The sequence below is a fragment of the Peribacillus simplex NBRC 15720 = DSM 1321 genome (assembly GCF_002243645.1).
Classification (GTDB): Bacteria; Bacillota; Bacilli; order Bacillales; family DSM-1321; genus Peribacillus; species Peribacillus simplex.
The window spans coordinates 2,498,053-2,555,723 of record NZ_CP017704.1 but is presented as its reverse complement, the minus strand read 5'-3'; the positions used below and the strand labels follow the sequence as shown (position 1 = coordinate 2,555,723).

Genomic DNA, 57,671 nt, shown 5'->3' with positions numbered 1-57,671 from the left:
GCGGTACGCGAGCTGGGTTCAGAACGTCGTGAGACAGTTCGGTCCCTATCCGTCGCGGGCGCAGGAAATTTGAGAGGAGCTGTCCTTAGTACGAGAGGACCGGGATGGACGCACCGCTGGTGTACCAGTTGTCTTGCCAAAGGCATAGCTGGGTAGCTACGTGCGGACGGGATAAGTGCTGAAAGCATCTAAGCATGAAGCCCCCCTCAAGATGAGATTTCCCATGGCGCAAGCTAGTAAGATCCCTGAAAGATGATCAGGTTGATAGGTCAGAGGTGGAAGCGTGGCGACATGTGGAGCTGACTGATACTAATAGATCGAGGACTTAACCAACGCTTTAAAAAAATGAAATACCTTCTTATTATCTAGTTTTGAAGGAACAACGTTCCTGATATGTTTGGTGGCGATAGCGAAGAGGTCACACCCGTTCCCATTCCGAACACGGCAGTTAAGCTCTTCAGCGCCGATGGTAGTTGGGGGTTTCCCCCTGTGAGAGTAGGACGCCGCCAAGCCATTTAAAAGATCAGCCATCCGGCTGGTCTTTTTTCGTCGTTTCGGAACAGATCAATTCACCAATTGGTTGTTGGAAGGATCAAAAGTGGAACCTCTCGGACTTAATCCATTCAAATATTAAGAATGGCACCTTAGCTTGGCTTATTTTAAGGAATTGTACAATGCAAGGGTAATCGTCATTAGGCATGGTTTTCAGCAGCTCTGCCCACCATTCTGTTTCATAACGAGCTATTATGCTAAGATTATAAGAAATCAAATAATGGATCAAAAGTTCAGGTAATGAAAAAGCTGACGAATCTTTATTTAGTGATAGCATGAACTGTCCTTCTTCCAAATTATACCGTATGGGGGAAGTGGCATTATGAATTGGAATGCCATCTGTTTTTAAATGCAGTGTCCCAGAAGCTTCTGAAATACTGTTAACTTGATTCGTTTTAGCTTTCAAAAACTCTTCCAATCGACTGCTGGACATTTGATAGCTATCCAATACGGCTGAGGGTAATTGAAAACCATTCGAAGAGGGTAACATGGCGACGAAATTTTTCTTGGAAATCGACAATGTAAAGTTTGTCATGTCTGGGATTTCCTTCAATAGTGTTCCCATGGAAAATTTTTCACCTTCCAGATGTTTGATATGAAATAACTTCTCGGCAATGCAGGTGAAAAGTCCATTCTTTTGCGTTTTCACTTCGTCCTTTAAAAATTCATATTGTTGTTTTTTCTTTTTTCTCGTAGTTACCCCATGGGCAAGCATTGAAGTTGATTCCGGATAGTTAGGATCAATCGTGAGCAGACAAGCCTTTAACAATTGGGCGAATCCATAAAATGTTAGGATTGGTTGTATGGAAAGTGGTGCAATGGCAGCCTGATTATAATAAGTTTTAGCGTGTTCAAGATGGTAAATAAATGGATAACAATTATCGTAACTTTTTATTTCCGCTTCTGCTATTTTTTCATGCGTGTAACATTTTTGTAAAAAAAGTTGTGAGGAAGATGCGGAAAAAAAAGGTGTATATTTATCGAAATTATCATTGTTTTCAGGCATTGCAGCTATCCTCCAAATTAATAGAATAATCAAACTTTTATTTCTCTTCTTGACAGTAGTATGTCCTATTGATAACCTACAAATAATATTTTTAAGCAGGAGGGGAAAATAATGTGGGAAAATAAATTTGCAAAAGAAGGTTTAACCTTTGATGATGTCCTATTAATTCCAGCGAAATCAGAGGTTTTACCGAAAGATGTTAACCTTCAAGTCAACTTAGCTGAAAACTTAAAGCTCAACCTTCCTATCATCAGCGCAGGAATGGATACCGTGACAGAAGCTGAGATGGCAATTGCCATGGCTCGTCAAGGCGGATTAGGTATCATTCATAAAAATATGTCTATTGAAGCACAAGCTGAACTGGTGGATAAAGTAAAACGTTCAGAAAGCGGTGTAATTACCGATCCATTTTTCTTAACGCCGGATCACCAGGTATTTGATGCAGAGCATTTAATGGGTAAATATCGCATTTCGGGTGTTCCTGTAGTCAACAATATAGAGGATCAAAAACTTGTGGGTATCATTACAAACCGTGATTTGCGATTTATTTCCGATTTTTCCTTGAAGATTTCCAGTGTCATGACTGTAGAGAATCTGGTCACAGCGCCAGTGGGAACTAACTTGGAACAAGCAGAGAAGATTCTTCAAAAATACAAAATTGAAAAGCTTCCCCTTGTAGACGATAATGGAGTTCTTAAAGGACTTATTACGATCAAGGATATCGAGAAAGTCATTGAGTTCCCGAATTCGGCGAAAGATAAGCAAGGAAGATTACTTGCAGGTGCTGCAGTCGGCGTGACTAAGGATACAATGAAGCGTGTAGAAATGCTAGTTAAGTCCCATGTCGATGCAATTGTACTTGATACTGCTCACGGTCATTCAGAAGGCGTCCTTGAAATGGTAAAGGAAATCCGCGGGACATATCCTGAATTGACAATCATTGCTGGTAATGTGGCAACAGCTGAAGGCACGAAAGCATTGATTGAAGCGGGGGCTGATGTAGTGAAAGTGGGAATCGGACCAGGGTCAATCTGTACAACAAGGGTTGTAGCTGGTGTAGGTGTTCCACAAATCACGGCAGTCTTCGATTGTGCGACAGAAGCAAGAAAACATGGTAAAACGATTATCGCTGATGGCGGAATTAAATACTCTGGTGATATCGTCAAAGCCCTAGCTGCAGGCGGACATGCAGTAATGCTTGGTAGTATGCTTGCAGGTGTAACTGAAAGCCCAGGCGAAACGGAAATTTTCCAAGGTCGCCGTTTTAAAGTATATCGGGGTATGGGTTCTGTTGCTGCAATGGAAAAGGGATCTAAAGATCGTTACTTCCAAGAAGATAACAAGAAATTCGTACCGGAAGGCATCGAAGGGCGCCTTCCATACAAAGGACCTCTTTCAGATACCATTTTCCAACTGATTGGCGGCATTCGTTCAGGTATGGGATATTGCGGTACAGCCACACTGGAAGAGTTGAGAGAAAACTCTCAATTTGTCAAAATGACCGGTGCCGGATTAAGGGAGAGCCATCCTCATGATGTCCAAATTACAAAAGAAGCACCGAACTACTCAATGTAATGAATTTAACATATAATCGTCATTAAAATTTATTGTTAAAATAGACAGAGTCTGCGATTACTCTGTCTATTTTTTTTATTTTTTCTGTGATAAACTAGACAAGGTGTCAAGGGAATTACATAAAGTTTCTTCTTTGTTATAGAGATTAGCTTAAAAGTTGGAGGTATTGGAAATTGAAAAAAATCAGCAAGATGACCCTCATTTTCACTTTTGTTTTAGTTCTTGTTATGTCGCAATTTGCCTATCAACCGGGGGAAGCTGTTGCTGAATCTGATAATTTAGGTTTAAAAGCAGAGGCAGCCATCATCATTGATGGTGAAACAGGACAAATCGTGTATGAAAAAAATGCCGATAAAGTATTAGGGATTGCATCCATGTCAAAAATGATGACCGAGTACATCATAATGGAGTCAATTGAAAATGGGAAAATCAGTTGGGATCAAAAAGTTAAAATAAATAAATACGTACATGACCTTTCAAAAGCACCTAATTTGTCGAATGTTGGGTTAACAGAAGGTGAAGATTATACAGTTAAGGAACTATATCAAGCTATGGCCGTCTATTCTGGAAATGCGGCAACAGTAGCTTTAGCACAGCTAGTTTCCGGAAGTGAAAAGAGTTTCGTTAAGTTAATGAACGAAAAAGCAAAGGAATTAGGCTTGAAACACCATAAATTCGTTAATGCCAGCGGTTTGAATAACTCCGATTTATTAGGGCAATATCCTTCCGGTAGTGCAGATGATGAAAATATCATGACAGCAAAAGATACTGCTCTTCTTGCTTATCGTTTAATAAACGATTATCCGGAAGTGTTAAAAATCGCCAGCATTCCTAAATTGAAGTTCCGTGATGGAAAAGAATATCCGAACTTCAACTGGATGCTGCCAGGTCTGATATTTGAATATAAAGGCGTAGATGGACTGAAAACGGGATCTACCGACTTTGCCGGTTATGGACATACAGGGACGGTTATCCAGGACGGTCAGCGCTATATTACGGTGGTTATGAAGTCCACTAATAAAAACGAACGTTTTGCAGATAGCACTAAGCTTATGAACTATGCTTATGCGACCTTTAAAAAGGAAAAAGCACTTCCAGCCAATTACCAGGTGAAAGGGAAAGAAACACTTTCAGTAGTAAAAGGCAAGGAAAAAAACGTTAAGATTCAATCTGAAAAGGCAATCGAGCTACTTGTTGAAAATGGTGAGAAAGATAACTATAAAACAGATTTAGTGATCGATAAAAATAAATTGAATGATGATGGTAAGATTACTGCACCAATCAAAAAAGGTGAGAAGCTAGGTTACATCACAGTCACTCCTAAAAAAGGAGAAGATTACGGGTACATTAACGGAGATCCAGTTAAGGTTAACGTCGTAGCTGCCGAATCTGTTGAAAAGGCAAACTGGTTCGTATTATCAATGCGAGCGGTTGGCGGATTCTTTGGTGACGTATGGAGCAGTGTAGCTTCTACTGTTAAAGGCTGGTTTTAAGTTTCGCGTATAAAACGGTTGCGAAATGTATAAAATTATAGTACATTATGGAAAACAATCTGATTATATAAGAAAGCAATGACAGGAAATAGTAACAAGTATTTCTTTCTATAGAGAGCCGATGGCTGGTGGAAATCGGTGTGAGAGTTTTGTGAATCCCTCCTGGAGCAGAGTATGGAAAGCCTTTTGGGTCAGTAAATACTTTCGGTTAAAAGCCGTTATCGTGATAAGTGGTAGGCGCTTTTTGTAGGCCTTCAACTAGGGTGGCAACGCGGGTTAACTCTCGTCCCTTCTTCAGGGGACGGGAGTTTTTTGCGTTCTTTGATAAATCATCAAAATATTAAGGAGGAACTGAAAATGTTGGATTTGAAATATGTAAGAAATAATTTTGAAGAAGTGAAGCGTGTATTGCAATTTAGAGGAGAAGATTTAACCGATTTAGGTAAATTCGAGGAACTGGATGTAAAGCGTCGGACTTTGATTGCTGATACGGAAAAGTTGAAAAGCCAAAGAAATGAAGTTTCACAGCAAGTGGCGGTATTGAAACGGGAGAAAAAAGATGCAGATCAGTTGATTGCTGAAATGCGTGAAGTTGGTGACCGTATCAAAGGATTCGATGATGAACTTCGTGAAGTGGAAGCCCAGTTAGAAACATTACTTCTTTCCATTCCGAATATTCCGCATGAAAGTGTGCCTGTTGGTGAGACGGAAGACGATAATGTCGAAATCCGTAAATGGGGAGAGTTACCGGAATTCAAGTTCGAACCGAAACCGCACTGGGATGTTGCTGGAGATCTAGGCATCCTGGATTTTGAACGGGCAGCAAAAGTGACCGGAAGCCGATTTGTATTTTATAGGGGTCTTGGTGCTCGATTAGAGCGTGCTTTAATTAGCTTTATGTTAGACCTTCATGTTGAGGAACACGGATATGAAGAAATGCTGCCACCATATATGGTGAACCGTGCAAGCATGACTGGCACAGGTCAATTGCCAAAATTCGAAGAGGATGCTTTCCGTATTGAAAGTGACGATTACTTCTTGATTCCTACAGCTGAAGTCCCGGTGACAAACTTCCATCGTGATGAAATCATGAGCACGGACGATCTACCGATAAGCTATGCGGCATACAGCGCTTCATTCCGTTCAGAGGCAGGATCTGCTGGTCGTGATACACGCGGGTTAATTCGTCAGCACCAGTTCAATAAAGTTGAATTAGTGAAGTTCGTGAAGCCGGAAGATTCTTATGCAGAATTGGAAAACCTTACAGGTCATGCGGAAAAGGTCCTTCAATTGCTAGGTCTTCCATACCGAGTGCTAAGCATGTGTACGGGAGATCTTGGTTTCACTGCTGCTAAAAAGTATGATATCGAGGTTTGGATCCCGAGTTATGGAACGTACCGCGAAATTTCTTCTTGCAGTAACTTTGAAGCATTCCAGGCTAGACGGGCCAATATCCGCTTCAGACGTGATGCAAAAGGTAAACCGGAACACGTCCATACTCTAAATGGATCAGGTTTGGCAATCGGACGTACAGTCGCAGCCCTTTTGGAAAATTATCAGCAGGAAGATGGCAGTGTTATCATTCCTGAAGTATTACGTCCATATATGCGCGGTGCGGAAGTCATTAAACCGTAAGTCAAAAGGAATCAGCTTCCGATTAAAGAGGCTGATTCTCCTTTTTATCTAAGTTTGAAAATTATTTTAAAAAACTTTATAGAGGGCTTGACTTTAATTTTAAATCCATGTAATATAATAAATGTTGATACGGAGGTATACCCAAGTTCGGCTGAAGGGATCGGTCTTGAAAACCGACAGGGGAGTCAAATCCCGCGGGGGTTCGAATCCCTCTACCTCCTCCATAACTTATTAATAACCACAGCGCATAAATTGGATATCGATGAATTCCGTTACAGATATGTAACGGAATTTTTGTTTTCTAATATATTAAAATACCACCGGATAACCGGTGGTTTTTCTGTTTTACACATTTCGTAACAACTTGGTTTGCTCCATATATTCGGCAATCCGTTTGATAAGCGGTTCGATGTTTGCTTCATCCTGCATAAGGTCATATTCATTTATATTTAATCGAAGGACAGGGCAGGCGTTGAATTGATCAATCCATTCTTCGTAACGGCCATGCATTTCCTGCCAATATTCTATTGGGGTATGCTGCTCCATTGGACGGCCACGCTCTTGGATCCGGTCGAGGATATCATCCAGCGAACCTTCGAGATAGATAAGTAAATCAGGGTGCGGGAAGTATGGCGTCATTACCATGGCGTTGAAAAGACTTGTATATGTTTCGTAGTCCACATCATTCATCGTGCCTTTTTCATAATGCATTTTTGCAAATATCCCTGTGTCTTCATAAATGGAACGGTCTTGGATAAAACCTCCTCCATATTCGAAGATTTTTTTTTGCTCTTTAAACCGTTCAGCGAGGAAATAGATTTGCAGGTGGAAACTCCAACGATTAAAATCATCGTAAAACTTATCCAGGTAGGGGTTCGTATCAACCTTTTCAAAGGATGTCCTAAATTGAAGGGCATCGGCTAACGCGTTGGTCATGGTCGATTTTCCTACGCCAACCGTCCCCGCTATCGTAATGACGGCGTTGTTTGGAATATTATATTTCTTTCGTAAGTTCATTTGACTTTACTCCTTTGTGCAGGGCATTCTCTATTTGGCTGATTATCGTTTTCAAATCATCCTTGTTCCCGACGAAATCCAGTTCATCTCCGTTGAATGTAAGAACGGGAATGTCAGGGTGCTGTTTCTCAAATGCTTCCATGAATGTTCGATAATCTGCGGATAACTGCTCTAAATAAATGGAAGATATATTTTTTTCGAATTCACGACCTCTTTTACCGATTCGGGAGAGAAGTGTATCTAAACTTGCGTTTAAATAAATCACCATATTAGGTTTAGGCATATCCCTTGTTAAAATATTGAATATTTCAAGGTATTTATTGTATTGTTCGTTCTTTAACGTTCGTTCAGCAAATATCAAGTTCTTGAATATATGGTAATCAGCCACCACGGCTTGGTCATTAGTAAGATATTTTTTTTCGATATCTTCCAATTGCTTATAACGGTTACACAGAAAAAACATTTCTGTTTGAAAGCTCCACTCATCAATATCTTTATAGAATTTCCCGAGAAATGGATTTTCATCGACAATTTCCTTCAATAATGAAATTTGAAAATGATCTGCGATAACTTTTGCAAGTGATGTTTTTCCCACGCCGATTGGACCTTCGACAGTGATAAATGGGGTGGATTTCATCCAATCTGTCCTCCTTCATGAGGTATCAAGCTGAAACTCCCGGTTTATTAGGTTTTTCGCCAAGAGATATTGTATCACAGACTTGGGACTTAAGTGACATTTTTGTCAGGTTGCTAAAGAAAGAGAATGAAAGAGTGTTGAATGGGGAGGGATGTAGGTTGTGCCTTGTTCAATTGAACGCTTAAGTGTCTTCACCTTTTTTAATGGATGCCTTGAGAACATGGTTCATCATCTTTAATGCATAATGATTATCTTCCTTGGATGCAGAAGCGATGCAATCCTTCGGTATCCATAATTTAAATTCCCGCATATAGGCATCATTGGCCGTGAATAGCACACAGATGTTTCCAGCTATGCCAGTAATGATTAGAGTTTCCACGTTTAATCGTTTAAGTAGCGTATTGAGTGCCGTCCCATAAAATGCAGAATGCTTCGGCTTGATGAGAAAGAAATCATCCTGTTGAGGTTTTATCCTTTCGATTAATGAGGCATTTCCTTCATTTTTACATCTATCAATAATTTTATCGAAGTCAGCCTGCCATAAATCATAATGATCATTGATATAAATGATTGGAAAACCTTTTTCTTTCATTTGCTTTTTTAATTTCAAAATCGGATCGACGATAAGCCTTGTATGTTCAAGGAGCATATTCCCGTGGTTGAAATCAAAATCATTGATCATATCAATGATAAGCAATGCAAAAGAGGTCGATTCAGGTCGATTCATGGTATAACCTCCTGTATTGTGAGAATTTACTTGCAGCACATATGCCGCATGCGTTACTATTCATTAGAATAAGTAGTATGACCTTTATTTTGTCTTATATTTGTCTGTTTACTCCTACTTAATATGAGGGGGTTTTTTTATGAAGGATGATGTTTATTACATGAATTTAGCCTTAAAGGAAGCAAAAAAGGCTCAGATGTTGAATGAAGTGCCGATTGGCGCTTTAATCGTAATAGATGATCAAGTTATTTCGACGGGGCATAACCTGAGGGAAACGGAACAGAATGCAACGGCACATGCGGAGCTGCTTGCAATCAATGAGGCTTGCAATGTTCTTGGCAGTTGGCGTCTTGAAAATGCGACATTATATGTAACGCTGGAACCCTGTCCTATGTGTGCCGGTGCCATTTTGCAATCAAGGGTGAGAAGGGTTGTTTTTGGAGCGCATGATCCAAAGGCTGGCTGTGCAGGGACATTCATGGATTTACTTCGAGATGAACGCTTCAACCATCAATGTGATGTAACAAGCGGTGTATTAGGGGAAGAGTGCGGCTGGATATTGACTTCTTTTTTTAAAGAGCTAAGGAATAGAAAGAAAACATTGAAAAGAGAGCAAGCTCTCAAGATTGCCGAAGAAAATAAATAGGTGAAAAACGAATGTTAAAGATGATGCTTTGCTTCATTTGATAAATATGGAATCAAACTGTCCACGAACAACACTTGCGTTTTTTTTGTTACCTTAGTATAATGAATTATGCGTCGTCATGACGCTGCGAAATTGGTATTACATTTGCCGTGCTAGACGGGGAGGTAGCGGTGCCCTGTACTCGCAATCCGCTCTAGCGAGGTTGAATCCCTTCTCGAGGTTAGCATTCTGTAGGGCCTGCCTTAAGTAAGTGGTGTTGACGCCCGGGTCCTGCGCAATGGGACTCCATGAACCATGTCAGGTCCGGAAGGAAGCAGCATTAAGTGGAAGTTCTCATGTGCCGCAGGGTTGCCTGGGCCGAGCTAACTGCTTAAGTAACGCTTATGGTTGCTAATCGACAGAAGGTGCACGGCAGTTATTTTACATAAACAAAAAACTCATTCGTATCGGGTGGGTTTTTTTTTATGCCAAGAAGGCAAAGTGCTGTAAAAAATGAGGCATTGATGAAATTTCTTTTTAGCTTTGATATTAAGGAAATCAGTAATGTATAATAAACAGGATGGAGAAAAAAAGGAGGGATTTCCGTGGGGTATCAAGCATTATACCGGGTATGGCGGCCACAACAATTCATTGATGTAGTCGGGCAGGAACATGTAACGAAAACGTTGCAGAATGCCTTGGTCGGGCAGAAGGTTTCGCATGCCTATTTATTTTCCGGTCCACGTGGAACAGGGAAAACAAGTGCTGCCAAAATTCTAGCAAAAGCAGTGAATTGTGAGCATGCCCCGACAAGTGAGCCCTGTAACGAATGTGCTACCTGCCGCGGAATCACCGATGGCTCCATATCAGATGTTATAGAAATTGATGCAGCATCCAATAATGGTGTCGAGGAAATCCGTGACATTCGTGATAAGGTCAAATATGCACCGAACGCGGTTACATATAAAGTTTATATCATTGATGAGGTACATATGCTTTCACAAGGGGCTTTTAATGCGCTTTTAAAGACATTGGAAGAACCTCCGAAGCACGTAATTTTCATATTGGCGACGACTGAACCTCATAAGATTCCACTAACGATCATCTCCCGTTGCCAAAGGTTTGATTTTAAAAGGATCCAGCCTCAAGATATAGTTGGCAGGATGTCACAGATCATTGCAGAAACAGGTGTTTCATGTGATGAACAAGCCCTGCATATCATTGCCAGGGCAGCTGAAGGCGGGATGCGAGATGCACTAAGCCTTCTTGATCAAGCGATCTCCTTCAGTTCGGAGACTGTTTCTGTGGAAGATGCATTGACTGTCACCGGTTCTGTTTCTCAGGCGTTTTTAAGCCGGCTGGCAAAAGCTATATATGATAAAGAAGTAGCGGTGGCACTTGAAGTCCTTGAAGAATTGCTGGCCATGGGAAAAGACCCGGCTAGGTTCATAGAAGACATGATTTATTATTTCCGTGACATGCTTTTGTATCAAACGGCACCGGCACTGGCAGAATCCTTCGAGCGTGTTTTGATAGATCCTCAATTTAAGGAATTGGCAGAAGTAATCTCTTCTGAATCGATTTACTCCATTATTGAAAGCTTCAATCAAACACAGCAGGATATGAAATGGACAAATCATCCTAGGATTTTCCTTGAAGTGGCACTTGTGAAGTTATGTAATGAGAAAAGGCCAAATCAAAGTGATAACGGGCAGCTTCAACAGCTGCAGCAGAAAATAGAAGATTTAGAGAACAAATTACTCGAAATGCAGAAAAACGGCATTCCGGCAGCCATGGCAGAAAAACCTGCAGAGCAGGCTAAGGTGCAAAGGGCTGTTAAAAAGGCGTATAAAGCACCTGCAGGAAAGATCAATCAAGTTTTGAAACAAGCTACAAAGCCAAATCTTAATGCTGTGAAAAGTAAGTGGGGGGAAGTGCTTGAACAGTTAGGTCAGCAAAACCAAAAGTCATTGGCAGCTTTATTAACGGAGGCAGAACCTGTTGCTGCGTCAAATGAAGCTTTTGTGGTAAAATTCAAATATGATATTCATTGTCAAATGGCAATGGAAAATAACCGTTTCGTGGAAGTGATAGCCTCGATCATGCAGCAATTGACCGGACACCGAATGGAGATAGCCGGTGTTCCGGAGAGCCAGTGGCAAGGGTTGCGGGAGGACTTCATCTCAACACAGCAGTTCGACGGTTCAGAAGAAACGGAATCAAAAGAAGAAGATCCCTTTATAGCAGAGGCTAGAAAATTAGTCGGCGATGATTTACTTGAAATTAAAGAATAATTGGAGGTATGGAAAATGGGTATGCGTGGCGGTAATATGCAAAACATGATGAAACAAATGCAAAAGATGCAAAAGAAGATGGCAGAGGCACAAGAAGAATTAGGTGAAAAAAAGATTGAAGGAACTGCTGGCGGCGGAATGGTAACGGTCATCGTGACTGGACATAAAGAAATAGTCGATGTAATCATCAAACCAGAAGTTGTCGATCCGGATGATATCGATATGCTTCAGGATTTAGTGCTGGCTGCGACTAACGATGCTTTGAAAAAGGCGGAAGAACTGACAAACCAAACGATGGGACAATTCACTAAGGGAATGAACCTTCCGGGTATGTTTTAAGCAAGTTCAAAAGAAACTTCCTTTCAGGGGGTTTCTTTTGAAATTTTTAGGAGGAATTCGATGCATTATCCAGAACCAATTTCCAAGCTCATTGACAGTTTTATGAAATTGCCGGGGATTGGTCCTAAAACGGCTGCTCGATTAGCCTTTCATGTACTAAGCATGAAGGAAGATACTGTTTTGGATTTTGCAAAAGCACTTGTTAATGCTAAGCGGAATCTTATGTATTGTTCAGTCTGTGGTCATATTACGGATCAAGATCCCTGTTATATCTGCGAAGATCAGAAGAGGGACAGAAGTTTGATTTGTGTGGTTCAGGACCCGAAAGATGTAATAGCTATGGAAAAGATGAGAGAGTTCAATGGTTTATACCATGTACTGCATGGCAGTATTTCCCCGATGGACGGAATCGGTCCGGAAGATATAAATATTCCTGATTTATTAAAGCGCCTGCAAGATGAAACAGTGCTGGAGGTCATTTTGGCCACTAATCCTAACATTGAAGGTGAAGCGACAGCCATGTATATTTCGCGGCTGCTTAGACCATCAGGAATCAAAGTGACCCGTATTGCCCACGGACTTCCTGTTGGCGGAGATTTGGAGTATGCGGATGAAGTGACGCTATCAAAAGCAATAGAGGGAAGAAGAGAAATATAAGATAGCTGGGAGGACTTCACTTGTTCTTTCGTAAAAAAAAGAAACTTCGGAATGAATTCAATGATTCATTAATCGAAGAGCTTGAACATTTGAAATGGAATTGGCATAATCAAAAATCATTACTTGAAAAAAGCGTTGATCCATCTGAGGAAGTAATCGCCCAAACGAGACTGGCGGAAGTGAAATATTTCTACTTATTCAGGGAAGTTAAAAGAAGGAATGTCCGCTTAAAAAGATGATAAGGAAATGGCCGTGAAGGATTGCAAGTTCCTCATGGCCATTTTTTTTCAGTTCTTAATCCATCGATCCCTTCATATAAGTTTAGTACAAGCTTGCGGGGAGGAATGAGTTTGGAACCAGTTGTCTTTGTTGCTGTAGTTGGCGGCCTGATTTTAATGCTCCTCATTATCGGGGCGCCATTAAGACCTGTCCGGTTCATAGGGCAGGGGATTATAAAGGTCATTATCGGTGCAGCATTTTTGTTCTTTTTGAATACACTTGGGAATCAAGCGGGCATTCATGTACCCATCAACCCTGTTACCTCGGCAGTCGCCGGCCTGCTTGGAATACCGGGAGTTGCCGCTTTGGCGGCCATTGGTTATTGGATCATTTAAAGGATATTACGTCGAAGTCATTTTTATGAAAACCTCATGGATATTTCCTTGGGGTTTTTATCATGTTATAGTTTTTTTAAAAAAACTAATTAAACCATTGACGATAGCTCGTCAACCTGATATTATATTAGGAGTCGCCAATGACGACATCATAAATTGCTCGATCGAAAAACAATATGAAATAATTGTTGACATTAGATTGAGTAAGTGATAAGATAATAAAGTCGCTTACGAAGTAACGACAATAAATCGCTCTTTGAAAACTGAACAAAACAAAGCGCCAACGTTAAATTTTAAGTGAGCACACACTATTAAAAAAGCAAAATGAGCAAGTCAAACATTTCTTCGGAGAGTTTGATCCTGGCTCAGGACGAACGCTGGCGGCGTGCCTAATACATGCAAGTCGAGCGAATCGATGGGAGCTTGCTCCCTGAGATTAGCGGCGGACGGGTGAGTAACACGTGGGCAACCTGCCTATAAGACTGGGATAACTTCGGGAAACCGGAGCTAATACCGGATACGTTCTTTTCTCGCATGAGAGAAGATGGAAAGACGGTTTACGCTGTCACTTATAGATGGGCCCGCGGCGCATTAGCTAGTTGGTGAGGTAATGGCTCACCAAGGCGACGATGCGTAGCCGACCTGAGAGGGTGATCGGCCACACTGGGACTGAGACACGGCCCAGACTCCTACGGGAGGCAGCAGTAGGGAATCTTCCGCAATGGACGAAAGTCTGACGGAGCAACGCCGCGTGAACGAAGAAGGCCTTCGGGTCGTAAAGTTCTGTTGTTAGGGAAGAACAAGTACCAGAGTAACTGCTGGTACCTTGACGGTACCTAACCAGAAAGCCACGGCTAACTACGTGCCAGCAGCCGCGGTAATACGTAGGTGGCAAGCGTTGTCCGGAATTATTGGGCGTAAAGCGCGCGCAGGTGGTTCCTTAAGTCTGATGTGAAAGCCCACGGCTCAACCGTGGAGGGTCATTGGAAACTGGGGAACTTGAGTGCAGAAGAGGAAAGTGGAATTCCAAGTGTAGCGGTGAAATGCGTAGAGATTTGGAGGAACACCAGTGGCGAAGGCGACTTTCTGGTCTGTAACTGACACTGAGGCGCGAAAGCGTGGGGAGCAAACAGGATTAGATACCCTGGTAGTCCACGCCGTAAACGATGAGTGCTAAGTGTTAGAGGGTTTCCGCCCTTTAGTGCTGCAGCTAACGCATTAAGCACTCCGCCTGGGGAGTACGGCCGCAAGGCTGAAACTCAAAGGAATTGACGGGGGCCCGCACAAGCGGTGGAGCATGTGGTTTAATTCGAAGCAACGCGAAGAACCTTACCAGGTCTTGACATCCTCTGACAACCCTAGAGATAGGGCTTTCCCCTTCGGGGGACAGAGTGACAGGTGGTGCATGGTTGTCGTCAGCTCGTGTCGTGAGATGTTGGGTTAAGTCCCGCAACGAGCGCAACCCTTGATCTTAGTTGCCAGCATTCAGTTGGGCACTCTAAGGTGACTGCCGGTGACAAACCGGAGGAAGGTGGGGATGACGTCAAATCATCATGCCCCTTATGACCTGGGCTACACACGTGCTACAATGGATGGTACAAAGGGCTGCAAACCTGCGAAGGTAAGCGAATCCCATAAAGCCATTCTCAGTTCGGATTGTAGGCTGCAACTCGCCTACATGAAGCCGGAATCGCTAGTAATCGCGGATCAGCATGCCGCGGTGAATACGTTCCCGGGCCTTGTACACACCGCCCGTCACACCACGAGAGTTTGTAACACCCGAAGTCGGTGAGGTAACCTTTATGGAGCCAGCCGCCTAAGGTGGGACAGATGATTGGGGTGAAGTCGTAACAAGGTAGCCGTATCGGAAGGTGCGGCTGGATCACCTCCTTTCTAAGGATAATTACGAGAGCGCTTTTGTTTTGTTCAGTTTTGAATGAGTGATTCATTCAATTAAATAGCAATCCCGCGATAAGCTTGGGAAGCAGAAGCTTATTATTTATGTGAATGGGCCTATAGCTCAGCTGGTTAGAGCGCACGCCTGATAAGCGTGAGGTCGATGGTTCGAGTCCATTTAGGCCCACCATTCCATTTCCCAAAACGGGGCCTTAGCTCAGCTGGGAGAGCGCCTGCCTTGCACGCAGGAGGTCAGCGGTTCGATCCCGCTAGGCTCCACCAATGAAACAATCACGTTGTGATTGGGACAGCTTGTTCCTTGAAAACTAGATAATAGATAGAAGGCAATTAATTTTTTTCAAAGCATCTGTAAGATCTTTTTTAACGGTTAAGTTAGAAAGGGCGCACGGTGGATGCCTTGGCACTAGGAGCCGATGAAGGACGGGACTAACACCGATATGCTTCGGGGAGCTGTAAGTAAGCTTTGATCCGGAGATTTCCGAATGGGGAAACCCACTGTTCGTAATGGAACAGTATCTTTACCTGAATACATAGGGTACTGAAGGCAGACCCGGGGAACTGAAACATCTAAGTACCCGGAGGAAGAGAAAGCAAATGCGATTTCCTGAGTAGCGGCGAGCGAAACGGAATTAGCCCAAACCAAGAGGCTTGCCTCTTGGGGTTGTAGGACACTCAACATGGAGTTACAAAGGAACGGGGTAAATGAAGTGATCTGGAAAGGTCCGTCAAAGAAGGTAAAAACCCTGTAGTTGAAACTTCGTTCCCTCCTGAGTGGATCCTGAGTACGGCGGGACACGAGAAATCCCGTCGGAAGCAGGGAGGACCATCTCCCAAGGCTAAATACTCCCTAGTGACCGATAGTGAACCAGTACCGTGAGGGAAAGGTGAAAAGCACCCCGGAAGGGGAGTGAAATAGATCCTGAAACCGTGTGCCTACAAGTAGTCAAAGCCCGTTAATGGGTAATGGCGTGCCTTTTGTAGAATGAACCGGCGAGTTACGATTTCATGCGAGGTTAAGTTGATAAGACGGAGCCGCAGCGAAAGCGAGTCTGAATAGGGCGAATGAGTATGAGGTCGTAGACCCGAAACCAGGTGATCTACCCATGTCCAGGGTGAAGTTCAGGTAACACTGAATGGAGGCCCGAACCCACGCACGTTGAAAAGTGCGGGGATGAGGTGTGGGTAGCGGAGAAATTCCAATCGAACCTGGAGATAGCTGGTTCTCTCCGAAATAGCTTTAGGGCTAGCCTCAAGATGAGAGTATTGGAGGTAGAGCACTGATTGGACTAGGGGCCCCCAACGGGTTACCGAATTCAGTCAAACTCCGAATGCCAAATACTTATTCTTGGGAGTCAGACTGCGAGTGATAAGATCCGTAGTCGAAAGGGAAACAGCCCAGACCACCAGCTAAGGTCCCAAAGTATACGTTAAGTGGAAAAGGATGTGGAGTTGCTTAGACAACCAGGATGTTGGCTCAGAAGCAGCCACCATTTAAAGAGTGCGTAATAGCTCACTGGTCGAGTGACTCCGCGCCGAAAATGTACCGGGGCTAAACGTATCACCGAAGCTGTGGATTGACACCGTATGGTGTCGATGGTAGGAGAGCGTTCTAAGGGCGTTGAAGTCAGACCGGAAGGACTGGTGGAGCGCTTAGAAGTGAGAATGCCGGTATGAGTAGCGAAAGAAGGGTGAGAATCCCTTCCACCGAATGCCTAAGGTTTCCTGAGGAAGGCTCGTCCGCTCAGGGTTAGTCGGGACCTAAGCCGAGGCCGAAAGGCGTAGGCGATGGACAACAGGTTGATATTCCTGTACCACCTATACATCGTTTGAACGATGGGGGGACGCAGAAGGATAGGGTAAGCGCGCTGTTGGATATGCGCGTCCAAGCAGTTAGGCCGGAAACGAGGCAAATCCCGTTTCCATTAAGGCGGAGCTGTGATGGCGAGGGAAATATAGTACCGAAGTTCCTGATTCCACGCTGCCAAGAAAAGCCTCTAGTGAGATGTAAGGTGCCCGTACCGCAAACCGACACAGGTAGGCGAGGAGAGAATCCTAAGGTGTGCGAGAGAACTCTCGTTAAGGAACTCGGCAAAATGACCCCGTAACTTCGGGAGAAGGGGTGCTTTTTAGGGTGAATAGCCCAGAAAAGCCGCAGTGAATAGGCCCAGGCGACTGTTTAGCAAAAACACAGGTCTCTGCGAAGCCGCAAGGCGAAGTATAGGGGCTGACACCTGCCCGGTGCTGGAAGGTTAAGGGGAGAGGTTAGCGCAAGCGAAGCTTTGAACCGAAGCCCCAGTAAACGGCGGCCGTAACTATAACGGTCCTAAGGTAGCGAAATTCCTTGTCGGGTAAGTTCCGACCCGCACGAAAGGTGTAACGATCTGGGCACTGTCTCAACGAGAGACTCGGTGAAATTATAGTACCTGTGAAGATGCAGGTTACCCGCGACAGGACGGAAAGACCCCGTGGAGCTTTACTGCAGCCTGATATTGAATTTTGGTACAGCTTGTACAGGATAGGTAGGAGCCTGAGAAGCCGGAGCGCTAGCTTCGGTGGAGGCGTTGGTGGGATACTACCCTGGCTGTATTGAAATTCTAACCCGCGCCCCTTATCGGGGTGGGAGACAGTGTCAGGTGGGCAGTTTGACTGGGGCGGTCGCCTCCTAAAGAGTAACGGAGGCGCCCAAAGGTTCCCTCAGAATGGTTGGAAATCATTCGTAGAGTGTAAAGGCACAAGGGAGCTTGACTGCGAGACCTACAAGTCGAGCAGGGACGAAAGTCGGGCTTAGTGATCCGGTGGTTCCGCATGGAAGGGCCATCGCTCAACGGATAAAAGCTACCCCGGGGATAACAGGCTTATCTCCCCCAAGAGTCCACATCGACGGGGAGGTTTGGCACCTCGATGTCGGCTCATCGCATCCTGGGGCTGTAGTCGGTCCCAAGGGTTGGGCTGTTCGCCCATTAAAGCGGTACGCGAGCTGGGTTCAGAACGTCGTGAGACAGTTCGGTCCCTATCCGTCGCGGGCGCAGGAAATTTGAGAGGAGCTGTCCTTAGTACGAGAGGACCGGGATGGACGCACCGCTGGTGTACCAGTTGTCTTGCCAAAGGCATAGCTGGGTAGCTACGTGCGGACGGGATAAGTGCTGAAAGCATCTAAGCATGAAGCCCCCCTCAAGATGAGATTTCCCATGGCGCAAGCTAGTAAGATCCCTGAAAGATGATCAGGTTGATAGGTCAGAGGTGGAAGCGTGGCGACATGTGGAGCTGACTGATACTAATAGATCGAGGACTTAACCAACGCTTTAAAAAATGAAATACCTTCTTATTATCTAGTTTTGAAGGAACAACGTTCCTGATATGTTTGGTGGCGATAGCGAAGAGGTCACACCCGTTCCCATTCCGAACACGGCAGTTAAGCTCTTCAGCGCCGATGGTAGTTGGGGGTTTCCCCCTGTGAGAGTAGGACGCCGCCAAGCCATTTAAAAGATCAGCCATCCGGTTGGTCTTTTTTTGCTTAATGCAAAGAAAAATCATTGGATATAAAGGGATTATCAATTATGGAAACTTTTATAAAGACATACACGTATTGAAATTCTTCATCATACATTGTTAAAAGCATCCCGGTTCTCTTAAACTATTTAAATTAATGTATGCGAACAATGGTTTTTGGGGAGAATGCAGGTATGGAGGTGGAGATGTTGGGGACAACAACAACCAAAACAACGGCAGGGGAAACGTGCGCGGTTTGTGAACAAATAAAAGGAATGGGTATACATCTTTATACGACTTTTATTTGTGAGGAATGCGAAAGGGATATGATCAGGACGGATACGAACGATCCCAAGTACCAATATTACTTAAAGCAATTAAGAAAAATCACTAATCCTGAAATATTTTCATGAAAAAATAGTTTGTGGAAAGTTAAAGAGTCAGAGAAAAAAGAAATGGTGTGTTTCTTTATTCTCTGACTCTTTTTTTGGTACTTTAGAAGAATGCTTGGCAGCATGCTTCCATGTTTCTGTATGTTACCTCAAACAGACTGTTCGGAGATACATAATTGCCTTTCTGTCGACGCAATATGAGATAAAATTGAACTTATTTGATAAAATGAAAAAATACTATGATATGAGGGAAGAGAAAAATGAATCAATCACAGACACCATTGTTCGATGCAATGAGTGCTTTTCATAAAAAATGCCCAATATCACTGCATGTCCCAGGACATAAAAATGGACAGGTGTTTAATAAAAAGGGCCAAGCCTTATACAACCCCCTGCTTGGTATTGATGCCACGGAGATAAGCGGTTTAGATGACCTCCATGCTCCAGAGGGTGCCATTTTAAAGTCCGAGCAACTACTCGCTGATCTATATGGGGTAAAGAGGAGTTATTTTCTGGTTAATGGGTCAACCGTAGGCAACATTGCCATGATTCTTGCTACCTGCCGGGAAGGTGATAAGGTCCTTGTTCAAAGAAACTGCCATAAATCAATTTTACATGGATTGATGTTAGCGAATGTACAACCGATTTTTTTACAACCAGCTTATTATGAGAAATGGGGCATTGCTGGCGGTGTAGGAACAAATTTAATTGAGGAAGCCTTGAGTGCACATCCAGATGTAAAAGCCATCGTTGTTACCTATCCGAATTATTATGGTCTTGGTGAAGATTTGACGGAAATGGTAAAACTCGCACATCAAAAGGGGATCCCGGTGCTGGTGGACGAAGCACATGGCGCTCATTTTCAGTTAGGAAGTCCGTTTCCTAAAACGGCAATTTTGGCAGGGGCAGATGCCGTTGTCCATTCAGCGCATAAAACACTGCCGGCCATGACGATGGGGTCATTTCTACATGTGAATTCTTCCTTAGTTGATGTAGATCAAGTATCATTCTATTTACAAATGCTTCAGTCGAGCAGTCCATCTTACCCAATTATGGGATCGCTCGACTTGGCCAGAGCCTACTTGGCCGCTTTTACATCGGAAGATAAAAGATTCCTTATTGAAAGGATATCAGATTTCAGAGGGGAATTAGGTGCCCTGCAAACAGTAAGGGTGCTGGAGGCTCCACTAGGCAGCTCGGCAGACCCGTTGAAAGTAGTCATTCAATCAACAAATGGTTTAAGCGGGTTTGAGTTACAGCAGCTATGTGAAGCCGAAGGGATTTTTACGGAATTGGCTGATCCTGATAATTTATTAATGATTTTACCCTTATTAAAATTGGATACCGAATTTCCTTTTCATGAAATCGTTCAAACTATAAAAAGCGCCACTGAAGACAGAACTGGAAACAAGGAAGAAGATCTTGGGGTCCTCTGGCCCGATGGAAGGTCAATGACAAGTCTTGAAATGCCATACTCCGACATGAAGCTTAGTAAATCAAAACCTGTCTTATTACGGAAAGCAGTGGGTGAGGTATCTGCCGAGATGGTCATTCCTTATCCGCCTGGCATCCCTTTAATTATGTCCGGGGAAATGATTACTCCTGAGCATATATCAAATTTGAGGAGACTGCTAGAACTGGGATCAAGGTTTCATGGCGGTTCCTCCCTTTCAAACGGAGAATTGATTGTTTATGAAAGCGGGCAGACGGGTTAAAATGATATACTACAAACAAAGAACCTTGGAGGTACATCGATGAAACGTGGTATTTTTATAACAATGGAAGGGCCTGAGGGTGCCGGGAAAACAACAATTACCCAAATGCTTGGCAAGGCTCTGCAACAAGAAGGCTATCAAGTCCTATTAACGCGTGAGCCAGGGGGAGTTCCCATTTCGGAGCAAATTAGGGAAGTGATCCTTAATAAAGATAATACAGCCATGGACTCGAGAACAGAGGCTTTATTATACGCAGCAGCAAGGCGTCAGCATTTAGTGGAAGTGGTCATGCCTGAGTTGGAACGAGGGGGAATTGTCCTCTGTGACCGATTTATAGATAGCTCGTTAGCCTATCAGGGTCATGCAAGGGGTTTGGATATAGAAGAAGTTTATAATATCAATAAATTCGCAATTGGAGATATGATGCCAGATGCCACTATCTTTTTTGATATCGACCCAGAAGAAGGATTGAGACGTATCCAGTCCAATGGGGAACGGGAAGTGAACCGGCTGGATCTTGAAGCCCTCGACTTCCATAAAAAAGTTTGTGAGGGGTATCAGTTCATTATAAATAGATGGAAAGACCGTTTCATTATCGTGGATGCAGGCCGGACAATAGATGAAGTCCTTGAGGAAACGAAAGCCAGCTTGTTGAATTTTTTAGCGAAAGTAGGAAACTAAATATATAGGTTTCCATATTATTCAACCAATACTATTCCAGGCAAGGACTAGTTGCTATAATGGAGTTAGTAAATTCAGAGTAACCGGAGGATGATGAGAATGAAAATGATCATTGCTGTCGTTCAAGACAAGGATAGTCATCGCCTGCTGAATGAATTAGTGGAAAATAATTTCGGAACGACCAAGCTAGCCAGCACTGGCGGGTTTTTAAAATCGGGTAATACGACTTTTATGATTGGCACAGAGGATGAACGTGTTGATAAAGCCATCCAGATCATCAAACAGAATTGTCAGTCAAGATCCCAATTAGTATCACCGGTTTCACCGATGGGTGGGAATGCCGAGTCCTATGTACCTTACCCAGTGGAGATTCAAGTAGGCGGTGCGACCATTTTTGTTCTGCCGGTTGAAAACTTTTTACAATTTTAACGGTTAGTTTCAGGGAGGTTCATTATGAAAATCAACCATGAGATCCCTATTAAGCTGGATAAATCGCGTCAGGATTCCAAACAATTTCAAACAGTAAGTGGAAGATTTCAACAAATGGTCCAGACACAAGATCAAAAGATGCAAATCCAAACATTAAACCGTTTGATAGGCGATATTGAAGGGGCAGGTCAGCGTTTAGTAAGGTCACGTACTTTTAGGGAATTGGCAAAATATAAAGCATTGGTGAAACGGTTTGTTAAAGAAGCGGTTGAATATGGACTGGAACTGAAGCAATCAACGAGCTGGAACGAATATGGACAGAGCCGGCCGTTGAAAACCGTGGAAACGATAGATGCAAGATTAGTTGAGTTAAGCGAGGAAATTCTTAATAAAGAGAAAAGCTCGCTGAAATATTGGAAATGATTGGCGAGATTAAAGGTCTTCTGATTAATTTATATACTTAAGTGAGTTGATGGTTTTGGATAAAACATGGCAAGACATGAGTCAAATTCAGCCGCAGGTAATGACGATGCTGCAAAATAGCATAACGAAGAACAGGGTGGCTCATGCGTATTTATTTGAAGGGGAAAAAGGGACAGGTAAGCAAGAGATAAGCAATGCCTTTGCCAAAAGCTTACTATGTGAAGCCCCGACAGCAGGTTATGAGCCATGCGAACTTTGTCGGAATTGCAAACGGATTTCCAGTGGGAATCATCCTGATGTCCATTTGATAGAAAGAGACGGTCTCTCAATAAAGAAAGAACAAATTAAGGGGCTTCAGGAAGAATTTTCGAAAAAAAGCGTGGAGGCAGATCGAAAGGTTTATATGATTGCCGATGCGGACAAAATGTCGGTGGGGGCAGCCAACAGTCTATTGAAATTTTTAGAAGAACCTTCGGCTGATACTGTAGCAATATTGATGACCGAACAGCTTCAGAGGATTCTACCAACTATATTATCAAGGTGCCAAGTGATTTCGTTCAAGCCATTATCTCCTGAGAATGTGAAACGGAAGCTGATAGAACAGGATGTAGAACCACAGCTGGCCTCGGTTATCGCACACATAACACAGAATGTGGAAGCTGGAATCGAGCTTAGCCATGATGAATGGTTTGTACAAGCTCAAAAAATAGTGGTAAAATTATATGAAGTGTTAAAACTTAATTCCTTGAAGGCATTGCTGTACCTTCAGACGGATTGGTTCACACACTTTAAAGAAAGAGAACAGGTTGACAGAGGTCTTGATTTGTTACTTCTTATATATAAGGATTTATTATACATTCAGTTGGATAAAAAGGACTTCGTTGTATTCCAAAATAAACTGAAGGAATTTGAAACTCACGCTCTTCATCTTTCCCCAAGACGCCTTGCTGAACATATGGGTTGCATTTTGGAAGCAAAAAGGAAGCTGATGTCCAACACGAATCCACAGCTGTTGATGGAACAGCTTGTGCTGAATTTGCAGGAGGGATCATGATTTGTATGATGTTGTAGGTGTCCGTTTTAAAAAGGCGGGCAAAATATACTACTTTGATCCGGGTGAATTCGCTATTCCTAAGGACGATTTTGTAATAGTGGAGACTGTCCGCGGTGTTGAATTCGGTAAAGTCGTTACAGCCCGTAAACAAGTAGATGAAAACGATGTTGTCCTGCCATTGAAAAAAGTACTTCGGGTTGCTGATGCAAAAGATAAGCTGATTGTAGACGAGAACAAGGCGGCTGCAGAAGAGGCTTACTCTATATGTTGTCAAAAGGTTGTGGAGCATAAGCTGGATATGAAGCTGGTTGATGTGTCATATACTTTCGATAGAAATAAAGTCGTGTTTTATTTTACAGCGGATGGTCGCGTGGATTTCCGTGATTTAGTCAAAGATTTAGCTGCCATATTCAGAACTCGCATAGAACTGCGCCAAATTGGGGTAAGGGATGAGGCAAAGATGCTTGGTGGCATCGGACCGTGTGGGAGAATGCTATGCTGCTCCACATTTCTTGGAGATTTTGAACCGGTTTCCATTAAAATGGCGAAGGATCAGAATTTATCATTAAACCCTACAAAAATCTCAGGTTTATGCGGTCGATTGATGTGCTGTCTGAAATATGAAAATGATGAGTATGAAAGTGCGAAGGAAATGCTTCCTGATTTAGGTGAAATGATTAATACGCCTGGTGGCAAAGGCAAAGTAGTTGGGCTTAATATTCTAGAACGCGTACTTCAGATTGAACTAATCGAGCAAGAAAGAGTATTAGAGTATACTCTAGATGAGATTCTGAAAGAGGGAGCCGTTTCTATTCAAGCCACAGATTATTAAGGTGGTGGGAGAGCGTGGATAAGAAAGATATTTTTGAGTCGGTGACCAATATGGAAACCCAGATAGGCCAATTATATAAGCAGCTTGGAGAATTGAAGCAGAACTTAGCTGAAATCCTTGAGGAAAATCAGTCGCTCAAGCTGGAGAACGAGCATTTGCGCCATCGGTTGGGCCTTGTCGAAGTCGAAACTGCGCCTGCTGCAGTAAAGGTCAAACAAAAAGTGAAAAACCGTACTGCAAGTGCGGACAAGGTTATGGATATCGGGGAAGGCTATGATAATTTAGCACGTATCTATCAAGAAGGCTTTCATATTTGCAATCTGCATTTTGGCAGTTTACGAAAAGAAGGGGATTGCCTGTTCTGTTTATCTTTTTTAAACAAGAAGTGATAATGGAATAATATAAAAGATGTTCCATCTCTTTTACGTGATAGATAGACCGTTTACAATATATAGTGATTCGGGGTCTGACGCATACTATGAGTCAGACCCCTTTTTGTACGATAGTAATGTCGAAGCATGGACCCTAAACATGCTTTTTCCATACATGATTAGGAGGGTAACAGCAATGGTAGAACTTAAAGGAGATGAGCGCCTGGATTATCTATTGGCTGAGAATTTAAGAATCATTCAGAGCCCATCGGTGTTCTCTTTTTCATTAGATGCCGTTTTATTATCAAGGTTCGTAAATGTACCGATCCAAAAAGGTAAAATCGTAGATCTTTGCTCAGGGAATGGGGTCATACCTTTGCTGCTGAGTACAAGAACGAAGGGGACAATTACCGGTGTAGAGATTCAAGAACGGCTATATGACATGGCCCAGAGGAGCATGGACTATAATGGCGTATCCTCCCAGATCGAGATGATTCATGGGGATATAAAAGAAATTCCAAAACAGATAGGGTATAGCAAATATGATGTGGTTACTTGCAATCCACCCTATTTCCCGACGCCATCTATCGAAGAGATTAACAAAAATGAGCATTTTGCAATTGCCCGACATGAAATAATGTGTAATCTTGAGGACGTCATGCGTGTTTCAAGTCAATTGCTGCGTCAAGGTGGGAAAGCGGCATTCGTTCATAGACCGGGCCGTCTGATGGATATCCTACGTTTCATGAGGATGTACAGAATTGAACCGAAGCGACTGCAATTCGTTTATCCAAAGAGTTCAAAAGAAGCGAATACGATTCTTATAGAAGGGATAAAGGACGGCAACCCTGATTTGAAGATTCTTCCTCCGCTTGTTGTATATAATGATCAAAATGAGTATAATCCGGAAATCAGAAGGATTTTATATGGAGAGGAATAAGCATTATTTTTATGTTTTAAAATGTAGGGACGGCAGCTATTATGCTGGGTATACAAATAATTTGGCCCGTAGGATTGATGCTCATAATCAAGGCAGGGGTGCAAAGTATACACGAGGCCGGACCCCAGTTGAACTGATTTATCATGAAGTATTCGAAACACAGACATTGGCCATGCAGGCTGAATATAAATTCAAGCAATTAACAAGAAAACAAAAGCAAAAGTGGATGGCAAAGGAGGATACATGATATGTGGCAGCAAAAGAGTTTTGAAAAAGAAGGATTGGAGCCAGCTCTATATCTGGTTCCTACACCGATAGGTAACCTTGAGGATATGAGTTTCCGGGCTTTAAGAATCTTAAAGGAAGCGGATGTCATTGCTGCTGAGGATACGCGAAATACGAAGAAATTATGCAACTACTTTGAAATTTCGACACCTATCGTCAGTTACCATGAACATAATAAGGAGTATAGCGGGAAGCAGATGCTTGAGAGGCTTCGATCTGGAGAGGTCATCGCATTGGTAAGTGATGCAGGCTTGCCGACGATATCCGATCCGGGATATGAACTGGTCAAAGCTGCCATTGCCGAACAGTTTAAAGTCATCCCGTTACCGGGGGCCAATGCTGCATTAACTGCATTGATCGCATCTGGACTGATTCCGCAGCCTTTTTACTTTTATGGCTTTCTACAACGGGGAGCAAAAGAAAAAAAGCAGGAGCTGGAAAAATTAAAAAAAATGGAATCGACTTGGATCGTTTATGAATCCCCACATCGATTGAAAGAAACATTGAAACATATGCATGAAATTTTAGGTGACCGTCGTATAGTATTATGCCGAGAATTAACCAAGAAATTTGAAGAGTTCATTCGAGGGACTGTGAGTGAAGCATTGACGTGGGCGATGGAATCCGAAATTCGCGGTGAGTTCTGTTTAATAATAGAAGGTGGGCAATGGTCGGAGGATGAACCTGAAGAAGCTTGGTGGATGGTCCTTGACCTCGTCGGTCATGTTAATCATTATATAGAAACTAAGCAGTTCACTTCAAAGGACGCAATCAAGCAGGTCGCAAAAGATCGCAATTTGCAAAAACGCGATGTATATCAAGCGTATCACATTGATATACAATAATAATAAGCAAAAAAAAACTTCCGAAGACCGGAAGTTTTTTTATATCATTTATTTAGCAGCAGTGAAGTTTTGTTGAATTTCTTGAATAAGTAATTCTGCACCTTCACGACTAAGAATCAATTTACCATTAGCAAGTGTAAGGTTGTTATCGGAAACTTCACCTGTAACTTGGCAAGTCATGTTTGGTTTGTATTTTTTCAAGATGATGCGCTCATCATCAACATAGATTTCAAGAGCGTCTTTCTCAGCGATACCCAATGTACGACGAAGTTCGATTGGAATAACCACCCGGCCTAACTCATCAACTTTACGAACAATACCTGTAGATTTCATTTAAAAAATTCTCCTCTCAGTTACAATCTAGTACCCTATTTCTATTTTTTTCGCCAATATTCGACAAATTTTTTTATAAATTTATAATACCAGCCATTCCCAAATTCGTCAATGATTTATTTTCATTTTTTTGTAAGAAATAACATGGCTCATTTCGTGTAACAAAAAGGCTTTTAAAGGGAAAAAATCGGTTATGTCTTTAAAAGTAAAGAAATAGCAGGCAACAAAGAACTACTCACTTCACCACATTTCGACAAAGTGTGCATATAAAAACATACTTCATTATTATATGATTAAATATAATTTAGTTTCAAAACAAAAGTTCTGAATTAAGGACAATTTTTCGGAAAAGTTTGTGAATATGTGAGTTGTTGCACAAAAAAAGAAATTTAGGTATATTTTGTTGAGGTAAGAGGTAATGCTGACATAAGGGAAGTTCACGTCCAGAACCCTTATTTTTAAAATGAGATTTACTTATAATCGTTTATTCTATTAACATGATGATTAGATTAGTGATTATTGTCGCACAGAATTGTATATAGCGTTAAAATAGAGATAATAGCTTAAATATATTCTTATGGCTTGGGCCAGTCCTATAGCCGGTTTTTCAAAAGATGAGGAGGGAACGAAGTGCAAGATAAATTAAAAACATTCTATATCACGACACCCATATATTATCCGAGTGGTAATTTACATATAGGGCACGCGTATACGACAGTGGCAGGGGATGCCATGGCTCGTTATAAAAGGATGCGTGGCTTCGATGTCATGTATTTAACAGGCACTGATGAACATGGTCAAAAAATCCAGCGTAAAGCGGCTGAGGAAGGAATCACTCCACAGCAATATGTAGATAATATCGTATCAGGGATTAAAGAGCTCTGGGAAAAGCTTGATATTTCATATGATGATTTCATCAGGACGACGGAAGATCGCCATAAAGAGGTCGTAGCCAAAATATTCAAAAGGCTATTGGACCAGGGTGATATATACTTGGACCAATATGAAGGGTTATATTGTACACCTTGCGAATCTTTCTTCACGGAACGTCAGGTGGAAGAAAGCAATGGAAACTGTCCTGATTGCGGTAGGCCAGTTGAAAAGGTGAAAGAGGAATCTTATTTCTTTAGGATGAGTAAATATGCGGAGCGGTTACTGAAGTTTTATGAGGAAAACCCGGATTTTATTCAGCCGGAATCCCGCAAAAACGAAATGATCAATAACTTCATCAAGCCTGGATTGGAAGATCTGGCCGTTTCACGTACTACTTTCGATTGGGGCATCAAGGTGCCGGGAGATCCAAAGCATGTTATTTATGTCTGGATAGATGCTTTGACCAATTATATAACGGCATTAGGGTATGGAACGGATAATGATTCTAAATACTTGAATTATTGGCCAGCCGATGTACACCTGGTCGGAAAGGAAATCGTTCGTTTCCATACAATCTATTGGCCGATCATGTTAATGGCTCTTGACGTGCCGCTTCCAAAGAAAGTCTTTGCCCACGGATGGCTTCTCATGAAAGATGGTAAAATGTCCAAATCAAAAGGAAATGTAGTGGATCCCGTTACATTGATTGATCGTTACGGTTTGGATTCTTTACGCTACTATTTATTGCGTGAAGTACCATTTGGCTCCGATGGAGTATTTACACCGGAAGGGTTTGTGGAACGGATTAATTTTGACCTGGCAAATGATTTAGGGAATTTATTAAATCGAACAGTTGCAATGGTCAATAAGTATTTTGATGGTGTGATTCCAAAATACGAAGGATCCAATGGCGAATTCGAAAAGGCTTTGCTTGAAATGAACCAAGATACGGTAGGAAAATATGAGGAAGCAATGGAAAATATGGAATTTTCAGTTGCACTAACATCCATTTGGCAACTCGTGAGCAGAACTAACAAATTCATTGATGAGACCCAGCCATGGACTCTTGCTAAAGATGAATCAAGGATAAAAGACCTTGCTAGTGTCATGGTTCATTTGGCGGAATCATTACGCAGGACGGCAATCCTTTTGAAACCGTTCTTGACGCAAACACCGGAAAAAATCTTTGCTCAGCTTAGCATCAAAGATGATGTGTTAAAATCTTGGGACAGTTTAGCGGAGTTCGGTCAAATTCCTGCTGAAACAAAAGTCTTGAAGGGAGACCCGATCTTCCCTCGTTTGGATATGGAAGAGGAAGTTTTATATATTAAAGAACAAATGCAGGGCGGTGCCCCTAAGGCCGAGGAAAAAGTGGAAGAGACGATTCCCGAGGTTGATGAAATCACTATTGATGACTTTACAAAAGTGGAGCTTCGTGTTGCTCAGGTAATGGAAGTTGAGCCTGTAAAGAAGGCGGATAAGCTTCTTAAACTTCAGCTTGATTTGGGTTATGAGAAACGGCAGGTCGTATCAGGCATTGCACAGCACTATAAACCCGAAGATTTAGTAGGCAAAAAAGTGATATGCGTAACGAATTTGAAACCTGTTAAACTTCGTGGCGAGCTCTCTCAAGGAATGATTTTGGCGGGAAGCCAGGATGGTGTGCTCTCAGTCGCTACAATAGATTCATCGATTCCAAATGGTTCAAAGGTAAAATAAACCGATGAAAACATAAAGGTGTTTCATATGAAACATTTTTATGTTTTTTTCTTTATCCTTTTGGAAAAAGTAATTTCATACAGGTTTAGTTTTTGGTTCTATATTTATTTGTTGGGCATATAGGCTCCTTTGTAATCTGTTTGTTACCTAAATGTGAAACATAAAACTTTCATTTTTTTATAAAATAGTGCTAGAAAGGAAGAAAAATAATGTTATTTGACACACACGTACATGTTAATGCGGAACAATTCAACGAGGATCTCGAAGACGTAATAGAAAGAGCTAAGGAAGCAGGAGTCAATAATATGGTAGTCGTTGGTTTTGACCGGCCTACTATTATAAGGGCAATGGAATTAATAGAAGCTTATGATTTCATGTATGCCGCAGTCGGATGGCATCCTGTGGATGCTATAGATATGACAGAAGAGGACTTACAATGGATCGAGGAATTATCAAATCATCCAAAGGTCGTGGCCATTGGTGAGATGGGCCTGGATTATCATTGGGATAAGTCACCGAAAGAAGTTCAAATGGAGGTGTTCAGGAAGCAAATCCGATTGGCAAAAAAGGTGGGGCTGCCCATTATCATCCATAATCGGGAAGCGACCGCGGATATCGTGCACATACTAAAGGAAGAAGAGGCATCAAGGGTTGGAGGCATCATGCATTGCTTTAGCGGAAGTGCAGAAACGGCTTTGGAATGCATCAATATGAATTTTTATATTTCATTGGGTGGCCCTGTGACCTTCAAGAATGCAAAAAAACCAAAGGAAGTCGCAGCAGCCGTACCTTTAGACCGTTTACTGATAGAGACCGATTGTCCATACTTGGCTCCCCATCCTTATAGAGGGAAGCGTAATGAACCTTCGTATGTGAAGCTTGTTGCTGAACAAATTGCAGAAATCAAACAACTCACAATAGAGGAAGTTTCCCAGGCAACAACGGAAAATGCCAAGAAATTATTCGGCATTAACTGACATTTTTTTTTACAATATCTCCCGGGATTCGCTAGCTAAAATCGCATTTTTTAAGGTTTCTACAAATCTCATTCCAACTATAGGCTTATTATGTCGAGAAGTCGCCCTTTTCTTTTCAATATGGAATATGCATAATAGGTAGTAATTTCCTGAATGAGAAGTGAATGGGTTGACAGCTTGATAACTAAGTCTATATAATCACCGGGAGGAAGGAGGAGTTTTTCATTCTATTAAAAACTATGAAAAACCTTATTCCCAAACCTTTTGGGAAGAAGAGAATGGCAATTGCCATTTGTAGTGCTATTCTTGTTTCTACAGCATTGGGAATACTAATATATCAAGGAACAAAGGATACAGTAACAATCATGCTAGACGGAAAAAAAGAGGTAGTGCGTACACACGCGGCTACTGTAAATGATATGTTGGAAGATTTAGAGATTACCGTTCAAGCCGCAGACTATGTCCACCCATCAAGAGCCACAAAGGTTGATGATGATTTAGAGGTGGTTTGGAAGCCTGCACAAAAAATCGTCATGGTACAGGATAGTAAGAGGAAGGAAGTTTGGTCCACTGCCGATACGGTAGACGAACTTTTAAAAGACCAAGATCTTAGTGTGAAGGAACAGGATAAGATCACCCCTTCAAAAAGTACGAAGCTGAAAGCGAATATGGAAGTTGCCATAGACAAAGCCTTTTCACTGAAATTAGTGGTAGGTGGAGACGAAAAGCAGGTATGGTCAACTTCGACTACTGTCGCTGACTTTTTAAAGCAACAAGGAGTAAAACTCAATGATTTGGATCGAGTTGAGCCAGAATTAACCGAAAAAGTTGAAGCTGAGAATACGGTAAACGTAGTTCGAATTGAAAAAGTCACCGATGTAGTGGAAGAACCAGTTGACTTTGCTGTCATAACAAAAAAAGATGACTCTTTATCAAAAGGGAAAGAGAAAATTGTCAAAGAAGGAAAAGACGGTCTCGTTTCTAAGAAATATGAAGTTATTAAAGAAAATGGCAAAGAGGTCAAAAGAGAATTACTTTCAGAAAAAGTAGTTAATAAAAAGCAGGATAAAGTTGTAACGGTCGGAACTCGAACGACGGTTGCCCAGGCATCACGCGGAGTAACTAACGTTAGTTCTTCGAGTGGAAAAGAAATATACGTATCATCAACGGCTTATACTGCCAGTTGTAAGGGCTGTTCCGGTGTCACGTCCACAGGTGTAGATCTAAAGAGTAATCCGGGTGCGAAAATCATTGCTGTCGATCCAAACGTAATTCCTATGGGGTCAAAAGTATATGTAGAGGGCTACGGCTATGCAGTAGCTGCTGACAAAGGCGGAGCAATAAAGGGAAATAGGATTGACGTCTTCTTTTCCTCAAAAAATGATGCCTATCGCTGGGGTGTAAAGAGAGTAAAGATTCGTGTACTGGACTAATAAGGTTTCTCTCGCAGGAGATGAATTCGTCTCCTGTTTTTTGCGTTTTATTTTCCATTTGTTGAAAAACCCCATATAAAACTGTTTTAATAAGATAGACGTCTTACTATTCCATAAGATTTCAATATATGCGTGTGAACTTTCATAAATGATCCTGACTGGATTCTCTATCCAGAAAATTTTACGGGGAACCGGTTACGTTTATCCAAGAGCTAATCAAAGCGCTTGCGCTTTTCTGTATGGAGGAAACCATGAAAAAGATTAAAGAAATTATTGTTGTAGAAGGAAAAGACGATACGGTAGCGATCAAAAGGGCTGTTAATGCTGATACAATAGAAACCAACGGATCAGCAGTGAATGAGTCCTGTATTGAGCAGGTGAGGCTTGCACAAAAGACACGTGGAGCCATCATTTTCACAGACCCTGATTTTCCAGGTCAAAAAATCAGGAATATAATTTCAGAACAAGTAAAGGGATGTAAACATGCCTTTTTAACGAAGAAGGAAGCCCTTCCTAAGTCAGGTAGAGGAATTGGTGTGGAACATGCTTCTCCTGAGGCAATTCGTAATGCTTTAAAGGATGCCCAATTAATGGATGAAGAGGCTTCAGAAGAGATTTCACAGCAGGATTTAATAGATGCAGGTTTAATCGGGGGATCCGGTGCCAAGGAACGAAGGGAAAAACTTGGATCTATTTTAAAAATCGGGTTTACCAATGGTAAACAGTTATATAAGAGACTAAAAATGTTCCAAATATCGACTGAGGCTTTTGAGAAAGCGATGGTACAGATAAATCAGGAGGAAAAAAATGAATAAGGATATTGCAACCCCTGTCAGAACGAAAGAAATATTAAAGAAATACGGATTCTCCTTTAAAAAGAGCTTAGGCCAAAACTTTTTAATCGATACGAATATCTTGAAACGTATTGTTGAACATGCCAATTTGACAGAGGAAAGCGGCGCCATCGAAATTGGGCCGGGAATCGGGGCATTGACGGAACAACTAGCGAAAAGCAGCAAGAAGGTTGCGGCCTTTGAGATTGATCAGCGTCTACTGCCCATCTTATCGGATACACTGTCTCCCTATAACAATGTAAACATCATTCACGGGGATGTTCTCAAGGCGGATGTCAAGAAGGTCATCGAGGAGGAATTTGCTGGCTTCTCGGACTTGATGGTTGTTGCAAATCTGCCATACTATGTCACGACGCCCATCATTTTAAAGCTATTGTCCGAGGACCTGCCTATTAGAGGCATCGTGTGCATGCTGCAAAAGGAAGTGGCTGATCGAATTGCTGCAAAACCTGGGACGAAGGAATACGGTTCTTTATCCATTGCCATTCAATATTATACCGAAGCCGAAACGGTGATGATAGTACCCAAAACGGTATTCATGCCTCAGCCTAATGTTGATTCGGCTGTAATCCGCCTTACTAGGCGCGTGAAGCCAATCGTCGAGGTCCTGGATGAGGATTTCTTCTTCATTGTGACCCGGGCGAGCTTTGCGCAGCGTCGGAAAACGATTTTAAATAACTTAACCAGTCAGCTGCCAGATGGTAAATCGAAAAAAGAACTCATACTTGCTGCTCTCGAAGCCGCAGAAGTGGATCCTTCCAGACGAGGAGAAACACTGAGCATCAAAGAATTTGGCCGCCTAAGTGATGCGTTATTGCCGAATTTCAAATAAAGAAACTCAAGTCGGAATGGGGTAACTCCCAGCATCCGGCTTTTTTTATTTTGAAATTGGCGCATCATGATGGAATGTACCCGGAAATGTAATCAATTCCACCTTTCACCATTCGAGAATGGTTCGCATAACTTAAGAATGAAAATAAACTAGGGCGGGCTGAAAATAAGTCTTCTCATGGGGTGGGGCCATGAATATTCAAATAAACGATATTGTTGGTCGGGTTTCCTATAAATGCGACGTGTTGTTCCGAGTAATCGATATCCGTGATATTGATGGAAGACGTGAAGCTATTCTTTATGGAGAAGATATCCGACTGATTGCAGATGCACCTTTTCAAGATTTAATGATCATTAATGATAATGAAAGAAATGATCGACAAAGGTCGAATGAGGTACTTCAAGAACAATCCTACCGCTTATTAACACAAGATCTAGAGCTGCAACAACAAAAAAATGGCTATCAATCCAGTAATGGCTATCGTTATAGCGGTGAATATTTTCAGATACCAGGGAGGGTCCTCCATGTTGATGGGGATGCATCTTACTTAAGGAAATGCATGGAGCTTTATCAGAAATTCAGTATTCCGGTCAATGGCATCTATTGCAATGAAAAGGAAATGCCCCAAAGAATCGGGGGTTTGTTGGACCATTATCGGCCGGACATTCTTGTTGTCACCGGTCATGATGCCTATTCAAAATCAAAAGGACCGATGTCCGATATAAATGCCTACCGTCATTCAAAGGATTTTGTACAGACAGTTAGAGAAGCGCGAAGGAAGGTTTCTCATTTAGACCAACTGATTATATTTGCCGGGGCTTGTCAATCGCATTTTGAATCGCTGATCCAAGCGGGGGCAAATTTTGCAAGTTCTCCTTCCCGTGTTAATATACATGCTCTTGATCCGGTATATATCGTCGGAAAGATAAGCTTTACGTCTTTTTCCGATCATATTCATGTATGGGATGTCCTTCGGAATACATTAACGGGAGAAAAGGGGTTGGGAGGAATTGAGACAAAAGGGGTGTTACGGACCGGGTTGCCTTTCAAGCCATTTCAGGAAGAATGAACGAGCTGCATTTTGAAAGAATGCAGCTTGCTTTTGGTGGGGTAAGAATTCGGATATCCTCACAAAAAAACTGGTTTTTTGTTGAGTAATGTCACTAGTTAATGATTTAATTACGAAAATTCGGCTTAATAAATAATGAAATAGTTCGTTTACATAATTTTTCATTTCCCAGGATATAATAAAATTGTTCGCGATTTTGCCGAATTTCAGATAAAAATATATTGACTACATTTTTAAGTGCTGATATAATTTATTATTTTGTTTGCGTATATTTGTAAATTGTGATATACTTAACTTAGTGAGGTGGACCGAAAATGCCAAAAACTCTAGCTGATATTAAAACTGCACTTGATTCAAACCTAGGTAAAAGATTGCTCTTAAAAGCAAACGGTGGAAGAAGAAAGACTGTAGAACGATTTGGAACTTTGGCGGAAACTTATCCGGCTGTTTTTGTAATTGAGCTCGACCAAGATGAAAATGCGTTTGAAAGAGTATCTTACAGCTATGCGGATGTTTTAACGGAAACCGTAGAACTAACATTTTTAAACAAACAACAAGAGATTTAACTTAGACGAGGCAGCGAACAACTTTGTTTGCTGCTTTTTGTTTTGTATAGAATATCCTGTGAGCTCCAGTAAAGGCTTAAAAAGGATGTAATGAAATAGCGTATGATGCAAACACTAGGCATGTGACGGCATGTGAAAGGGGTTGCTTCGCTTGAGCAGGAAAAAAGGGATTATGTCAAATGATCTTAAAGAGGAATTGGCTAAAGAACTTGGATTTTACGATGTTGTCCAGAAAGAAGGCTGGGGAGGAATCCGGGCTAGGGACGCAGGGAACATGGTAAAACTTGCTATCGAAAAAGCACAACGTCAATTGGTGAACAAAGAGTAAGAAAAAACACTTAATTGTACCATGCCGTCATGTTGACAGAAGCCGGACTCTTTATACAATGTATAGCTCTATTCATTTTTGCTTACATTGTAGTTAAGGAGTCTGGCTTTTTTATGTATCGGTGAATGCTATATGGATATGTAGCAAGTCTTTTGGGGTGCAGGAAGTGGCTGCTCTCCCAAGTACCTACATGTGTCTATTCTCCTCTAAGGGCCAATGTCAGCTTCATTACATTGAAATTACGATGAAAAAACCTTTAGAATATAAACAAATATGATAGAATAGGACAAGAACTTTTAAGAACGTTAAAGTAGGTGGACATATTGAAGCTTATGGAAAAAGCCCCGGCTAAAATTAATTTGGCTTTGGATGTGCTTTTCAAACGGCCTGATGGGTATCATGAGGTGGAAATGATCATGACGACAGTCGACCTTGCTGATAGAATTGAACTAAAGGAAATAACGGGAAATCATATTCAAATTCTATCCCATAATCGATTTGTTCCGGATGATCATCGGAATTTAGCTTATCAAGCCGCATTTATTCTAAAGGAACGTTTTGGGATCAATAAAGGTGTTTCTATAACTATAGAGAAAAATATACCTGTAGCCGCAGGACTTGCTGGTGGAAGCAGTGATGCCGCAGCTACCTTGAGAGGCTTAAATAGACTGTGGAAGCTTGGTCTTTCCATGGATGAACTTGCGGAAATAGGAGCTGAAATTGGCTCTGATGTTTCATTTTGTGTATATGGAGGTACGGCATTGGCAAGAGGGCGCGGGGAAAAAATCACGCATCTTCCTGCACCGCCAAAATGCTGGGTAATCTTGGCCAAACCGACGATCGGCGTTTCGACAGCAGATATATACAAAAGGCTCCAAACTTCAAAAATGGAGCATCCGGATGTACCTGGAATGATTTCGGCTATTATGGATAACAATTATCACGATGTATGTGAGGGGTTGGGCAATGTTCTGGAACAAGTGACATTGCAGTTATACCCAGAGGTTGCGAACATTAAAGATCAAATGAAGACATTTGGTGCAGATTCGGTCTTGATGAGCGGAAGTGGTCCGACCGTTTTTGGATTGGTGGAACATGATTCGCGCATGCAAAGAATTTATAATGGACTTCGCGGATTTTGTGATCAAGTTTATGCGGTCCGATTACTGGGTGATCGAAACAATCTTGAATAGAAACGTACATTAGTGGTATAGTTGCTATATAATATTCGGAATTCACAAAGGGGGTGTCTCAATGAAATTTCGTCGCAGCGAGAGGCTAGTCGATATGACCAATTATTTATTAGAACATCCAGGGGAACTTGTTTCGCTGACTTATTTTGCTGAAAGATACAGTTCGGCAAAGTCCTCGATCAGTGAAGATTTGACAATCATCAAAGATACCTTTGAACAACGCGGGATAGGATCTTTAACAACCGTTCCAGGTGCGGCTGGTGGAGTGAAATATATTGTGTCCATCAAGGAAGAAGAAGCCAATGCCTTCATTGACGGATTATGCGATACGATTGCTAGTCCCGAAAGGCTACTTCCTGGCGGTTATCTATATATGACAGACATATTAGGACATCCGCAAACCGTGAATAAGGTTGGAAGGATAATCGCTTCAATGTATGCCAAGAAAAATGTCTCAGTCATCATGACAATGGCAACCAAAGGGATATCATTAGCATACGCCGTGGCAAATTATTTGAATGTTCCAGTTGTCATTGTAAGTAGGAATAATAAAGTAACGGAAGGTTCTACAGTGAGCATCAATTATGTTTCAGGCTCTTCAAAGAGGATTCAGACTATGGTACTCTCTAAGAGAAGCTTGGTTGAGGGTTCGAATGTATTGATTGTAGACGATTTCATGAAGGCTGGAGGTACCATTAACGGTATGGTCAGTCTATTGGATGAATTTAAGGCAACAGTTGCCGGAATTGCGGTGCTGGTCGAATCCGAACATACGGAGGAGTGCCTTGTCGAGGACTATGTTTCTTTAATCAAGTTGACGCAGGTGGTCGAAAGAGACAAAAAAATTAAGGTCAGCCGTGGGAATTATTTTACGAAAAAGGAATAGGGGGAATCATTTCATGAAAACGATACATACGGATGAAGCACCGGCAGCGATCGGACCATATTCACAAGGCGTCATCGTGGATAAGTTATTTTTCAGTTCAGGACAGATCCCACTTACTGCTTCTGGTGAGATGGTAACAGGGAATGTCAAGGAACAAACACACCAGGTCTTTAAGAATCTCCAAGCTGTATTGAAAGAAGCTGGGGCTTCATTGGAAACTGTCATTAAGGCTACAGTATTCATTAAAAGTATGGACGATTTCGGTTCGATTAATGAAATATACGGAGAATATTTTTCTGGTCACAAACCTGCTCGCTCTTGTGTAGAGGTTGCTCGGCTTCCTAAAGATGCACTAGTGGAAATAGAAGTGGTAGCGCTCGTTAAATAAACGGGCGTTTTTTTATTTTTTTAAAGGTAATTCGTAATGGGTAATTTTCCTGTAATATAAGGGCGATTTTTAGTGTTTTTGAAAACTAGGCTGAATTTTCTAAAAAAATTACAGATAATAGAAGGAGTTCACGTTTTTTTGTTGAATATGTACTTTAAGTTTTAACAACAACAAAAAGGGATGGTGAGCTTAAATGGAAGTAACTGACGTAAGATTACGCCGGGTGAATACGGATGGTCGTATGAGAGCTATCGCATCAATTACACTGGATAATGAATTTGTGGTTCATGATATTCGTGTGATCGACGGAAACAATGGTTTATTTGTAGCAATGCCAAGTAAACGAACTCCAGATGGAGAATTCCGGGATATCGCTCATCCAATCAATTCCTCGACACGCGGGAAAATTCAAGAAGCTGTCTTGACAGAATATCATCGATTGGGAGAACTTGAAACTGAATTAGAGGAAGCTGGAGCAGGTGCTTCTTAAAATAATCTTACTTTTAAACTTTAAATTTATAATTCGTGCATCTAGAGCCTACTTCATAAGTAGTGCTCTTTTTTATTTATTCAAAAACAGATAAGTTTAGAACTTATCGGCTCATCATACAGACATTTGCTTTAATAAATTGTTAAACTTACGTTGTTATCTTCAAAATTTTAAGTACCCGTCCTTTTTATTTTTTAAACCTTTTTTGCTCTACCTGATATTGAAATTCCTGTAGGATTTAGGGGATACCACTTACTCCATACATCTAATGTGCTGAAGGTGAAATAAACCGGCAACCTGATTTCGGAATGGGATTTAACAAGGGTGAAGTACTCCCAAATGGCTTGTACATAGGGCATGGCGCGATCATGGCAGTGTTTTGGGATAATGGGGGTGGCTGGTGTTATAAAGGGGAGGAGACATGTTTTCTGTATTATGCTGTTAATGAAAATGACATCGACCATGATTTAAATAATGCTAAAAGGTCCAATAATAACATTTGTAAGCCTGTAGGAATTTGAACTTTTTTCACCAAATTGGTTGACAATTATATGTACTTTTAATTGTTACCTTGAAAAGAATCACTATTTGAGATAATATTTTTAGTGGATAAAAAGGTGAAAATGGAGGCCTGTTATGAGTAATCGCTATGCAATAATATTGGCCGCTGGGCAAGGTACTAGGATGAAATCTAAGCTTTATAAGGTTTTGCACCCTGTTTGCGGGAAACCAATGGTACAACATGTTATCGATCAAGTCAATCAACTTCAAATAGAAGATATTGTAACAGTCATCGGCCATGGTGCTGAAAAAGTTCAAGAACAACTTGGTGATTCATGCAAGTATGCCTTACAAGAACAGCAATTAGGTACGGCACATGCTGTAATGCAAGCGGAAAGCGTTTTATCCGTAAAAAGTGGTACGACCCTTGTTATTTGCGGTGATACGCCTCTGATTAAAGCGGAAACGATGAAAGAGCTTATAGCATTGCATGAGCAAAGTCAGGCTAAAGCAACAATCTTAACAGCATATGCAGATAACCCTGCTGGCTATGGAAGGGTCCTTCGCGGTGAAGGCGGACTTGTAGAAAAAATCGTCGAGCATAAGGATGCCTCTGATGAAGAAAGATATGTTAAGGAAATAAATACCGGTACATATTGCTTCGACAATCAAGCATTATTTAGCGCGTTGAAAAAAGTTTCAAATGATAATGTCCAAGAAGAATATTACTTACCGGATGTTATTGAAATTTTAAAACGGGAAGGCGAAGTGGTGACGGCCTTCCAATCCAGTGATTTCGAGGAGACATTGGGTGTGAATGACCGCGTGGCTTTATCGCAGGCTGAGCAAGTTTTACGGAAACGCATCAATGAAACTCATATGAGGAATGGTGTAACGATCATCGATCCGCTTACAACGTTCATTGAAGCGGATGTGCAAATCGGACAGGATACAGTCATTAACCCTGGGTCATTCATTAAAGGAAAAAGTATTATCGGGCAGGATTGCTTGATTGGCCCGAATACGGAAATCAGTAATTGTGAAATTGGTGATGGAACGGAAGTCCTCCAATCGGTTGTACACGAAAGCAGTATTGGAAGTTTTGTTAAAATCGGTCCATTCGCACATGTTAGACCTCAATCAGATATTAAGGATTCCGTTAAGATCGGTAATTTTGTCGAAATTAAAAAGACCGTTTTTGGCAAAGGAAGCAAGGCCTCACATTTGAGTTATATTGGTGATGCAGAGGTTGGGGAGAATGTTAATATAGGCTGCGGATCTATTACCGTGAATTACGACGGGAAAAATAAACATTTGACGAAGATTGAGGACAATGTCTTCATAGGCTGCAATTCTAATCTAGTTGCACCTGTGACAGTAGGAGAAGGAGCATATGTAGCTGCTGGGTCAACCATCACGCAAGATGTACCGCAGGAAGCCCTATCCGTTGCACGGGCTCGTCAAGTTAACAAAGAAGATTATGTCAAGAATTTGAAATTTAATAAATAACCGACGGAGGTCATCATGTCAAATCAGTATTTAGATCCTAATTTAAAAGTATTCTCTTTAAATTCAAACTTCGATTTAGCTCAGGAAATTGCTGCTGCAATCGGTGTTGAACTTGGAAAATGTAGCGTAACAAGTTTCAGTGACGGTGAAGTTCAGATTAATATTGAAGAAAGTATTCGTGGCTGTGACGTTTACGTAATCCAATCGACAAGCCAACCAGTCAATGAAAATTTAATGGAACTTTTAATTATGATCGATGCTCTTAAACGTGCTTCAGCTAAAACGATCAATATTGTAATGCCATATTACGGTTATGCCCGACAAGATCGTAAAGCGCGTGCGCGTGAACCGATTACAGCTAAACTTGTCGCAAATCTTTTAGAAACGGCTGGTGCCCACCGTGTTATCACTTTAGATCTTCACGCACCACAAATTCAAGGTTTCTTCGATATTCTGATCGATCACCTTGTTGCTGTTCCGATTTTAGCTGATTTCTTCAAGGAAAAAGATCTAAGTGATATCGTCATCGTTTCCCCAGATCATGGTGGTGTAACACGTGCCCGTAAAATGGCCGATCGCCTAAAAGCACCGATTGCCATTATCGATAAGCGCCGTCCAAGACCGAACGTGGCTGAAGTCATGAACATCATTGGTAATATTGAAGGGAAGACAGCAATACTGATTGATGACATCATCGATACTGCAGGCACTATTACACTAGCGGCCAATGCCCTTGTGGAGAATGGTGCTAAAGCAGTGTATGCTTGTTGTACACACCCAGTCCTTTCAGGTCCTGCCATCGAAAGGATTCAAAATTCAACGATCAAGGAATTGGTCGTGACTAACTCGATTGCCCTATCTGAAGATAAGAAAATCGATAAAATTACTGGACTTTCTGTAGCACCTTTGATTGCAGAGGCGATTATTCGTGTGCATGAGGAACAATCAGTCAGCACATTATTCGATTGATAACAAAATTAAACAAAACACGGCGGGCCTTCGGGCTCGCCGTATTTTTGTTTGGAATTTTCGGAAAATATTTAATTCTTAGTTGACAGATGAGAATAGTAATAATAAAATGGCTATACAAATTCAATTCAAATTCATGTAATTAAAAACTGTACTAACGCAAGTGCATACTGGTTAACGCCGATCGGACTACCGAAGGCTCCTTTTAACTTACCATTGAACATTAGGCATCATTTTGCCCTATTGTCCTATTGGTGAAGTGAAGGAGCCTTTTATTTTTATATAAATAGTTTAAGAAGGGTGTGCAGAATATGAAGAAAAAACGAAAGATATGGCTCCTGTCCATTTTCAGCATCTTCATGCTGATAGTGAGTGCATGTGGGCAGGAAAAGAACAGTTCCACAAGTGCTGACGCAAAAGAATCAGATAAAACCATCCGAATCGGTTATCAAAAATTCGGGACATTAAATATTTTAAAATCAAAAGGGGAGCTGGAAAGCCATTTAAAAGAAGTGGGGTATACGGTCGATTGGACTGAATTCCCTGCAGGACCTCAACTGCTTGAAGCCTTGAATGTCGGCAGCATTGATTTTGGGCACACAGGGGAGGCGCCACCGATATTTGCACAAGCAGCCAATGCACCACTTGTCTACATTGCTAATCAGCCGGCAAACCCTTCGGGAGAGGCTATAGTCGTGCAAAAGGATTCACCCATTAAAAATGTGAAAGGTTTAAAAGGTAAGAAGGTTGGCTTGAATAAAGGTTCAAATGTTCATTACCTATTGGTCAAAGCGTTAGAGGAAGCAGGCCTTACTCTTGGTGACATTCAGCCCGTATACTTGCCACCGGCTGATGCGAGAGCTGCTTTTGAAGGAAACCAAATCGATGCCTGGGTAATATGGGATCCATTTTTATCAGCGGCGGAATTGGAACTTGAAACGAAAACGATTCAGGATGGAGAAGGACTGGTGGCGAATCGGGAATTCTTTTTGGCAACTGATTCATTTGCCGAGAACGAAGAGGCTTTGAAGATTATCAAAGAAGAACTGATAAAAGTTGATAAATGGATTGAAGAAAACCCAAGGGACGTCGCTGAGTTTCTATCTCCGGAAATTGGAATGAGTGTGGAGGCATTGGAAAAAACATTAAATAGAAAGGAATATGGACTTGAGGAGATTTCCAATGGGGTTTTGGATGATCAACAAAAGATTGCCGATACGTTTTACAATCTTAAATTAATCCCAAGCAAGATTAATGTTTTGGATGCATCTGCAGATGTTAAAAAAAATTAAGGGGGAAATGAAAATGAAAGTATTTTGGTTTTTACCATCGCATGGGGAAAGTCGCTATTTAGGATCGACAAAGGGAGGGAGGGCAATCACGCTACCTTATTTAAAACAAATAGCACAGGCGGTTGATCATTTGGGTTTTGAAGGGGCGTTGCTTCCAACAGGTCGGTCTTGTGAGGATGCTTGGGTAGTTGGTTCTTCATTGATTTCCGCAACGGAAAGAATGAAATTTTTAGTTGCAATTCGTCCAGGTTTAATGTCGCCAACCTTAGCTGCGCGTATGGCTTCAAGCTTTGACCGGCTGTCGAATGGCCGTCTTTTGATCAATGTTGTAACTGGGGGGGACCCAGTCGAATTGGCAGGTGATGGCGTGTTTCTAAATCATAAGGAACGCTATGAGCAAACAAATGAATTTCTCGATATCTGGAGAAAGGAAATGTCTGGTGAGAGTGTGGACTATGAAGGGGAGCACCTAAAGGTTGAAGGTGGAAATATTCTGTTGTCACCTGTACAAAAACCGTACCCACCGCTCTATTTCGGAGGTTCATCCGATCCAGCCATCGATATATCGGGAAAGCATATTGATGTCTACTTGACTTGGGGTGAGCCGCCGGTGCAAGTGGCTGAAAAAATTGAAAAGGTACGTAAAAAAGCAGCAGAGTACGGACGTGAAGTCAGATTCGGCATTCGCATGCATGTCATTGTAAGAGAAACGGAAGAAGAAGCTTGGCAGGCAGCGGACGAACTCATTAAATATGTGGATGATGAAATGATTGAAAATTCACAAAAGATTTTTGAACGATTTGATTCAGTGGGACAGAAGAGGATGTCGCAACTTCATAATGGAAACAGGGATTCACTCGAAATCAGTCCAAACTTATGGGCGGGTGTAGGTCTTGTGCGTGGTGGTGCCGGTACAGCACTAGTCGGAAGTGCAGAAAATGTTGCTGCCAGAATGAAGGAATATGAAGAAATCGGAATAGAATCCTTTGTTTTATCTGGGTACCCTCACCTGGAAGAAGCGTACCGTGTTGCGGAATTATTATTCCCTTTACTTCCTGTCGAACAGCTGCAAGTTCCCGTTTCGAAAGCGACGAGTCCATTCGGGGAAATACTGGCAAATGACCACTACCCTACAAAAGGAAGTGAAATTGAAGATGCAGAAAAAGTTAAACAAAAAGTTCAATAGGTTCCACCTCATATCATGGCTTGTGCCCATTCTCCTTTTGGTAACTTGGCAGCTGCTGTCCTTTTGGGGGATTCTGTCGGAACGGATATTGCCTGCCCCGACTGAAGTCTTTCAAGCTGGCGTCACTTTATTGAAAACAGGGGAACTTATAGATTATATCGGCATCAGTGCTCAGCGGGCCTTCATCGGCTTTTTAATCGGCGGGATTATTGGTTTTGTACTAGGGTTGTTAAATGGGTTATCATCCATTGCTGAAAGCTTATTCGATACATCGCTTCAGATGTTGCGTAACATTCCGCATTTAGCTTTAATACCACTGGTGATTCTATGGTTTGGTATAGAAGAAGAAGCGAAAATTTTCCTTGTCGCTTTAGGGGTTCTATTTCCTATCTATTTAAATACATTTCATGGAGTGAAATCGGTGGATAAGGATTTAATTGAAGCGGCAAGGGTTTATGGGTTAAGTGGTTTTTCTTTATTCTGGAATGTGATCCTCCCTGCAGCCTTTCCGTCCATTTTGGTGGGTATCCGCTTCTCCCTTGGAATCATGTGGGTCACATTAATTGTAGCAGAAACAATATCCGCTAATTCCGGAATAGGATATATGGCTATGAATGCCCGGGAATTCATGAGGATGGATATTGTTGTTCTCAGTATTCTCTTATATGCCTTATTGGGAAAAATCTCGGACGTTGCGGCCAAAATAATTGAAAAAAGATGCTTAAAGTGGCATCCATCATACCAATGAGGAGGTCATTAATATGAAAAATGGAAATTCGTTGGAGTTGCAGGGTGTAAGAAAGGATTTTGGGGAGTTTGAAGTATTAAAGGGGATGGACCTCACATTTAAAAAAGGGGAATTTATAGCCATTGTCGGTAAGAGTGGATGTGGAAAGAGCACCTTGCTTCGTCTTGTGGCAGGACTGGAAAAGCCGACGGGCGGGCAGATACTGGTGAATGGAAAGCCATTGAATGGATTAAATAAATCGTCACGTACGATGTTTCAGGATGGAAGGCTTTTTCCTTGGAAAAAAATCCTTGAAAATATTGGTGTTGGATTGAAAGGGGATTGGAAGCCAAATGCTATGGAGTTACTGGAGCAAGTGGGCCTTGCAGATCGAGCAAATGATTGGCCGTCCGTTTTATCTGGGGGGCAAAAACAAAGGGTTGCATTAGCGAGGGCATTGGTGAACCAACCTGACATTCTCCTCTTGGATGAGCCGTTAGGTGCATTGGATGCTTTGACGAGAATTGGCATGCAAAGGCTGATTGAAGAACTATGGAGGAAAAGGGACTTTACTGCCTTACTTGTTACACATGATGTTGAAGAAGCCGTAATGCTTGCCGACCGTGTCATATTAATCGAAGAAGGCAAAGTCGTCATGAATAAGGAAATCAATCTGCCGAGACCACGGAAAAAGGATAGTATTCAATATTCATCACTAGCAGCTCAAATCCTTAACCGAGTGATGCAAGTTGAGGGGGAAATGGAAAACAAAGCGATTCACGCTTGAATTAGAGAAAAAAGATTTTGTAGCGAATTCCTATGTTTACCATATGTTTATCCTCTTTTTGCTCCCTTCGGATTTTACCTTTCATGTTTAATGATTCGCCATTTAGGGAAATGTTAAATATAGAGAAACTTGTAATTAATATTTAGGAAGGCGGAGGATGTATGAGTAATATATTAGCTGCAAAAGAACGTACGGATTCAAAACACTCTAATTTAAGGAATTTGAGAGAAAACGGTGAAATCCCTGCGATAGTATATGGCAAAAAAAATGACAGTACGGCCATTTCAGTCAATAATATTGAGCTTCAAAAGACGATCAAGGAAATAGGCCGTAATGGAATCATTTCTTTGGAATTGGAAGGTACGAGTTATAAAGTCATGCTCTCTGACTATCAAAAGGATCCAATAAAGAACTCCATTTATCATGCAGACTTTTTAATTGTAGATATGTCCGCTCAATTACAGGCACAAGTTCGCGTTAACCTTGTCGGTGTTTGTAAAGGCGTGAAAGACGGTGGGGTCCTTCAGCAGTCCCTTCATGAAGTGACGGTTACGGCTAAACCTAATGACATTCCTGATTCCATCGATGTTGACGTTACCGAACTTCAGGTAGGGGATACAATCTACATATCCGATATCCAAACGAATAAGCAAGTTACAATCGACAACGATGGTGAAGAAGTCGTTGCATCTGTTTTGGCTCCTCGTCAGGAAGAGGAAATAAGTACAGGTGAACAGCAAGATGGCGGTATCCCTGAAAATGAAGAAGGCAGGGAAACCAAGGCATCACCAGAGTCATGATGTCGGGATTAAACAAGTGAATCGTGATATAATAGGCGTAGCTCTTAATGAGTTACGTCTTTTCAATCTCTGGGTGCATCAATTTAAACCGGACCATTTTTCGGAAATGGTTCCTTTAATTAGGTTTTTTCCTAATTAGTTCTCCGGTCGCTTGCAGGCCAGCTGGAAATTAGGGTACTATTTTTCTAAGGTCAATGATCTTGGGGAAACTTCGTCCCAGCGTAACTCCCTAAATAACCGTAATGACGGAGTGTGAATCATGAAAATTATTGTAGGGTTAGGGAACCCAGGTAAACAATATGAAAAAACTCGGCATAACGTCGGATTTGAAGTAATAGATGAGTTATCGAAAAGATGGTCGATCCCACTTGATCAAGCAAAACATAAGGGAATATATGGAGCAGGAATGGTAAAGGGAGAAAAGGTTTTATTACTTAAACCCTTAACCTACATGAATTTGTCAGGAGAATCCATTTCGGCTGTCATGCATTTCTTTAAGGTGGATATCGAGAATGTGGTCATTATATATGATGACCTTGATTTGCCTCCAGGGAAGCTTCGCCTTCGTCAAAAAGGAAGTGCAGGCGGTCATAATGGGATAAAATCTTCAATTGCCCATTTGGGTACGCAAGAATTCAATCGAATCAGAATAGGCATTGGCCGCCCGATTGGCCGTATTCCGGTATCTGATTATGTATTAGGGCGTTTTTCGCCTGAAGAGTGGGATCATGTCGGGGCAACGATCGAAAAAAGCGCAGCTTCTTGTGAAGCCTGGATTGAAAAACCATTTATACAGGTCATGAACGAATATAACCAATAAGCAGAGAGTAGATATAAGTAAAGAATAATATCTTCCTGTTTCGCTGAATAAAAACCCTCTACTTTTGTACATACTAACACTATTACTAAAATAGGGGGTTACCAAATGGCTCTCCATTATCGATGCCGACATTGCGGAACTAAGCTGGGCTCAATCGAGGCACACTCACTGAGTACGGAGCAGTTAGGTTTTAATCAACTTACCGATGAAGAGCGACAAGAGATGATCGTTTATGATTCTGAAGGGGATATGCATGTAAGGGCGATATGTGAAGATTGCCATGAATCGCTGCAAAGAAACCCTGATTTATATGAAAACGATTATATTATTCATTAGCGGGAGAGGGCTTTGGACAAAATCCAAAGCATTTTTCCGTTTGTCTGGAATACCAGGGCACATCGCCGTTAATAAAGAGGACGCTTGGTGAAATGGCCAAGTTCAAATACAAGGATTTAAAATGTTTTTCGCACGTTAAAGAGAGGGGGGAAAGAAAATGAATGGATTGCAGAACTTGTTCTCCAAACAAGATGATGTTCATTCGTTAATAGCCGGCATCGATGAAGGACTTAAGGAGCAAATCGTCTCTGGTCTGACGGGTTCCTCGAGATCACTATTGCTGGCTTCCGTATATGAAAAGACGAATAGGCCCATTTTATTAGTTACCCATAATTTATTGCAAGCACAAAAATTCCATGAGGACTTATCCAGTTTCATACCCGAGGAAGAATTATATATATATCCAGCTAATGAATTGATTGCGGCTGATTTGAGTGTAGCCAGCCCGGAATTAAGGGCCCAACGTGTAGAGGCATTGAACTTTTGGGCGGAGGGAAAGAAAGGGATTGTCATTGCGCCAATTCCCGGGGTGCGTCGTGTGCTTCCTCCAAAGGATATTTGGAAGAGGCATCAGCTCGCGTTTAATTTAGGGGAAGACATCGAACTTGAAGCAACGCTTAATAAATTCATTGCTATGGGTTATAACCGGTCTGAAATGGTTGCTTCTCCAGGTGAATTCAGTATCAGGGGCGGTATAATCGATATTTATCCGATCACCGAACCTAATCCAATACGAATTGAATTATTCGATACCGAAATAGATTCAATAAGGACTTTTTCAAGCGAAGATCAGCGGTCCATCGAGAAACTCAAGAAAGTGACGATTGGTCCTGTCAGTGAGGCTTTGCTAGAGACGGAGCATATCGAAAGAATCATAACAAGGCTAGAGAGCGGATTAAGTAAAAGCTTGAAGAAACTTAAAGATGAAAAAACCAAGGAACAGCTGGTTCAAACGGTCAGTTATGAACTTGAACAGCTGAAAATGGGGAATAAACCCGACAAAATCTTTAAATACTTAAGTTTAGCGTATGAAGATCCAGCTAGTTTAATAGATTATTTACCGGTAAATGGTTTGGTTTTCTTAGATGAAATCAGTAGAATCCAGGAAATCAATGATTCTTTGGAAAAGGAAGAGGCTGGTTGGTACACGGACCTTTTAAGTCAGGGACAAATTATCCATGATATAAAATTGGCTCACCCCATGCAGGAATTAATAATGAAATCCAGCAGGCCGTTTGTATACCTTTCATTGTTTTTACGGCATGTACCGCATACGAATCCTCAGAATATCCTGAATTTTGCCAGTAAACAAATGCAAAATTTCCATGGACAGATGAATGTGTTCAAAGCTGAACTGGAACGTTGGAAAAAAGGGAAATATACAGTCGTCATACTTGGACAGGATGAAGAACGGGTAAAAAAGCTGCATTCAGTTTTAGCCGATTATGATATAGAAGCAGCAGAACTGTTTAATGCGAACAGCATCCTTCCAGGTAAAGTACAGATTTTACGCGGCAGTCTGAATAGCGGCTTTGAATTACCTATGCAAAAGTTCAGTATCATTACGGAAACGGAATTGTTTAATAAGAAGTCAAAGAAATCAGTACGGAGACAGAAATTATCGAATGCGGAGCGAATCAAGAGTTATTCCGAACTGAAGATAGGTGACTATGTCGTTCATGTTAATCACGGTATTGGTAAATACTTGGGTATTGAAACCCTTACGATAAATGGGGTCCATAAAGATTACCTGAATATTCGTTATCAAGCGGATGACAAATTGTATGTTCCTGTCGACCAAATTGATCTTGTCCAAAAATATGTCGGTTCTGAAGGGAAAGAACCGAAGCTTTATAAGCTAGGCGGAACGGAATGGAAACGTGTCAAAAGCAAGGTTCAATCATCCGTTGAGAACATTGCCGATGATCTAATCAAGTTATATGCAGAAAGGGAAGCGGCTAAGGGCTATGCCTTTTCACCTGATGGTGATATGCAGAGAGAATTCGAAACATCATTCGCTTATAGCGAAACGGAAGATCAATTACGTTCCATAGTCGAAATAAAAAAGGATATGGAACGGGAACGGCCGATGGATCGTTTATTATGTGGCGATGTTGGATATGGGAAGACAGAGGTGGCCATCAGGGCCGCTTTTAAAGCCATAATGGATGGCAAGCAAGTTGCATTTCTTGTTCCGACCACAATCCTCGCCCAGCAGCACTATGAAACATTAAGGGAGCGTTTTCAGGATTATCCCATTTCGATTGGTCATATGAGCCGTTTCCGGACTAAAAAACAGCAAACGGAGACGATTAAAGGCTTGAAGGCCGGCACGGTGGATATAGTGGTTGGCACGCATAGGATTTTATCCAAAGATATCGTGTACCGCGATTTGGGGTTGCTTATCATTGATGAAGAACAGCGCTTTGGCGTTACACATAAGGAAAAGATCAAACGGTTAAAAACTAATGTGGATGTACTGACTTTGACTGCGACGCCGATTCCGAGGACTCTTCATATGTCCATGTTGGGCGTGAGGGATCTGTCTGTCATCGAAACACCGCCTGAGAACCGATTCCCGATCCAAACTTATGTCATGGAGTATAATGGCTCGTTGGTAACGGAAGCGATAGAACGGGAATTGGCCAGGGACGGTCAGGTTTATTTCCTTTACAATCGGGTAGAGGATATAGCAAGAAAAGCAGAAGAAATTTCCATGCTGGTGCCCGATGCCCGTGTCACCTATGCTCATGGGCAAATGTCAGAGCAAGAACTGGAAGCCGTCATGTTCGGCTTTTTAGAAGGTGAATATGATGTTTTGGTAAGTACAACCATTATAGAGACGGGTGTTGATATCCCGAATGTTAATACGCTTATAGTGAATGAAGCTGATAGAATGGGACTTTCACAGCTCTATCAGCTGCGTGGCCGTGTAGGGCGATCCAATCGGGTGGCATATGCATTCTTCACTTATAGGAAAGATAAAGTGTTGACGGAAGTAGCAGAAAAACGTCTTCAATCCATTAAGGAATTTACAGAATTGGGTTCAGGGTTCAAAATCGCGATGCGTGATTTATCCATCAGGGGAGCTGGAAACATTCTAGGGGCTCAACAACATGGCTTCATCGATTCAGTTGGTTTTGATCTGTATTCACAAATGTTGAAAGAAGCGGTAGATGCGAAACGTAATGACCAACCAGCCGAAGAAAAGAACAACCTGGAAATTGACGTTGAAGTTGATGCTTATATCCCTGATGCCTACATAATGGATGGACATCAGAAAATAGAAATGTATAAAAGGTTCAGAGGGATTGCTTCGCTTGAAGAAGTGGAAGAATTACAGGATGAAATGATCGATCGTTTCGGAGAATATCCAGAAGAAGTTTCCTATTTATTCATGATTGCCGAAATGAAGGTATATGCAGAAATGGCCGGAATTGAAAGCATTAAACAATTAAAGCAGGAAATCAGCATTCTCCTTAGGGAAAAGGTCAGCAACGATGTGGATGGACAAAAGGTGTTCGAGCTGGGATCGAAGTATGGCCGTATGGTGGGCTTCGGCATGGACGGCAATCGAATGAAGCTGGTCCTGCACATAAAAGGCGTAGAACAAAGCAAGTGGCTTAATATCTTATTTGAGATGGCCAAGGGTTTACAGTATGTAAAAAAAGAGACGCAAGCCACAAAAAACTGAATTGAATGATTGTCCTCTCGAAGAAATTTTTTTAGGTACCATGGTAAAAAAATGCAACAAAAAGAAAAATTTTTTCAAAGTGCATAGAACTTACCATTAGAAAAATACTAAGTACAATAGCTGGTGATGATTTTGCTGCAAAATGAGGATTTATCAAATCAATTAGATGAAAGTGAGGCAACATTAGATGAAAGCAACTGGTATCGTTCGCCGAATTGATGATTTAGGAAGAGTCGTCATCCCGAAAGAAATTCGCAGGACCCTCCGTATTCGTGAAGGAGATCCACTGGAGATATTTGTAGATAGAGATGGGGAAGTCATCCTAAAGAAATACTCTCCTATTAGTGAATTAGGCGATTTTGCAAGGGAATATGCAGAAGCACTTTATGATAGCCTTGGAAACCCAGTTATGATTTGTGACAGGGATACTTACATTGCAGTGGCAGGCGGCTCCAAAAAAGAATACTTAAATAAAAGCGTTAGTGAACTAGTGGAAAAAATCATGGAAGAAAGAAATCCTGTCTTGGAGTCTCCGAATGGACAAATTTCATTCGTTGATTCCAATGATGAAGAGGTTCAATCTTATACTGCAGCTCCGATCATTGCGAGTGGCGACCCGATTGGTGCCGTCTTGATTTTCTCTAAAGATAGTACCATTGGTGAAGTGGAACAGAAATCTGTTGAAACAGCAGCGAGTTTCCTAGCTAGACAAATGGAACAGTAACCTTGGACATGCCATTATATTTTTAAAGGTGAAAAGGGCAGCAATCGCGCTGTCCTTTTTGCTCTTTCTAAAAGGTTAACCGGATGGGGGCAGACATAAAGTGGGGGAGAATATTCTTCGAGGTGAATATGGAAAAAAATTAACAGTATGGCTGGGATTGAAAAATAACCATTAGAATTATGCTATAATAACTACCACATATGAGTGAAAAGGGGAAAAAGAATGGCTGAAAAGCCTTATAAAACATCAAATGAACTTTTTCGAGGTGCGCTGATTTTGAGCGTAGCAGCGATTATCGTAAAAGTATTGAGTGCGGCCTATCGCATACCTTATCAGAACATTGCGGGTGACATCGGGTTTTATATCTATCAACAGGTTTATCCCTTCTACGGTGTTGCTTTTACATTATCAACACTTGGCTTTCCGGTAGTCATATCCAAACTTATTGCCGAACGGGAGTCTTCCAAAAATAACTTTGCAGTCAAGGACATTTTAGTGACATCATTCGTCGTCTTAAGTTCGATAGGAGTCATGATGTTTGCTGCACTATTCCTTGGCGCTGATTGGATTGCAGGATGGATGGAGGATCCGCATTTAGCCGGTCTGCTGAGAATCGTTGCCTATTCCTATTTATTAATGCCGATTTCATCTGTTTTAAGAGGCTATTTTCAAGGAATAAACGACATGTTACCGACGGCAGGTTCGCAGGTCGCTGAACAATGCATCCGTGTATTGACGATACTTGTGCTTTCCACAATATTCGTGTATCTTGGCTACTCTCCTTATATGGTCGGCAAGGGGGCAGTCTTCGGTTCGATTACCGGCGGCATAACTGGCCTGGTACTGCTTATTGCTTTCGTTATTTTAAGAGAAGAATGGAAGCTTTTTTTACGAATGAGAATCAAACCGGCAAATTTCATCAAAATTTCCAAGGTCCTGATTTTCCAAGGTTTGGCCTTTTGCATAACTGGCTTGATCCTCATCTTGTTTCAGTTCGTTGATTCACTGCACCTGTATTCCCTACTAAGGGAAACGGGTATGGGGGAAAAGGAAGCCAAAGAATGGAAAGGGGTATATGACCGTGGACAGCCTTTACTTCAGCTAGGTACAGTCGTGGCCAATTCTTTTGCATTGGCGCTTGTACCTGTAATATCCGGATTCGTTCAGAGGAACAATGAACATGAATTATTGAATAAGATTAAGTTGGTGCTTCGTGTAAGTGCGACGATAGGACTCGCTGCCGCGATCGGGCTGGTGGTGACGATGAAGCCTGTCAATCATATGCTGTTCATGGATGCCAAAGGGACAATTACTTTAGCAATTTTCTCTTTATCGATTTTATTCACATCCCTCATAATGGCAGAAGCGGCAGTAATTCAAAGTTTAGGCTATTCGTTCGTACCGGTGATCATTACGATTGTGGGGGTGGGCAGCAAGTGGGCTTTAAACCTTGTTCTAGTTCCCCATTACAAAATCGCGGGAGCAGCCTCGGCAACAGTTCTTGCATTTATGATCATGACTGTATTATTTTATGCGGTTTTGAGAGTACATATTAAAAAGGCATTAATTGAAAAGAATCACGTGTTAATAATCTTGAAGAGTACGGTTTATATGGGTACGGCGGTTGTTTTATTCAATAGCTTATTCGAATTGATGTTTTCAGGCGAGAGCCGGTTGTTAGCTACGATCCAAGCTTTGGTCGGTGTAGGGATCGGTGCAGCCGTTTTTGTGATGACCGCCATTCGTGCAGGCTTATTTGGTGAAGAAGAACTTTCACTTATACCCGCAGGTTCAAAGCTTAAGCGATTTATAATAACGAATAGGAGTATACGAAATCATGAATGAGATTACGATAATAGGCCTTGGTGCAGGGGATTTAGATCAGCTTCCACTAGGGATTTATAAAAAATTGATACAAACAGAACAATGTTTCGTAAGAACGATCGATCATCCGGTAATCGGAGATTTGAAAAGGGAAGGAATCAATTTCACGGCGTTTGACGGGATATATGAAAAGCACGACCAATTTGAAGCGGTATATGAAGAAATTGCCGGAACATTATTACAAGAGGCTTCAAACCGTTCCGTTCTATACGCGGTACCGGGGCATCCTATGGTTGCGGAAAAAACGGTTCAGCTTTTGCTCGAAAAGAGTCCGGCTCTTGGAATAGCCATTAAGCTGGAAGGCGGGCAAAGTTTCCTTGATCCATTGTTTCAGGCTGTTAAAATCGATCCGATTGAAGGGTTCCAGCTTTTGGATGGAACAGATCTTTCCCCGGATGATTTGCACATTACCCAGCATATGATAATCGGACAGGTGTATGACGCATTCAGTGCATCCAATGTGAAGTTGACTTTAATGGAAAAACTTCCGGATGACTACGAGGTATATATCGTTACAGCGGCAGGCAGCAGTCAGGAAAAAGTGACAAAATGTGCTCTGTTCGAGCTCGACCGTCAGATGGAGTTAAGTAACTTGACGAGTGTTTATGTCCCGCCTGTTAAAGAAGAAACGTTACAGTATCGGGAGTTTTCTAAGCTACGGCAGATCATCGCAGAACTTAGAGGTCCTGACGGATGTCCTTGGGATAAGAAACAAACTCATGAAAGCTTGAAGAAATATCTAATAGAAGAAGCGTACGAGCTGATTGATTCCATCGATGAAGAGGACGATGAGGGCATGGTTGGTGAACTTGGGGATGTCCTTCTCCAGGTGATGCTTCATTCACAAATCGGTGAAGATGAGGGCATGTTCACGATCGATGATGTGATTGAAGGCATTACGGCGAAAATGATTCGACGCCACCCTCATGTATTCGGAAATGTTGAAGTGAACGGCGAAGAAGATGTATTAGTTAACTGGCAGAAAATTAAAGAAAATGAAAAAGGGAGCGAAACAAAAGCTCTGAAATCCATACTGGATGGTATTGAGAAATCGCTGCCAAACTTACTTCGAGCCGAAGAGTATCAAAAAAGGGCTGCGAAGGTCGGATTTGATTGGGATGAGGTTTCCGAAGCCTGGAAAAAGGTCAGGGAAGAAGTGCAGGAATTGGAAGAGGAAATATTAAGCCCGAACAGAGATGTCGAAAGAATAAAATCAGAGCTGGGCGACCTCTTTTTTGCGCTTGTCAACATTTCACGTTATTATGACATACAAGCGGAAGAAGCCGTCTACAAGGCAAACCAGAAATTCCACCAGCGTTTTACATATATAGAAGAGTGCATTCAAAGGGCAGACAAAAAGTTTGAGGATTATACATTGGAAGAATTGGATTCATATTGGGATGAAGCAAAAGCTAAAGGACTTTAATTAAGGGAGAGATTTGAATGTCGATGAGATTGGATAAATTCCTAAAAGTTTCAAGGTTGATCAAGCGCCGCACACTAGCGAAGGAGGTTGCGGATAAAGGGAGAATCACGATTAACGGACAACAGGCCAAAGCAAGTTCGAATGTGAAAGATGGCGATGAGTTGACTGTAAGATTCGGTCAAAAGCTGGTTACTGTACGTGTCGATAAAATTCAAGAAACGACGAAAAAAGAAGCGGCTGCAGATATGTATACTATCGTAAAGGAAGAAAAGCTAGCGGAGGAGTAAGGACAGGCTTGGTTCTAATTCCACTCTTACGGACATACACTTGTACAAAATCAGTGGTACTGTGAGGGATGAAAAATGAGCCAATATATTGATCCGAATGCTGGTTACACAAAAGGAACGATCCAAGAGCACGATGTAACGATGAAAGGCCGCCGTTTACTTGATATTACCGGTGTCAAACAAGTTGAAAGTTTTGATAATGAAGAGTTTCTGCTCGAAACGTCAATGGGATTCTTATCTATCCGGGGCCAAAACTTGCAAATGAAGAATTTAGACGTTGATAAAGGCGTCGTTTCCATTAAGGGAAAGATTTTCGACCTTGTTTATTTAGATGAGCAATCTGGGGAGAAAGCTAAAGGCTTCTTTGGCAAATTGTTCAAATGACCTTAACGATCCAATTTTATACGTTGCTTGCGATGATAGGCATGGGCAGTGGCTTTGGAGCTGCCCTGGATACGTATAGCCGGTTCCTGAATCGTTCAGAAAGGAAAAGGTGGATTGTATTCATCCATGACTTCCTTTTCTGGATCATCCAGGGACTCCTTATTTTTTATGTTTTGTTTTTAGTGAATGAGGGAGAGTTTCGCCTCTATTTATTTTTGGCCTTATTATGCGGTTTTTCAGCTTATCAAGCACTTTTCAAAGGTTTCTATCAACGTTTTTTGGAGATTTTGATAATACTTGTGATAAAGTTGGCGAGATTTATAACGCATTCGGTTCACATGCTGATATTTCTACCGATAAAATGGGTAATAGTATCTGTAATAGCCATCATCATTGGGATAGGTAAGTTCGTTTTAGCATTATTAAAATGGGCGGGGAAACTTCTTCTCTTTATTTTGAATATATTCTGGAGGCCATTAAAATGGATTCTGACTTATATATGGAATTTATTGCCGGTTTTTGTTACGAAAAACGTCGGGAAGTTTTATAATAAAGGAAAAGGGATTTTATTGAAAATAAAGAATTCTATATTTAGAACGCTAAATGGATGGAGAAATAAAAAGAAATGAGGAGCGATAAAAAATGAGTAGCCTGCGTAAAAGGAAAGTGGCAAAAATAGAAAATCCCTACGTCGCTCAACAAGAGAAAAAAGTACAAACCGTAGAAAAAAAGAAGCGTGGTCTTATGCGTAGATTAACTCTTTACTCAGTTTTCGCCGCTGTCTTTTTGATTTTTGCCGTTTCCACCCTCATAACGCAAAATGTTGCACTGGATGAGAAAGTTAAACAGAAGGAAGAATTGAAGGGAAAGTTAGCTGAATTGAAAAAAGACGAGACCCTTCTTAAAGAAGAAATCGTAAAGCTTAATGACGACGACTATATAGCGAAAATAGCCAGACGGGATTACTTCTTATCTGAAAAAGGCGAAATCATTTTTACCCTTCCAAAAGGGAAGGAAGATAGTGACTAATATTGACACTGTTTTTTTACTTTCGTTATAATATAGTGTGAAGAGATTTTTTTAACATTTCTAAGGAGGAACATTTTTTTTATGTCAATCGAAGTAGGCAGCAAGTTACAAGGTAAAGTAACAGGCATAACTAATTTTGGTGCATTTGTAGAGCTACCTCAAGGTTCAACCGGTCTTGTCCATATCAGTGAAGTGGCTGATAACTATGTCAAGGATATCAATGATCATTTAAAAGTGGGCGATACAGTTGAGGTGAAAGTCATCAATGTTAAAGATGGCAAGATTGGCTTGTCCATAAAAAAAGCGATAGACCGTCCTGAAGGTGAGCAAAAACCTGCATACACACCACGTCCGCGCCAAGGAAGAGGGAATGACAGCCGTTCCAAAGACTTCCGCTCGAAAGGTAATAGTTTCCAACCGAAGGAAAACTTTGAGCAAAAAATGGCTAAATTCTTAAAAGATAGCGAAGACCGCTTAACGACCCTTAAACGTAGCACCGAAACGAAACGGGGAGGTCGAGGAGGAAGACGCGGATAAAATTGCTGCTGAAAATAATAGTTTAGCAACTTTTCCTGTGAAATTATTCATAGTGTAGATAAAGGCAAGCTTGCCGGCTTGTCTTCTTTTAATTATCAACGACATAAAAAAAGCGCCTCTGAACACTTACTAAGATAAGTGTTCAGAGGCGCTTTTGGTATTTGATGACCCGTACGGGATTCGAACCCGTGTTACCGCCGTGAAAGGGCGGTGTCTTAACCGCTTGACCAACGGGCCGTGATTTTCATGATAAAAGATAGCGGCAGAGGGGATCGAACCCCCGACCTCACGGGT

At 41.7% G+C, this 57,671-nt stretch carries 55 protein-coding genes, 5 tRNA genes, 5 rRNA genes, 1 other RNA gene and 1 other annotated feature (2 of these 67 only partly in view); of the genes, 59 read left to right on the top strand and 7 right to left on the bottom strand.

The genetic code is table 11. The features are described 5' to 3' along the window. Together BS1321_RS12215 and rrf (BS1321_RS12210) are read left to right on the top strand one after the other, a co-directional pair. Nucleotides 1–333: ribosomal RNA gene (locus BS1321_RS12215) — 23S ribosomal RNA — on the top strand; it begins 2,600 nt to the left of the window's first position. 63 nt (nt 334–396) lie between these two features. Continuing rightward, nucleotides 397–512: ribosomal RNA gene (gene rrf / locus BS1321_RS12210) — 5S ribosomal RNA — on the top strand. An 80-nt stretch (nt 513–592) separates the two neighbouring features. Here the strand turns inward: rrf (BS1321_RS12210) and BS1321_RS12205 are convergent. Further along, nucleotides 593–1,558, bottom strand: coding sequence for a YaaC family protein (locus tag BS1321_RS12205; protein WP_063236532.1), 966 nt, complete (start codon nt 1,556–1,558; stop codon nt 593–595). Between the two features lie 111 nt (nt 1,559–1,669). On the opposite strand from BS1321_RS12205, the gene guaB reads away from it, so the two are divergent. From guaB to BS1321_RS12185, 4 genes are all read left to right on the top strand, one after another. After that, nucleotides 1,670–3,133, top strand: coding sequence for an IMP dehydrogenase (guaB, locus tag BS1321_RS12200; protein WP_063236531.1), 1,464 nt, complete (start codon nt 1,670–1,672; stop codon nt 3,131–3,133). A 173-nt stretch (nt 3,134–3,306) separates the two neighbouring features. After that, nucleotides 3,307–4,626, top strand: a complete 1,320-nt coding sequence (locus BS1321_RS12195; protein WP_232522786.1) for a D-alanyl-D-alanine carboxypeptidase family protein — start codon at nt 3,307–3,309, stop codon at nt 4,624–4,626. Between the two features lie 69 nt (nt 4,627–4,695). Next, nucleotides 4,696–4,920: a binding site (T-box leader), on the top strand. A 63-nt stretch (nt 4,921–4,983) separates the two neighbouring features. Beyond that, entirely contained in the window at nt 4,984–6,261 is a 1,278-nt protein-coding gene (serS, locus tag BS1321_RS12190) for a serine--tRNA ligase (RefSeq protein ID WP_063236530.1), read from the top strand. A gap of 131 nt (nt 6,262–6,392) precedes the next feature. Further along, a tRNA-Ser gene (locus BS1321_RS12185) sits at nt 6,393–6,485 on the top strand. Nucleotides 6,486–6,606: 121 nt separating this feature from the next. On the opposite strand, the gene BS1321_RS12180 is transcribed toward BS1321_RS12185, so the two are convergent. The 3 genes from BS1321_RS12180 to BS1321_RS12170 form a co-directional block, all read right to left on the bottom strand. Next, nucleotides 6,607–7,278 (bottom strand): deoxynucleoside kinase, encoded by a 672-nt coding sequence (locus BS1321_RS12180; RefSeq protein ID WP_063236514.1) that lies wholly within the window; start codon nt 7,276–7,278, stop codon nt 6,607–6,609. Then, nucleotides 7,256–7,915 carry a deoxynucleoside kinase gene (locus BS1321_RS12175; RefSeq protein WP_063236515.1) on the bottom strand — a complete coding sequence of 220 codons (660 nt, stop codon included), beginning with the start codon at nt 7,913–7,915 and terminating at the stop codon, nt 7,256–7,258. The genes BS1321_RS12180 and BS1321_RS12175 overlap by 23 nt, the downstream gene beginning before the upstream one ends. A gap of 181 nt (nt 7,916–8,096) precedes the next feature. Next, entirely contained in the window at nt 8,097–8,642 is a 546-nt protein-coding gene (locus BS1321_RS12170; protein ID WP_063236516.1) for a cysteine hydrolase family protein, read from the bottom strand. 139 nt (nt 8,643–8,781) lie between these two features. Here BS1321_RS12170 and tadA point away from each other — a divergent pair, with 139 nt between their 5' ends. The 23 genes from tadA to rsmI all read left to right on the top strand — a co-directional run bounded on the left by tadA (nt 8,782) and on the right by rsmI (nt 26,544). Then, on the top strand, nt 8,782–9,288 hold the full coding sequence (gene tadA, locus BS1321_RS12165) for a tRNA adenosine(34) deaminase TadA (protein ID WP_063236517.1): 507 nt from the start codon (nt 8,782–8,784) through the stop codon (nt 9,286–9,288). A gap of 147 nt (nt 9,289–9,435) precedes the next feature. Further along, nucleotides 9,436–9,700, top strand: an RNA gene (gene ffs / locus BS1321_RS12160) — signal recognition particle sRNA large type. A gap of 172 nt (nt 9,701–9,872) precedes the next feature. Then, nucleotides 9,873–11,561 carry a DNA polymerase III subunit gamma/tau gene (gene dnaX, locus BS1321_RS12155; protein ID WP_063236518.1) on the top strand — a complete coding sequence of 563 codons (1,689 nt, stop codon included), beginning with the start codon at nt 9,873–9,875 and terminating at the stop codon, nt 11,559–11,561. A 21-nt stretch (nt 11,562–11,582) separates the two neighbouring features. Further along, nucleotides 11,583–11,900: a YbaB/EbfC family nucleoid-associated protein gene (locus BS1321_RS12150; RefSeq protein ID WP_053348895.1), complete on the top strand. Its 318-nt coding sequence runs from the start codon at nt 11,583–11,585 to the stop codon at nt 11,898–11,900. Nucleotides 11,901–11,960: 60 nt separating this feature from the next. Continuing rightward, nucleotides 11,961–12,557 carry a recombination mediator RecR gene (gene recR, locus BS1321_RS12145; RefSeq protein ID WP_034316264.1) on the top strand — a complete coding sequence of 199 codons (597 nt, stop codon included), beginning with the start codon at nt 11,961–11,963 and terminating at the stop codon, nt 12,555–12,557. Nucleotides 12,558–12,577: 20 nt separating this feature from the next. Further along, complete coding sequence (locus BS1321_RS12140) at nt 12,578–12,796, top strand: YaaL family protein (protein ID WP_063236519.1); 219 nt, start codon at nt 12,578–12,580, stop codon at nt 12,794–12,796. A gap of 105 nt (nt 12,797–12,901) precedes the next feature. Continuing rightward, on the top strand, nt 12,902–13,171 hold the full coding sequence (locus tag BS1321_RS12135) for a pro-sigmaK processing inhibitor BofA family protein (protein WP_370694145.1): 270 nt from the start codon (nt 12,902–12,904) through the stop codon (nt 13,169–13,171). A 342-nt stretch (nt 13,172–13,513) separates the two neighbouring features. Then, nucleotides 13,514–15,064, top strand: a 16S ribosomal RNA gene (locus tag BS1321_RS12125). A gap of 116 nt (nt 15,065–15,180) precedes the next feature. Continuing rightward, a tRNA-Ile gene (locus tag BS1321_RS12120) sits at nt 15,181–15,257 on the top strand. A gap of 16 nt (nt 15,258–15,273) precedes the next feature. Beyond that, nucleotides 15,274–15,349: transfer RNA gene (locus tag BS1321_RS12115), tRNA-Ala, on the top strand. A 104-nt stretch (nt 15,350–15,453) separates the two neighbouring features. Further along, nucleotides 15,454–18,386: ribosomal RNA gene (locus BS1321_RS12110) — 23S ribosomal RNA — on the top strand. Between the two features lie 62 nt (nt 18,387–18,448). Further along, nucleotides 18,449–18,564 (top strand): 5S ribosomal RNA (rrf, locus tag BS1321_RS12105). The 16S, 23S and 5S rRNA genes sit together here with 2 tRNA genes alongside, the layout of an rRNA operon. 207 nt (nt 18,565–18,771) lie before the next feature. Then, complete coding sequence (locus BS1321_RS12100) at nt 18,772–18,990, top strand: sigma factor G inhibitor Gin (RefSeq protein ID WP_081113081.1); 219 nt, start codon at nt 18,772–18,774, stop codon at nt 18,988–18,990. Nucleotides 18,991–19,229: 239 nt separating this feature from the next. Next, nucleotides 19,230–20,684 (top strand): aminotransferase class I/II-fold pyridoxal phosphate-dependent enzyme, encoded by a 1,455-nt coding sequence (locus BS1321_RS12095; RefSeq protein WP_063235893.1) that lies wholly within the window; start codon nt 19,230–19,232, stop codon nt 20,682–20,684. A 39-nt stretch (nt 20,685–20,723) separates the two neighbouring features. After that, a complete protein-coding gene (tmk, locus tag BS1321_RS12090) occupies nt 20,724–21,365 on the top strand; it encodes a dTMP kinase (protein WP_063235894.1) in 642 nt (213 codons plus the stop codon). A gap of 99 nt (nt 21,366–21,464) precedes the next feature. After that, nucleotides 21,465–21,794, top strand: coding sequence for a cyclic-di-AMP receptor (locus BS1321_RS12085; RefSeq protein ID WP_063235895.1), 330 nt, complete (start codon nt 21,465–21,467; stop codon nt 21,792–21,794). A gap of 24 nt (nt 21,795–21,818) precedes the next feature. After that, complete coding sequence (locus BS1321_RS12080) at nt 21,819–22,217, top strand: YaaR family protein (RefSeq protein WP_326152336.1); 399 nt, start codon at nt 21,819–21,821, stop codon at nt 22,215–22,217. Between the two features lie 49 nt (nt 22,218–22,266). Beyond that, nucleotides 22,267–23,271 carry a DNA polymerase III subunit delta' gene (gene holB / locus BS1321_RS12075; protein ID WP_144480998.1) on the top strand — a complete coding sequence of 335 codons (1,005 nt, stop codon included), beginning with the start codon at nt 22,267–22,269 and terminating at the stop codon, nt 23,269–23,271. A gap of 1 nt (nt 23,272) precedes the next feature. Then, nucleotides 23,273–24,103, top strand: a complete 831-nt coding sequence (locus BS1321_RS12070; protein ID WP_061440314.1) for a PSP1 domain-containing protein — start codon at nt 23,273–23,275, stop codon at nt 24,101–24,103. 50 nt (nt 24,104–24,153) lie between these two features. Continuing rightward, nucleotides 24,154–24,492, top strand: coding sequence for a DNA replication initiation control protein YabA (gene yabA / locus BS1321_RS12065; RefSeq protein WP_269467095.1), 339 nt, complete (start codon nt 24,154–24,156; stop codon nt 24,490–24,492). A gap of 178 nt (nt 24,493–24,670) precedes the next feature. Then, nucleotides 24,671–25,414: a tRNA1(Val) (adenine(37)-N6)-methyltransferase gene (locus BS1321_RS12060; RefSeq protein ID WP_063235897.1), complete on the top strand. Its 744-nt coding sequence runs from the start codon at nt 24,671–24,673 to the stop codon at nt 25,412–25,414. Next, nucleotides 25,401–25,661: a GIY-YIG nuclease family protein gene (locus BS1321_RS12055; RefSeq protein ID WP_063235898.1), complete on the top strand. Its 261-nt coding sequence runs from the start codon at nt 25,401–25,403 to the stop codon at nt 25,659–25,661. Before BS1321_RS12060 ends, BS1321_RS12055 begins: the two co-directional genes overlap by 14 nt. A gap of 1 nt (nt 25,662) precedes the next feature. Next, a complete protein-coding gene (rsmI, locus tag BS1321_RS12050) occupies nt 25,663–26,544 on the top strand; it encodes a 16S rRNA (cytidine(1402)-2'-O)-methyltransferase (protein WP_063235899.1) in 882 nt (293 codons plus the stop codon). Between the two features lie 48 nt (nt 26,545–26,592). Here the strand turns inward: rsmI and BS1321_RS12045 are convergent, their stop codons facing one another. Further along, the gene (locus BS1321_RS12045; RefSeq protein WP_063235900.1) at nt 26,593–26,877 is read right to left on the bottom strand and encodes a transition state genes transcriptional regulator AbrB; all 285 of its coding nucleotides are present in this window, start codon (nt 26,875–26,877) and stop codon (nt 26,593–26,595) included. Nucleotides 26,878–27,507: 630 nt separating this feature from the next. On the opposite strand from BS1321_RS12045, the gene metG reads away from it, so the two are divergent. The 30 genes from metG (at nt 27,508) to BS1321_RS11890 (ending at nt 57,377) form a co-directional block, all read left to right on the top strand. Next, complete coding sequence (gene metG / locus BS1321_RS12040; RefSeq protein WP_063235901.1) at nt 27,508–29,469, top strand: methionine--tRNA ligase; 1,962 nt, start codon at nt 27,508–27,510, stop codon at nt 29,467–29,469. Nucleotides 29,470–29,678: 209 nt separating this feature from the next. Beyond that, nucleotides 29,679–30,446 carry a TatD family hydrolase gene (locus tag BS1321_RS12035; RefSeq protein WP_063235902.1) on the top strand — a complete coding sequence of 256 codons (768 nt, stop codon included), beginning with the start codon at nt 29,679–29,681 and terminating at the stop codon, nt 30,444–30,446. A gap of 278 nt (nt 30,447–30,724) precedes the next feature. Continuing rightward, nucleotides 30,725–31,879, top strand: a complete 1,155-nt coding sequence (locus BS1321_RS12030; RefSeq protein ID WP_232522785.1) for a resuscitation-promoting factor — start codon at nt 30,725–30,727, stop codon at nt 31,877–31,879. Between the two features lie 251 nt (nt 31,880–32,130). Next, nucleotides 32,131–32,694 carry a ribonuclease M5 gene (gene rnmV / locus BS1321_RS12025; RefSeq protein ID WP_063235904.1) on the top strand — a complete coding sequence of 188 codons (564 nt, stop codon included), beginning with the start codon at nt 32,131–32,133 and terminating at the stop codon, nt 32,692–32,694. Then, on the top strand, nt 32,687–33,565 hold the full coding sequence (gene rsmA / locus BS1321_RS12020; RefSeq protein ID WP_063235905.1) for a 16S rRNA (adenine(1518)-N(6)/adenine(1519)-N(6))-dimethyltransferase RsmA: 879 nt from the start codon (nt 32,687–32,689) through the stop codon (nt 33,563–33,565). The genes rnmV and rsmA overlap by 8 nt, the downstream gene beginning before the upstream one ends. Nucleotides 33,566–33,755: 190 nt before the next feature. Beyond that, on the top strand, nt 33,756–34,634 hold the full coding sequence (gene yabG, locus BS1321_RS12015; protein ID WP_063235906.1) for a sporulation peptidase YabG: 879 nt from the start codon (nt 33,756–33,758) through the stop codon (nt 34,632–34,634). A 314-nt stretch (nt 34,635–34,948) separates the two neighbouring features. Further along, the gene (veg, locus tag BS1321_RS12010; RefSeq protein WP_061440325.1) at nt 34,949–35,200 is read left to right on the top strand and encodes a biofilm formation stimulator Veg; all 252 of its coding nucleotides are present in this window, start codon (nt 34,949–34,951) and stop codon (nt 35,198–35,200) included. 151 nt (nt 35,201–35,351) lie between these two features. Continuing rightward, a complete protein-coding gene (locus BS1321_RS12005; protein ID WP_034316340.1) occupies nt 35,352–35,528 on the top strand; it encodes a small, acid-soluble spore protein, alpha/beta type in 177 nt (58 codons plus the stop codon). A 323-nt stretch (nt 35,529–35,851) separates the two neighbouring features. Next, nucleotides 35,852–36,721 (top strand): 4-(cytidine 5'-diphospho)-2-C-methyl-D-erythritol kinase, encoded by an 870-nt coding sequence (gene ispE, locus BS1321_RS12000; RefSeq protein WP_063235907.1) that lies wholly within the window; start codon nt 35,852–35,854, stop codon nt 36,719–36,721. A 61-nt stretch (nt 36,722–36,782) separates the two neighbouring features. Continuing rightward, complete coding sequence (gene purR, locus BS1321_RS11995; RefSeq protein ID WP_063235908.1) at nt 36,783–37,607, top strand: pur operon repressor; 825 nt, start codon at nt 36,783–36,785, stop codon at nt 37,605–37,607. A 13-nt stretch (nt 37,608–37,620) separates the two neighbouring features. Next, complete coding sequence (locus BS1321_RS11990; RefSeq protein WP_063235909.1) at nt 37,621–37,995, top strand: RidA family protein; 375 nt, start codon at nt 37,621–37,623, stop codon at nt 37,993–37,995. 193 nt (nt 37,996–38,188) lie between these two features. Continuing rightward, nucleotides 38,189–38,485: a septation regulator SpoVG gene (spoVG, locus tag BS1321_RS11985; protein WP_034316332.1), complete on the top strand. Its 297-nt coding sequence runs from the start codon at nt 38,189–38,191 to the stop codon at nt 38,483–38,485. Between the two features lie 636 nt (nt 38,486–39,121). After that, nucleotides 39,122–40,495, top strand: a complete 1,374-nt coding sequence (gene glmU, locus BS1321_RS11975; protein ID WP_063235911.1) for a bifunctional UDP-N-acetylglucosamine diphosphorylase/glucosamine-1-phosphate N-acetyltransferase GlmU — start codon at nt 39,122–39,124, stop codon at nt 40,493–40,495. A gap of 15 nt (nt 40,496–40,510) precedes the next feature. Next, complete coding sequence (locus BS1321_RS11970) at nt 40,511–41,464, top strand: ribose-phosphate diphosphokinase (protein ID WP_057276495.1); 954 nt, start codon at nt 40,511–40,513, stop codon at nt 41,462–41,464. 311 nt (nt 41,465–41,775) lie between these two features. Beyond that, nucleotides 41,776–42,756: a sulfonate ABC transporter substrate-binding protein gene (locus BS1321_RS11965; RefSeq protein WP_063235912.1), complete on the top strand. Its 981-nt coding sequence runs from the start codon at nt 41,776–41,778 to the stop codon at nt 42,754–42,756. A 13-nt stretch (nt 42,757–42,769) separates the two neighbouring features. Further along, the gene (gene ssuD / locus BS1321_RS11960) at nt 42,770–43,942 is read left to right on the top strand and encodes an FMNH2-dependent alkanesulfonate monooxygenase (RefSeq protein WP_063235940.1); all 1,173 of its coding nucleotides are present in this window, start codon (nt 42,770–42,772) and stop codon (nt 43,940–43,942) included. Beyond that, nucleotides 43,911–44,690: an aliphatic sulfonate ABC transporter permease SsuC gene (ssuC, locus tag BS1321_RS11955; RefSeq protein ID WP_063235913.1), complete on the top strand. Its 780-nt coding sequence runs from the start codon at nt 43,911–43,913 to the stop codon at nt 44,688–44,690. The genes ssuD and ssuC overlap by 32 nt, the downstream gene beginning before the upstream one ends. Before the next feature lie 13 nt (nt 44,691–44,703). Then, the gene (locus BS1321_RS11950; RefSeq protein ID WP_063235914.1) at nt 44,704–45,456 is read left to right on the top strand and encodes an ATP-binding cassette domain-containing protein; all 753 of its coding nucleotides are present in this window, start codon (nt 44,704–44,706) and stop codon (nt 45,454–45,456) included. 161 nt (nt 45,457–45,617) lie between these two features. Then, nucleotides 45,618–46,256, top strand: coding sequence for a 50S ribosomal protein L25/general stress protein Ctc (locus tag BS1321_RS11945; RefSeq protein WP_063235915.1), 639 nt, complete (start codon nt 45,618–45,620; stop codon nt 46,254–46,256). A 259-nt stretch (nt 46,257–46,515) separates the two neighbouring features. Next, complete coding sequence (gene pth / locus BS1321_RS11940; protein WP_063235916.1) at nt 46,516–47,076, top strand: aminoacyl-tRNA hydrolase; 561 nt, start codon at nt 46,516–46,518, stop codon at nt 47,074–47,076. Nucleotides 47,077–47,181: 105 nt separating this feature from the next. Beyond that, entirely contained in the window at nt 47,182–47,412 is a 231-nt protein-coding gene (locus tag BS1321_RS11935; RefSeq protein ID WP_034316319.1) for an anti-sigma-F factor Fin, read from the top strand. Between the two features lie 157 nt (nt 47,413–47,569). Then, nucleotides 47,570–51,106, top strand: coding sequence for a transcription-repair coupling factor (mfd, locus tag BS1321_RS11930; protein ID WP_063235917.1), 3,537 nt, complete (start codon nt 47,570–47,572; stop codon nt 51,104–51,106). Nucleotides 51,107–51,293: 187 nt separating this feature from the next. Beyond that, nucleotides 51,294–51,830: a stage V sporulation protein T gene (gene spoVT / locus BS1321_RS11925; RefSeq protein WP_063235918.1), complete on the top strand. Its 537-nt coding sequence runs from the start codon at nt 51,294–51,296 to the stop codon at nt 51,828–51,830. A gap of 222 nt (nt 51,831–52,052) precedes the next feature. Beyond that, nucleotides 52,053–53,675, top strand: a complete 1,623-nt coding sequence (locus BS1321_RS11920; RefSeq protein ID WP_063235919.1) for a putative polysaccharide biosynthesis protein — start codon at nt 52,053–52,055, stop codon at nt 53,673–53,675. Beyond that, the gene (yabN, locus tag BS1321_RS11915) at nt 53,668–55,140 is read left to right on the top strand and encodes a bifunctional methyltransferase/pyrophosphohydrolase YabN (protein WP_063235920.1); all 1,473 of its coding nucleotides are present in this window, start codon (nt 53,668–53,670) and stop codon (nt 55,138–55,140) included. The genes BS1321_RS11920 and yabN overlap by 8 nt, the downstream gene beginning before the upstream one ends. A 23-nt stretch (nt 55,141–55,163) precedes the next feature. Then, entirely contained in the window at nt 55,164–55,427 is a 264-nt protein-coding gene (locus tag BS1321_RS11910; protein ID WP_034316386.1) for an RNA-binding S4 domain-containing protein, read from the top strand. A 75-nt stretch (nt 55,428–55,502) separates the two neighbouring features. Beyond that, a complete protein-coding gene (gene yabP / locus BS1321_RS11905; RefSeq protein ID WP_063235921.1) occupies nt 55,503–55,811 on the top strand; it encodes a sporulation protein YabP in 309 nt (102 codons plus the stop codon). Beyond that, nucleotides 55,808–56,440: a spore cortex biosynthesis protein YabQ gene (gene yabQ / locus BS1321_RS11900; protein ID WP_063235922.1), complete on the top strand. Its 633-nt coding sequence runs from the start codon at nt 55,808–55,810 to the stop codon at nt 56,438–56,440. The genes yabP and yabQ overlap by 4 nt, the downstream gene beginning before the upstream one ends. A 13-nt stretch (nt 56,441–56,453) precedes the next feature. Continuing rightward, entirely contained in the window at nt 56,454–56,840 is a 387-nt protein-coding gene (locus tag BS1321_RS11895) for an FtsB family cell division protein (protein ID WP_063235923.1), read from the top strand. Between the two features lie 81 nt (nt 56,841–56,921). Further along, nucleotides 56,922–57,377 carry a S1 domain-containing RNA-binding protein gene (locus BS1321_RS11890; protein ID WP_063235924.1) on the top strand — a complete coding sequence of 152 codons (456 nt, stop codon included), beginning with the start codon at nt 56,922–56,924 and terminating at the stop codon, nt 57,375–57,377. A gap of 165 nt (nt 57,378–57,542) precedes the next feature. Here BS1321_RS11890 and BS1321_RS11885 read toward each other — a convergent pair. Next, nucleotides 57,543–57,614: transfer RNA gene (locus BS1321_RS11885), tRNA-Glu, on the bottom strand. Nucleotides 57,615–57,634: 20 nt separating this feature from the next. Then, nucleotides 57,635–57,671 (bottom strand) — tRNA-Met (locus BS1321_RS11880); it runs 37 nt beyond the window's last position.

Bases quoted from the DNA above. Each gene is read 5' to 3' on its own strand.
- serS (WP_063236530.1), top strand. From the start codon at position 4,984: ATGTTGGATTTGAAATATGTAAGAAATAATTTTGAAGAAGTGAAGCGT.
- BS1321_RS12080 (WP_326152336.1), top strand. From the start codon at position 21,819: ATGAAAATCAACCATGAGATCCCTATTAAGCTGGATAAATCGCGTCAG.
- guaB (WP_063236531.1), top strand. From the start codon at position 1,670: ATGTGGGAAAATAAATTTGCAAAAGAAGGTTTAACCTTTGATGATGTC.
- mfd (WP_063235917.1), top strand. From the start codon at position 47,570: ATGAATGGATTGCAGAACTTGTTCTCCAAACAAGATGATGTTCATTCG.
- veg (WP_061440325.1), top strand. From the start codon at position 34,949: ATGCCAAAAACTCTAGCTGATATTAAAACTGCACTTGATTCAAACCTA.
- BS1321_RS11895 (WP_063235923.1), top strand. From the start codon at position 56,454: ATGAGTAGCCTGCGTAAAAGGAAAGTGGCAAAAATAGAAAATCCCTAC.
- yabP (WP_063235921.1), top strand. From the start codon at position 55,503: ATGAGCCAATATATTGATCCGAATGCTGGTTACACAAAAGGAACGATC.
- rsmA (WP_063235905.1), top strand. From the start codon at position 32,687: ATGAATAAGGATATTGCAACCCCTGTCAGAACGAAAGAAATATTAAAG.
- BS1321_RS12095 (WP_063235893.1), top strand. From the start codon at position 19,230: ATGAATCAATCACAGACACCATTGTTCGATGCAATGAGTGCTTTTCAT.
- spoVG (WP_034316332.1), top strand. From the start codon at position 38,189: ATGGAAGTAACTGACGTAAGATTACGCCGGGTGAATACGGATGGTCGT.
- BS1321_RS12180 (WP_063236514.1), bottom strand. From the start codon at position 7,278: ATGAACTTACGAAAGAAATATAATATTCCAAACAACGCCGTCATTACG.
- BS1321_RS11890 (WP_063235924.1), top strand. From the start codon at position 56,922: ATGTCAATCGAAGTAGGCAGCAAGTTACAAGGTAAAGTAACAGGCATA.
- BS1321_RS12100 (WP_081113081.1), top strand. From the start codon at position 18,772: ATGGAGGTGGAGATGTTGGGGACAACAACAACCAAAACAACGGCAGGG.
- ssuD (WP_063235940.1), top strand. From the start codon at position 42,770: ATGAAAGTATTTTGGTTTTTACCATCGCATGGGGAAAGTCGCTATTTA.
- BS1321_RS11950 (WP_063235914.1), top strand. From the start codon at position 44,704: ATGAAAAATGGAAATTCGTTGGAGTTGCAGGGTGTAAGAAAGGATTTT.
- ssuC (WP_063235913.1), top strand. From the start codon at position 43,911: ATGCAGAAAAAGTTAAACAAAAAGTTCAATAGGTTCCACCTCATATCA.
- BS1321_RS11935 (WP_034316319.1), top strand. From the start codon at position 47,182: ATGGCTCTCCATTATCGATGCCGACATTGCGGAACTAAGCTGGGCTCA.
- glmU (WP_063235911.1), top strand. From the start codon at position 39,122: ATGAGTAATCGCTATGCAATAATATTGGCCGCTGGGCAAGGTACTAGG.
- BS1321_RS12205 (WP_063236532.1), bottom strand. From the start codon at position 1,558: ATGCCTGAAAACAATGATAATTTCGATAAATATACACCTTTTTTTTCC.
- BS1321_RS12045 (WP_063235900.1), bottom strand. From the start codon at position 26,877: ATGAAATCTACAGGTATTGTTCGTAAAGTTGATGAGTTAGGCCGGGTG.
- BS1321_RS12060 (WP_063235897.1), top strand. From the start codon at position 24,671: ATGGTAGAACTTAAAGGAGATGAGCGCCTGGATTATCTATTGGCTGAG.
- holB (WP_144480998.1), top strand. From the start codon at position 22,267: ATGGTTTTGGATAAAACATGGCAAGACATGAGTCAAATTCAGCCGCAG.
- yabQ (WP_063235922.1), top strand. From the start codon at position 55,808: ATGACCTTAACGATCCAATTTTATACGTTGCTTGCGATGATAGGCATG.
- BS1321_RS11920 (WP_063235919.1), top strand. From the start codon at position 52,053: ATGGCTGAAAAGCCTTATAAAACATCAAATGAACTTTTTCGAGGTGCG.
- rnmV (WP_063235904.1), top strand. From the start codon at position 32,131: ATGAAAAAGATTAAAGAAATTATTGTTGTAGAAGGAAAAGACGATACG.
- yabA (WP_269467095.1), top strand. From the start codon at position 24,154: ATGGAAACCCAGATAGGCCAATTATATAAGCAGCTTGGAGAATTGAAG.
- BS1321_RS11945 (WP_063235915.1), top strand. From the start codon at position 45,618: ATGAGTAATATATTAGCTGCAAAAGAACGTACGGATTCAAAACACTCT.
- BS1321_RS11990 (WP_063235909.1), top strand. From the start codon at position 37,621: ATGAAAACGATACATACGGATGAAGCACCGGCAGCGATCGGACCATAT.
- BS1321_RS12170 (WP_063236516.1), bottom strand. From the start codon at position 8,642: ATGAATCGACCTGAATCGACCTCTTTTGCATTGCTTATCATTGATATG.
- BS1321_RS11910 (WP_034316386.1), top strand. From the start codon at position 55,164: ATGAGATTGGATAAATTCCTAAAAGTTTCAAGGTTGATCAAGCGCCGC.
- purR (WP_063235908.1), top strand. From the start codon at position 36,783: ATGAAATTTCGTCGCAGCGAGAGGCTAGTCGATATGACCAATTATTTA.
- yabN (WP_063235920.1), top strand. From the start codon at position 53,668: ATGAATGAGATTACGATAATAGGCCTTGGTGCAGGGGATTTAGATCAG.
- BS1321_RS12055 (WP_063235898.1), top strand. From the start codon at position 25,401: ATGGAGAGGAATAAGCATTATTTTTATGTTTTAAAATGTAGGGACGGC.
- BS1321_RS11970 (WP_057276495.1), top strand. From the start codon at position 40,511: ATGTCAAATCAGTATTTAGATCCTAATTTAAAAGTATTCTCTTTAAAT.
- BS1321_RS12085 (WP_063235895.1), top strand. From the start codon at position 21,465: ATGAAAATGATCATTGCTGTCGTTCAAGACAAGGATAGTCATCGCCTG.
- spoVT (WP_063235918.1), top strand. From the start codon at position 51,294: ATGAAAGCAACTGGTATCGTTCGCCGAATTGATGATTTAGGAAGAGTC.
- BS1321_RS12030 (WP_232522785.1), top strand. From the start codon at position 30,725: ATGGCAATTGCCATTTGTAGTGCTATTCTTGTTTCTACAGCATTGGGA.
- BS1321_RS12035 (WP_063235902.1), top strand. From the start codon at position 29,679: ATGTTATTTGACACACACGTACATGTTAATGCGGAACAATTCAACGAG.
- rsmI (WP_063235899.1), top strand. From the start codon at position 25,663: ATGTGGCAGCAAAAGAGTTTTGAAAAAGAAGGATTGGAGCCAGCTCTA.
- BS1321_RS12175 (WP_063236515.1), bottom strand. From the start codon at position 7,915: ATGAAATCCACCCCATTTATCACTGTCGAAGGTCCAATCGGCGTGGGA.
- pth (WP_063235916.1), top strand. From the start codon at position 46,516: ATGAAAATTATTGTAGGGTTAGGGAACCCAGGTAAACAATATGAAAAA.
- BS1321_RS11965 (WP_063235912.1), top strand. From the start codon at position 41,776: ATGAAGAAAAAACGAAAGATATGGCTCCTGTCCATTTTCAGCATCTTC.
- tmk (WP_063235894.1), top strand. From the start codon at position 20,724: ATGAAACGTGGTATTTTTATAACAATGGAAGGGCCTGAGGGTGCCGGG.
- BS1321_RS12150 (WP_053348895.1), top strand. From the start codon at position 11,583: ATGCGTGGCGGTAATATGCAAAACATGATGAAACAAATGCAAAAGATG.
- recR (WP_034316264.1), top strand. From the start codon at position 11,961: ATGCATTATCCAGAACCAATTTCCAAGCTCATTGACAGTTTTATGAAA.
- BS1321_RS12135 (WP_370694145.1), top strand. From the start codon at position 12,902: ATGAGTTTGGAACCAGTTGTCTTTGTTGCTGTAGTTGGCGGCCTGATT.
- tadA (WP_063236517.1), top strand. From the start codon at position 8,782: ATGAAGGATGATGTTTATTACATGAATTTAGCCTTAAAGGAAGCAAAA.
- yabG (WP_063235906.1), top strand. From the start codon at position 33,756: ATGAATATTCAAATAAACGATATTGTTGGTCGGGTTTCCTATAAATGC.